Origin of the sequence: Kribbella lupini (assembly GCF_039529595.1) — a bacterium.
In the GTDB taxonomy this organism is placed as follows: domain Bacteria; phylum Actinomycetota; class Actinomycetes; order Propionibacteriales; family Kribbellaceae; genus Kribbella; species Kribbella lupini.
The window spans coordinates 1,191,849-1,248,591 of the sequence record NZ_BAAANC010000002.1; the positions used below are offsets into that span (position 1 = coordinate 1,191,849).

Sequence of the window (56,743 nt, forward strand, 5' to 3'; positions counted from 1 at the left end):
CCGGCATCCCCGTCCGCGGCCCGCTGGTGGTCGAGATGCCGGCCGATCAGTTGCCGGGAGCAACGTTGCTGGTGCTGGAGAAGCAGATCTTCACCGACCTGGAGCCGCAGGCAACGATCGCGCTGGAGGTCTCGAAGGACCAGCTCGACGGCCTGCGCGAGGACGTCGCGATCCTGAACCCGGCGGTGGAACGATGACCGCGCGCCGCGCCCGGCCGAACTGGATCCGGCGCAACACGATCGCCCTGGCCTCGCTCGTGCTCACGATCCCGCTGCTCGGCTGGTGGTCGGTGCGCAGCGACTACGACTCCTGGTACGACAGCGAGCCGCGCGACGCGGTCGAGGTCGCGGCCGGCGGTACGTCGTACCAGGACGCCACCTGGTTCGCGGCGAGCGTCGAGACCGACCCTCAGCCGCGGGCCGGGCGGACCGGTACGCCGCTGCCCGACGGCACCACGCGGATCCGCGTGTACTTCCGGCTGCAGGTCGACGACGTCGCCAAGCTGGAGAAGCTCGGCGGGTGCCGGATCCATCTGCGCGCGAACGACGGCCGGACCTGGGACGAGTCGATCCTGGACGACGAGTTCCAGGACCGGCCGACCGGTTGCACCGGCGGCTACGACGACAATCCGCAGAGCTGGCGGGATCCGCAACTGGCGCCGTACTTCCTGAAGCCGGTGGCGGGTAAGCCGTACGAGACGGTCGCGGTGTTCGTCGTACCGACTTCCGTCGCGGCCGAAGTGCGGCCGACGATCACGTGGGAGACCCGGCTTCCGCAGTATCTGGCATTCCCGAGGTAGCGGCGGTCAGGTCGGTGACGCCGTAGTCTTCACTGCCGTCGCCGGTCGGGTGCACCGGGCGGGTCCGCGGCTTGAGGTAGCCGGCCAGGCCGCCCACCATGCGGTCGTAGGCCGCGGCGAGCAACGCGATCTGCAGCATGATCTTCAGCGCCTCGACGGCCAGCCCGATCGGCTCGTCGATGACCTTCCAGAACTGCAGCGACTGGGGGCCGACGACGTAGTCGCGCAGCAGGATCCAGACCGCGCCGGCGGCGTACGTGACGACCGCCCAGGCCAGGAAGTAGCCGAGCATCGGCCGGATCCCCGACCGCGCGACCAGCCGGAACGCGTCCCGGACCGGCCGCCAGCGGTCACGCCAGTCGGACACCATCGAGTTGCCGGCCACCTGGACCAGCCGCGGCGTGCGCTGCCAGCGGTTGCTGATCCGGTCGAACCGCCAGCGCAGCTGCTCGATCCGCTCCGCCTTCGGCACCGCCCGGCCGTAGATCACCGCAGTCATCGTGATCCACATCAGCGGCAGCACCGCGGCGCTCCACAGATCACCGATGCCCGCGGCAATGAATCCGGTGACGGCGTCCCAGATCTCGCGGATCCGCTCGACGCCGAGCACGTGGTCGAGCACCCAGCCGTAGGCGTCGTGGCCCCACTGCCACATGACCCGCTCCTTCAGCCAGCCCTTCGGCGAGGGCAGGTAGGCGGAGGCCTGGTAGGCGACGACGAAGATCCAGAGTGCCTCGAGGTAGGTGACGAACAACTTGCGGACCGGTCCGCCGTCGCGGTTCTTCTTGAACACCAGCCGCAGCAGGTACGCCGCGATGCCGAGCCCGATGAACAACCAGGTCGACAACGCCTGCAGCCCGGTCGGCGCCTGCTGGATCGTGCCGCCGCTGAGTGTGGTGGCGGCGTCGTCCATCAGGTTGTGGACGGCCAGCTGGTACTCGTAGTTCAGCGCCTCGGCCTGCAGGAACTTGTACGCCGCGTAGAACGCCAGGAACGGCAGCAACGCCGACGCCAGCGCGTCGACCGCCCCCGGCTCCTTGCCCGGCTCGACGCCGTCCGGCGCGAGCACGCCCTCGGACACCGCCCGCCGGTGGAAGGGCAGCTCACCGCGCAGTACCAGGAACATCGCGACGTACATCGCCAGCGAGATCACCACCAGCAGCGCCAGCACGGCGATCCCCGCCGCCTGCGCCCGCGCCCCCGCCTGCACCGCGACCCACAGCACCCCGCGATGCAGCAACTCGGCGACCACGAACACCGCCAGCAATCGAGGCCAAGCCCGCCCGAACAACCCCGCCGCCCGGCCCACCGTAGTGAGCAGGGTCCCCGTGTCCTGTGCCACAACCGCGCAATCTACCGGCCGAGGAGTCCTTGATCGGCGTTTATCGGGTAGCCGCCGGGCGTTCGGGTTGGCACCATCGACCGGTGAACGAACGAGCCCTCAGCTTCGGATCCGTCGCAGCCGCCTACGAGCGCTACCGGCCCGGGTATCCCCCGGAACTGGTCGACGCGGTACTCCGGTACGCGGAGACGTCGGTCCACACAGCATTGGAAATCGGCGCCGGCACCGGCAAGGCGACCCGCGCCTTCACCGCCCGCGGTATCGCGGTCACCGCCACCGAGCCCGACCCTGCCATGCTCGCCGAGCTACGCCGCCAGGTCCCGGAGGCATCGGCCTACCAAAGCACCTTCGAGGACCTGCCCGCCGGTACGACGTACGACCTGGTCTTCGCAGCCGCCGCCCTCCACTGGACCAACCCCACCGGCCGCTGGGAACGAATCGCAGGCCTGCTCGCCCCAGGCGGCACCTTCGCCTCCTTCGGCGGCCCCTTCCGCCTGGCCGACCCCGCCGTAGACCAAGCAGTCCGCACCGTAACCCGCCGCTACCTCGAAACCGACGAGATCCCGTCCCCCGACGGCACCCCCGAGAACAGCCCGATGCAGTGGCCCGGCACCGAACTCCTCCGCTCGCCACTCTTCACCGACGTCCACCAGTCGACGATCCACCGCCAAGTCACCATGCCCAGCCACGAGTACGTCGCCCACCTGTCCACCATCTCGGCCTACCTACAACTCCCCGAGCCCACCCGCCTCCAAGCCCTCACCGAGGTGCTCCAGGTCCTCCCCTTAGAGGTCACCATGAACACCGACCTGACCCTCCACCTGGCGCGGCGCGCGAACTAGCTCGCCGCCCGCCTGCCACCGCCGTGTGCCACCCGCCGCCCGTCACCTCGGCGTGCCACCGCCGCCGTCTACTCCCGCCCGAGGCCACGACACCGGCCACCGCCCGGTGCCACCGCCGCCGCGTGCCACCGCCGCCGGGTGCCACCGCCGCCGGGTGCCACCGCCGCCGGGTGCCACCGCCGCCGCGTGCCACCGCCGCCGGGTGCCACCGCCGCCGCGTGCCACCGCTGTCTGCCCCAGGTGCCGTCTGCCCCGCCACCTGCACCAAGCCCCCACCGCCCACCAGGCACCGGGCACCGGGCACCGGGCACCGGGCACCGGGCACCATCACCCCACCCTCTTCTCATCCGGCCGCCGCGGCCTCAGCCAACTCCGGCGTCGTCGGCCGCATCGCATGCGACCTCACCTCAGCGACGTACTGGAGAAAAGAACTGGCGGCACGGGCGAAGTCGGGGGCGGTCTGCCCGCAAACGGCATCAGATGGTGGCTCAGCCCGCAAACGGCAACCTGTGTTGGGCTCAGCCGTCTACAGCGACGCCACGTAACGGGCTCAGCCGCCCGCGAACGGCGGCAGCGCGTCCACCACCGCGCCGTCCTCGAGCTCAGCGGTCAACTCCACACGCTCCCCGGCGACCAGGAAAGTGCAGATGCCCAGCACCCGCGCCAGCTCCGGCCGTCCGGCTGAGACCGTGTCCACGAGTTCCTTGACCGAACCGGCCTGCGCGGTCGCGGTCGACTCCCCGGCCGCGGCGCGGGCGGCGGCGAAGTATCTGATGGTCACTTCCGGCATGTGGGAGACGCCTCACTGATCGACGGGGTCCTGGAGTATTATGTCAGCTTGCTGTTCCACACCAGTGTGTCTCGGGCCCCCGGCAATGACGCCGCTGGGGCCTGACGTGCTTCAGGACCGGTTCGCTCACCCGCGACCCGCCGACCCGCACAAGGAGACAGCGTGAGCACGTTGTTGCTGCTGACGAACGCGCTGCAGGCCTCCACCGAGGTGCTGCCCTCTCTGGCCCTGCTCCCGCACCAGATCCGGATCCTGCCGTCCGAGGTCGCCGCGCTGGTCGACGCGCCGGACGCCGACGCCGTCCTGCTCGACGCCCGCCGTGACCTGGTCACGGTCCGCGGGGTGGCACGGCTGATCCGGACCACCGGCATCGACGTACCGCTGTTCCTGGTCGTCACCGAGGGCGGCCTGACCGCGGTCAACGCGGACTGGGGCGCCGACGACGTCCTGCTCGACACCGCCGGCCCCGCCGAGATCGAGGCCCGTCTGCGGCTGGTGATCGGCCGCTTGGCCGCGGCTCGTAACGAGGATCCCGAAACCACGCTGATCCGCAGCGGCGACGTGGTCATCGACGAGGCGTCGTACACGGCGAAGCTGAACGGGCGCGCGCTCGACCTCACGTACAAGGAGTTCGAGCTCTTCAAGTTCCTCGCCCAGCACCCGGGCCGCGTCTTCACCCGTGAGCAGCTGCTCCAGGAAGTCTGGGGCTACGACTACTTCGGCGGCACCCGCACGGTCGACGTCCACGTCCGCCGCCTGCGCGCCAAGCTCGGCCCCGAGCACGAGTCCCTGATCGGCACCGTTCGCAACGTCGGCTACCGGTTCGTCATCCCGCCGACCACCAAGGACCGGGAAACGGCCGACGCGAAAGTCTGAGTCACCGCGTACGACGAACCTCCTGAGTCACACCAGTCACATGCGCCCCAACCCCGGCTGCTTTCCCACCCTGCAACGGATCTGACCGCACTAGTTCGGGCTTGGACCGGCGTGTAGCCGGGGTGCTACCTTGCGTATTCGGTCTGTTCACGAAAGGTGACCGATGGCGCACGCTCCGACTTCGCACCGCCGCGGTGCTGCTGCTCACGCATCGCATCGCAGCGATCCGTCCGACGGACCGATCCAGACGATCACCTGGCTCGGCCTGACCTTCGCCCTGGCTCTCGGCCTGCTGCTCAGCAGCCGCGCGCACGTCGGCGTCCACGCGGCCGGCATCACCCTGCTGGTGATGCTCATCCCGCTCACGATCGCGGTCTTCGGGGCCGGTATCCGTCGCGGCATCGGCTCCGGCCGCGCCGCCATCTCCACCGGCGTCGCCCTGGCGTTCGTCATCCTCAAGTTCGTCCTCTGACCCCAACGCCTCAGGACGCCGGCTCCCAACGCCTCAGGGCGCCGGCCACCAGTACGCCGTACGCCCTGAAGCCCGCCCGGATCACCTTCGACAGAAGGCAACCCGGGCGCCCGGCGTACCGGGCCTCACCTCGCGGCAGGCCCGGTCTTCGTCAGGAGACGCTGATCCGGTCCGTCGGGCCGGGGGTGTACGGGTCGTGCGCGGCCAGGTACGCCGCGAACGCGTCGATGTCGAGCCCACCGAAGAACTTGTTCGTCGCCGTGGTGAACGCCGGGAACCCGTCGCCACCGTCGGACAGGAAGTTGTTCGTCACGATCCGGTACGTCGTACCGTCCACGATCGGCTGCCCGGCGATCTTCACCGAGGCCGCGTCCACCTTCGCGCCCGGCGTACCGGCCGGGTTGTAGGTGTAAGTGATCCCGGCGACCTGCAGCACCTTGTTCGCGGCCTGGTTCGCGCCCGAGAACTGCTGCTCCAGCAGCGCCTTGATCTGCGTCCCGGTCATGTCCATCGACACCAGGAAGTTGTTGAACGGCTGCACCGTGAACGCCTGACCGAAGGTCACCGCGCCGCCGTTGGAGGCGAGGTCGGCCCGGATGCCGCCCGGGTTCATGAAGGCGACCACCGGGGTCTTGCCGCCGGTGACCGTCGACGGGTCGGCCAGCTGGGCGTCGGCGATCAGGTTGCCCAGCGGCGACTCGCCCGAGTCGTCCGGCGTCCGCACCACCGACGGGGTGGTGATGTGCCCGATCACCTTGGACTCGATCGGCGCGACCAGGGTCTGGTACTTGGTGATCAGCTTGGTGAGGTCACGGTTCTTCGGCACGTCCTGGGTGACGATCAGGTTGTTGGCCAGCGTGTTCAGCCGGTCGACGTCCTTGGTCGCGTTGTTGATGCTGAGCCGCACCTGGGTGACGACCTTGCCGAACGACGACGCGCTGGTGACGAGGCGCGGCTTGCCGGCCGGGTCGTTGATCGAGCAGTTGTACGCCGTGTGGGTGTGGCCGGAGATGACCGCGTCGATCGCCGGGTCGAGGTTCTTGGCGATGTCGGTGACCGGGCCGGAGATCCCCGGGCAGCTGTTGAACGCGCGCGGGTCGCTCGGGAAGCCGCCCTCGTGCAGCAGCACGACGATCGACTCGATGCCCTGCTTGCGCAGCTTGGGAACGAGCGCGTTCGCGGTCTCGACCTCGTCGGTGAACTTCAGCCCCTCGACGCCGGCCTTGGTGACGATGTTCGGCGTCGCCTCCAGCGTCATGCCGATGAACGCGATCTTCTGGCCGTTCTTGAACCGCTTGACCGTGTACGGCGCGAGCAGGGTCTGCTGGGTGTTCTCGAAGAACACGTTGGCCGACAGGTAGTCGAAGTCGGCGCCCTTGAACCTGGCCTTCGGGTCCGGGCAGGAGTTCTGGTTGTTCTGCCCGTCGCCGTCGTTCAGGCAGCCGCCGGTCTGCATCCGGAGCAGCTCGTGCCAGCCCTCGTCGAACTCGTGGTTCCCGACCGACGCGGCGTCCAGCCCCATCTCGTTCATCGCCTCGATGGTCGGCTCGTCGTGGAACGCGGCCGACAGCAGCGGGGACGCACCGATCAGGTCACCCGCGGCGACCGTCACGCTCTCCTGGCCCTGCGCCTTCGCCGCGGCGCGCAGGTTCTCCAGGTGGGTGGCCAGGTACTCCGCGCCACCGGCCGGGGTCCCGTTCACGTTGCCGCTGGAGCTGGTCGCCGGGTTGGGCGCCAGGTTGCCGTGGAAGTCGTTCAGCGCAAGGAGGTTGATCTGGGTGTGCGTCGGCTTCGGTTTGGCCGGCGCAGCCTGGGTCACGGTTCCCCCCGTGGCCAAGCCGAGTGCCACCGCGGTTCCGGCGGCCAGCAGGGCAACCGCCCGCGGACCCCTGAACCACGTCTTGTCTCGTCCGGTGAAGGCCATGTCTACTCCGTTGTAGTTTCGGTCCGCATTGGTGTGCGGTGCCGCGAAATTACCCGACACCGGCAGGACCGTCCAAGGACTTGGCGATGAACTGACCAGGACCTTTTACGGTATTCACGTGACCCTCGAAGCAGTTCCCTCACCGTTGCCCTCGGCCACCGCGGCCGCCGTCACCGAACTCGCTCGCCTGGCCGCGCAGAGCGACGACGTCAACCCGCTGTCCGAGCAGACGCTGCTCCACCTCGACGGCGAGCACCACGGCGACCTGCACGTCCTCGCGTACGCCGGTGAGCCCGGAACCCTGGACGTCGCCGGCCTGTCCACCACCCCCGGCGACCTGGTCGGCTACGCCACCCTCGGCCCCGACGGATCCGCTGAGCTCGTCGTCTCCCCCGCGGCCCGCCGCCAGGGAACCGGCACGGCGCTGTTGCGCACCCTGATCGACCACGCCGACGAGAAGCTCCGCGTCTGGGCCCACGGCCGCCTCCCCGGCGCCGACGAACTGGCCGCGTCGTTCGACCTGAACGTCAGTCGCGAGCTGTACTTCTTACGCCGTACGAGCGCACCGCTGCCCGAGATCAGGTGGCCGGACAACATCGACGTCCGCACCTTCGTCCCCGGCCAGGACGACGCCGCCTGGCTGAAGGTCAACGCCGCCGCCTTCGCGAGCCACCCCGAGCAGGGCGCCTGGACGGCCGCCGACCTCAACGACCGCTTCCACCAGGACTGGTTCGACCCCGAGGGCTTCTTCCTCGCCGTCGACCGGGAGACCGGCGAGGTCGCCGGATTCCACTGGACCAAGATCGAGCACAACGAGGGCGAGGTGTACGTCGTAGGCGTCGCCCCCACCCACCAGGGCTCCGGCCTCGGCAAGGCCCTCACGCTCCAGGGCCTCCACCATCTCCAGGAAACCCGGCACCTGGACACCATCACCCTGTACGTCGACGGCACCAACACCGCGGCCCGCCGCCTGTACGAGTCCCTCGGCTTCACCACCGCCGCGCTGGACGTCCAGTACGCCCCCGCCACCCTGTGAACGGTGTCACACCGAAATCATCCGCTCACATCGCGTCATAAACCGTCACAGTCGCCGTCCCACCATCAACCAGGAGCCGTCCGAGCCTCTCACCCCCCAGCCGGGCGGCTCCTGGGCCCACGCGGGTTATCCACAGCTGCAGCTTTTCCCATCTCGCCCGTCCCCCACGGACAGTTACGATCGACCAGTCGACTACGGAGGGCTGACGAACGTGACATTCCGCAACAACCTGACGGCATCAATCGCCGCCTGCCTGCTCACCACAGCCCTGGCCGCCTGCTCCAACAGCAGCCCAGAAGCAGGACGCCCGGAGACGGGACCGCCGCCTTCGACTGGTTCGCCTGACCGGCCCTCGAGCGCCACCCCATCAGCATCCGCAACTGCACCGAGCAAACCGCCCTCGCGGCCGACACCTGCCTCAGGTGCGAGCCTTGCTGCCGGCGAGGCATTCATCGCGTACTACGTGAGCCTCCTCAACTACTCCTACGCGACCGGCGACCCCAAGCCCTTCATGGCCGAAAGCGACCAAGGCTGTCTCGGTTGCAAAGCGCTGGCTGGCTACGTTCAGAAGGTCAATGCACAAAACGGTGGACTCACCGGTGACTACGTGGACAAGTTGCAGGCGGTCAAGGAGATCTACCGCGGTGAGGCCGGGAAACTGGGTGGCTCCGCAACTCTCAAATCGGGTGACTTCGTGGAGCGGGCCAGCCCCAGCGCCTCACCGGTGCCGAAGAAGAGCGCGACCGGCACCATGGAATTCACCTTGTCCCCCTCCGGCGGCAATTGGGTGATGTTCGAAATGCAGATCACCTGATGCAGGCGCCACTTCGATCGTGGGCCGTGCTGACGTCGCTGGTAGTCGTCGGGACCGTGAGCGTCGGCGTAGGGCCAATTGGAACTGCGGTCGGCATGCCTGCCAGACCATCGGGCACGGCGACCAAGAACCCCTCAAAACCTCCCGCCAAGAAACCTGATGTGGACGCGAAGCCGTCCCGCTGGGGAATCGTCCTGGGCGGCCACGGGAAAGAATCTGGGCGGCTCACTCCTCGAAAGGAGTCGAAGCCTGGCCCCGAGTCCGAGGACGACTACCCGAGAAAAGGTCCGGCTCAGCCAGTTGGAGAGTCGAGACGGCGAACTCCGTTCCGGTTGAACCGCGGGATCTGCGGGTTGCCTGCTGCTGATGGAAGCGGGCGGATGGGGCCGGCACGTTGCCAGGAGGACGAACCCGTGGAGCCGGATCAGCCGACGCCTTCGGTGCCTGTTCAGCCGGACCTGCCTCGGCCGGAGGACGTCACCTGGGAACAGGTGCTGAGTGAGACGAAGAACGTGGCCTTCCCCGGGTTGCGGGTCAAAGTGCAGCCGGCGGACAAGACCCTGGTGAATCTGGACACGATCGTTTACACCGATCAGGCCGAGGTGACGAGCACGACCGTGACGCTGCTCGGGTTTCCCGTGGTGGTTGAGGCGACGCCGATGAGTTACACGTGGCGGTTCGGGGACGGGACGACGGTGACGACCGAGTCGCCGGGGAAGCCGTATCCGGCCAAGGAGATCACTCACAAGTACCTGAAGCGCGCCTCGGTGAGCATCACGCTCACCACCAACTACGCGGCCCGCTTCAACGTCGACGGGACCGGCTGGCAGTACATCGCGGGCACTGTCCCGATCACCGGCCCGGCGACACCTCTGCAGGTGCAGGAAGCGGTGCCAGTGCTGGTGGATCCGCCGAATTAAGGGTTGAGCACCGACTTCAGGTGGGTGTGGATTCGGCGTTGGGCTGCTCGCGTGGCGCCGCCGAGGTTGAGCATGTTGGCGAAGCCGTGGATGAGGGTGGGCTCCTGGTGGTGGATCGTGGGAACACCGGCGGCAGTCAGAGCGGCGGCGTACTCGTTGCCTTCGTCTCGGAGGGGGTCGAAGCCTGCGGTGACCACGTAGGCGGGGGCGAGGCCTTCCAGGGGACCGAAGAGCGGGGAGACTCGGGGGTCGGGGCGTAGCGCTGGGTCGGGGGTGTAGTGCTCGCGGTACCACATGATCTCTTCCTCGGTGAGGAAGAAGCCCTCGGAGAAGAGGTCTCGGGACGGGCGGCGGCCGACCAGGTCTACGGCGGGGTAGAGGAGCAGCTGCAGCGCCGGGGACGGGAGATCGCGTACGACGCATTGCTGGGCGACGATGGCGGCGAGGTTGCCGCCGGCTGAGTCGCCGCCGACGGCGACGAGGGACGGATCGGCGCCCAGGTCCTCGGCGTGTTCGACGGCCCAGCTGAAGGCGGCGACGGCGTCCTCGGCGGCGACCGGTGCGGGTGCCTCGGGAGCGAGGCGGTAGTCGACGGAGAGGACGCGGACGCCGGTCTCGGCGGCGACGTCGCGGCAGTAGGCATCGTGGGTCGTGAGGTCGCCGACGACCCAGCCGCCGCCGTGGAAGAAGACGAGGAGGCCGCGGCCCGGCGTACGGGGGACGTAGAGGCGGGCGCCGAGTTGGCCGTCGGCGCCGCGGACGGTGAGTTCCGTCACGCGCTGGATCTCGCGGGGCGGGCCGGCGACCAGGGCGGTGCCGCGGAGCAGACCGGCCCGGGCCGCGGCGACCGACTTCGGGACGCCGCCGCTGCCGGGGAGCAGGGCCTCGAGCCGGAGCAGGAGCTGCAGGTCGGGGTCGAGAACGTTGCCGTCGATCACGATCGGGGCGCCGGCCAGGCGGTGGCGGACCGCCGGAGGCAGCGCGTAGACCGGGGTCAGGGCATGGCCCTGGACAGCCTTCTGGACGGTTCGGAGCAGCGCGTCCACTCGTGGGTTCACAAAGAGTGACGCTAGCAACAACCGCCCGAATCGTGCAGACACAACCCGGACATGCCTCCAGCCACCTGCCGTTCACCAAAGGATGGGATGCTGGTCGACGTGGCTGGAGACTTGTTGGCGTCGCACAACCGGGAGTACGACGTCGAGCCCCCGTACGACATCACGGAGGCCGGCGACCTTCCCGAGGACCGGTTCTCGGACCGCGAGCTGAGCTGGCTGGCGTTCAACCAGCGGGTGCTCGAGCTGGCCGAGAGCGACCGCGTGCCGTTGCTGGAGCGGGCCAAGTTCCTGGCCATCTTCGCCAGCAACCTCGACGAGTTCTACATGGTCCGGATCGCCGGCCTGAAGCGCCGGATCGCAGCCGGCGTCGCCGTCCGGGCCGCCAGCGGCCTGATGCCGCGCGAGGTGCTCGACCGGAGCCTGAGCCGCAGCCGCGAGCTGATGGACCGCCAGGCCGAGACGTGGCGCAAGGTCGTGCTGCCGGCCCTGGTCAAGGAGGGCATCGACATCCTCCGCTGGGACGAGCTGGAGCACGCCGAACGCGAGGCGATGACACAGTTCTTCAAGGACCGCGTCTTCCCGGTGCTGACCCCGCTCGCCGTCGACCCGTCGCACCCGTTCCCGTACATCTCCGGCCTGTCGCTCAACCTGGCCGTCGTCGTCCGCAACCCCGACTCCGGCGGCGAGCACTTCGCCCGCGTGAAGGTCCCGCCGCTGCTGCCCCGGTTCGTGAAGGTCGCCGAGGGCCGGTTCGTCCCGCTCGAGGACGTCATCGCGACCCACCTCGGCCAGCTGTTCCCGGGCATGGAGGTGACCCAGGTCCACACCTTCCGGGTCACCCGCAACGAGGACCTCGAGGTCGAGGAGGACGACGCGGAGAACCTGCTCGCCGCGCTCGAGAAGGAGCTGCTGCGGCGCCGGTTCGGCCCGCCGGTGCGGCTCGAGGTGGAGGAGTCGATCGACCCGAAGGTCCGGGCGCTGTTGGTCTCCGAGCTCGGCGTCACCGAGGCCGAGGTGTTCGAGGTGCCGGGTCCGCTGGACCTGCGCGGCCTGTTCGACATCGCGTCGCTGGACCGCGCCGAGCTGAAGTACCCCGGGTTCGTCCCGTCGACGCACCCGCACCTGGCCGAGGTGGAGACCTCCAACCCGGCCGACATGTTCCACGCGCTCAAGCAGCGCGACGTACTGGTTCACCACCCGTACGACAGCTTCTCGACCAGCGTGCAGCGGTTCATCGAGCAGGCCGCGGCCGATCCGCACGTGCTGGCGATCAAGCAGACCCTGTACCGGACCAGCGGTGACTCCCCGATCGTCGACGCGCTGATCGACGCCGCCGAGGCCGGCAAGCAGGTGCTGGTCCTCGTCGAGATCCAGGCCCGGTTCGACGAGCAGGCCAACATCAAGTGGGCCAGGCAGCTCGAGCACGCCGGCTGTCACGTCGTGTACGGCGTGATCGGGCTGAAGACGCACTGCAAGCTGTCGATGGTGGTCCGCGACGAGCCGGACGGTCTGCGTCGCTACGCCCACATCGGCACCGGCAACTACCACCCGAAGACGGCCCGGATGTACGAGGACCTCGGCCTGCTGACCAGCGACAAGGTCGTCACCGAGGACATCGCCCACCTGTTCAACCACCTGTCCGGCTTCGCCCGCAGTACCGGGTCACGCCGGCTGCTGGTCGCTCCCCAGTCCGTACGCCGGGGCCTGCTGGACCGGATCGAGCGGGAGGTCCAGCACCACCTGGCCGGCCGTCCCGCCCGGGTCCGGATCAAGGTGAACAGCCTGGTCGACGAGGCCCTGTGCGACGCCCTGTACCGGGCGTCCCAGGCCGGTGTCCCGGTCGACCTGTGGATCCGCGGCATCTGCACCATCCGGCCCGGCGTACCGGGGCTGTCGGACAACATCCGCGTCCGCAGCATCCTCGGCCGGTTCCTGGAGCACAGCCGGGTCTTCTGGTTCGACAACGGCGGCGAGTCCGAGGTGTGGATCGGCTCGGCCGACCTCATGCACCGCAACCTGGACCGCCGGGTCGAGGTGCTGGTCCAGCTCAAGCAGCAGGACCAGATCACCGAGCTGCGCGAGCTGTTCGACCTGGGCTTCGACGAGCGGACCGGGTCCTGGTGGCTGCAGCCCGACGACACCTGGCAGGCCAAGCTCACCGGCCCGGACGGCGAGCCGCTGCGTGACCTGCAGGAGCGCCTGATCGCGACCCGCGGCCGACGCCGTCAGGCCGATCCCAACTAGGGCCCCGAAGGCTGGAGACGATGAGCAACCCGGCGCCCGTGATCGCCGCGGGTGGTGTGGTGTGGCGGGAACGCCGTGGCACGCGCCAGGTCCTGCTGGTGCACCGCCCCCGGTACGACGACTGGTCCCTGCCGAAGGGCAAGCTGACCGCGCACGAGCACGTGCTGTCCGCGGCGCGGCGCGAGATCGAGGAGGAGACCGGCCTGCGGGTCGTGCTCGGCCCGGCGCTCGGCGTCCAGCGGTACGACGTCCGCAAGAACGGCGCGACGGTGCCGAAGCTGGTGCACTACTGGTCCGCCGAGACCCGCGGCGACGGCGAGTTCGTCCCGAACGACGAGGTCGACCGGGTCGCGTGGCTCGGGGTCGACGAGGCCGCCGCCCGGCTCAGCTACCCGCGGGATGTGGACATCCTGCGCAAGCTCGAGTCCGCCGTACCGGTGGTCGCGTCGCTGGTCCTGATCCGGCACGCTGAGGCGGTCAAGCGCAAGGACTGGGACGGCGACGACACGGATCGTCCGCTGTCGGACGACGGCCGGGTCACCGCCGAGCGGCTGGTCGACGTACTGGCCGCGCTCGGCGTGGACCGGATCCGCAGCAGCGACGCCGAGCGGTGCGCGGCCACGGTCACCCCGTACGCCGCGGCGACCGGCCGCAAGATCCACCTGCACCCGGAGATCTCCGAGCGAGGGTTCGAGGCCGACGAACACGCGATGGAGGGCCTGGCCGGGACGGCCTGGAAGCACGGCCGCGTGACGGTTGTCTGCTCGCACCGGCCGGTGCTTCCCGCGCTCGCGCGGGAGCTCGGGCTCCCGGTCGGCAAGTTCTCCCCCGGCGCGTTCGTCGTCGCGCACCTGCTCGCCGACGGCCGGCTGGCCCACGAACGGTTCGGAGCGCCGTAGGGATGTGACTCCGCGCGATCCCGCCAATGCAAAGAGATCGTCACAGTCGGGGTCGCCGCCGAGTGCCGTGGGCCCTGCCGGGTATGTTCCTACCGAGGAAACCGGCGCCCTACCGGGAGCCGGCGGCACGGAGAGGCCGGGACCGCACCATGACACCGATGCGCGAACTGACCCTGATCGGGATCCGGATGGAGTCGCCCAACCGGGCGCCCGTGATGATGCTGCGCGAGACCGAGGGCTACCGCTACCTGCCGATCTCGATCGGTTCGGTGGAGGCGACCGCGATCGCGTACGAGGAGCAGGGCCTGCGGCCCTCCCGTCCGCTGACGCACGACCTGATGCGCGACCTGATCGAGGCGTTCGGCGTGCACATCGAGGCGGTGGAGATCGTCGAGCTGCGCGACGCGGTCTTCTACGCCGAGCTGGTGCTGGCCAACGGCGCCCGCGTCTCGGCCCGCCCGAGCGACTCGGTCGCGCTGGCGGTCAGACTTGGTACGCCGATCCGCTGCACCGAGCAGGTCCTGCGCGAGGCCGGCGTCGCCACGCCCGAGGAGGAGCAGGCCGAGCTCGAACGCTTCCGCCAGTTCCTCGACGGCGTCGCGCCCGAGGACTTCTCCAGCTGACGCGTTTCTTCACCTCCCGTACGGCGAACGGCGGCCGAGCCATCACCCGGCCGCCATCGGCGTCGCTTCCGCTCGTCGTGCGCCGACACCGGACCGTGACCAACAGGCCCTCGATGTGACTGAGGGTCACGGCTCTTAACTCAGTTCACCTGATGGCCTCCTGGCGGCACGCCAGTCGTCGCGAGCGCTACCGAAACCGTTCACCGCTCGTTCATCCGCGACGGACCATGCGGTCACTTGCTCTCCCTACCGTCTGTGGCAGATCACAAAGTCTGAATTCCCGCAGAAGGGCAACACTCTCGTGTCCGTCAATCGCCTGCTCCGCGTCGGCACCGTCGCCGTGGCCTCCCTCGGCGTCCTCGCTCTGAGCGCCTGTGGCAGTGACCCGGAGCCGTCGGGCTCCTCGACCCCGTCGGGTTCCACCTCGTCCTCCACCGGTGGCGACTGCCCCGAGGGCACCCTGAACGCCGAGGGATCCTCGGCGCAGAAGAACGCCATCGAGGAAGTCATCGCCAAGTACAACGAGAAGTGCGCCGACGTCACGGTGAACTACAACCCGACCGGTTCCGGCGCGGGCATCAAGCAGTTCAACGCCGGCCAGGTCGACTTCGCCGGCTCCGACTCGGCGCTGAAGACCGAGGCGGCCGACGGCGGCGAGGCCGAGGCGGCTGCCGCGGCCAAGCGCTGCCAGGGCAACCCGGCGCTGAACCTGCCGATGGTCATCGGCCCGGTCGCGATCGCCTACAACCTCGACGGCGTCAGCAAGCTGGTCGTCGACGGCCCGACCGCCGCGAAGATCTTCCAGGGCACCGTCAAGACCTGGAACGCGCCGGAGCTCGCCAAGCTGAACCCGGGCGTGACCCTCCCGTCGGCTCCGATCGCGGTGTTCTTCCGCTCCGACGAGTCCGGCACCACGGAGAACTTCACCAAGTACCTGGCGGCGGCCGGCGGCGGCGCCTGGACCGGCAAGCCGGCCAAGAAGTGGACCGGCACCGGCGCCGGCAAGGAGAAGTCGGCCGGTGTGGCCGAGGGCGTGAAGAGCACCAAGAACTCGATCACCTACGTCGAGTGGTCCTACGCGGTCGACAACAAGCTCGGCATCGCGCAGGTCGACTCCGGCGCGGGCCCGGTGGAGCTTTCCGCCGAGTCCGCCTCGAAGGCGCTGGCCGCGGCCAAGCCGGCCGGTACCGGTGCGGACCTGTCGCTGAAGCTGGACTACGCCACCAAGGCGGCCGGGGTCTACCCGATCATCCTGGCGACGTACGAGATCGCCTGCAGCAAGGGCCTGCCGGCCGAGAAGACCGCGCTGGTGAAGAGCTTCCTGACCTACTTCGCGAGCACCGAGGGCCAGGGCGCGCTGACCGAGCTGAACTACGCGCCGCTCCCGGAGGAGCTGCGGACCAAGGTCGACGCCGCCATCCAGGGCATCAGCTGACCTGCAACGACCGCAGTACGGCGTGATGCGAGCCCCGGCTTCCCTCCTACGGGCAGCCGGGGCTCGCCTCGTGACCGGAGCACCCCTACAACCCGGCGCTTGGAGCAGCACCCATGAGTAGTACAGACGGCACGGAACCGCCCGGCCTGCCGCGGGACGGCCAGAAGCTGGAGCTGGGCCCGGTCGGCCACCTCGGTGACCGGCTGTTCGCGGGCCTGGCCCGCGGATCGGGCGCCCTGGTGGTCCTGATCGTCGCCTTCGTCGGCATCTTCCTGCTGGCGCTGGCGATCCCCGCCCTGACCAAGAACGAGAGCAGCTTCCTCTTCTCCCGGATCTGGGAGCCCGGCGCGCTTCCGCCGCAGTTCGGTATCGCCGCGCTGTTCTACACCACCGTGGTCAGCTCGATCATCGCGATGGCGATCGCGGTCCCGATCGCGGTCGGGGTGGCGCTGTTCACCACGTACTACGCACCGAAGCGGCTGGCCGCGCCGGTGTCGCACGCGATCGACCTGCTGGCCGCCGTACCGTCGATCATCTACGGCCTGTGGGGCATCCTGTTCTTCGCCCCGATCCTGCGCCCGGTGATCGACGGGATCGGCTCGGCGCTGGGCTGGATCCCGATCTTCGAGAAGCCGCCGACCGACAACGTCGGCGTGGTGTTCACCGCGTCGGTGGTGCTGGCGATCATGATCCTGCCGGTGGTCACCGCGATCAGCCGGGAGATCTTCGCCCAGACCCCGATCGCGCACCGCGAGGGCGCGCTGGCCCTCGGGTCGACCCGCTGGGAGATGATCCGGATGGCGGTCCTGCCGTACGGTCGCTCCGGCGTGGTCAGCGCGTCGATGCTCGGTCTGGGCCGCGCGCTCGGGGAGACCGTCGCCGTCCTGATCATCTTGTCGGTGCCGAACGGCAACGACCCGTGGAACTCCTCGATCTTCGCCGGCGGCGAGACCTTCGCCTCGAAGATCGCCAACAACGCCGCCGAGTTCGACACCCCGGAGAAGACCGGGGCCTACATCGCGGCCGGCCTGGTGCTGTTCGTGGTGACCTTCCTGGTCAACTCGGCGGCCCGGATCATCGTGGACCGCAGCGGCCCCGGCGGCAAGCGGACCCGCAAGGTCAAGCGAGTCGGCGACAAGCCGCAGAGCGAAGGAGCAGCGCTGTGACCACCACGCTCGCGGCGAACCGTCCGGCGTACGACGGCAAGGCCCTGGACCTGACCGGCAAGTCCGGCAACCGGGCCTTCAAGAACACCCTGGCCAGCGTCCTGATCACCCTGTGCTTCCTGATCGCGCTGATCCCGCTGCTGTGGATCCTGTGGACCGTGATCAGCAAGGGCTACCACCTGCTGTTCGACGCCGGCTGGTGGTCGGAGTCGCAGCGCGGCATCACCGTACGGCGTGAGGGCGGCGGCGCGTACCACGCGATCATGGGCACGCTGATCATGTCCCTGATCACCGCGCTGATCGCAGTCCCGATCGCCATCCTCGGCGCGATCTACCTGGTCGAGTACGGCAAGGGCACCAAGGCCGCCAAGGTGGTCAGCTTCATGATCGACATCCTGACCGGTGTCCCGTCGATCGTGGCGGCGCTGTTCGTCTACGCGGTCTGGATCACGGTGTTCGGCTTCAACCGGGTCGGGTTCGCCGTCTCGCTGTCGCTGGTGCTGCTGATGCTGCCGGTCGTGCTGCGCTCGACCGAGGAGATGCTCAAGCTGGTCCCGGACGAGCTCCGGGAGGCGTCGTACGCGCTCGGGGTGCCGAAGTGGAAGACGATCCTCAAGGTCGTCGTCCCGACCGCGTTCGGCGGCATCATCACCGGCGTGATGCTCGGCCTGGCCCGCGTGATGGGTGAGACCGCGCCGCTGCTGATCCTGGTCGGCTACTCCAAGAACATCAACCTGAACCCGTTCGAGGGCTTCATGGGCGCGCTGCCGACGATGATCAACCAGGACCGGACCGAGCTGGCGCTGCAGCCGGCCGCGGACCGGGTCTGGGCGGCCGCGCTGACCCTGATCCTGCTCGTCCTCCTGCTCAACGTGCTGGCCCGCCTGGTCGCACGCTTCAGCGCGATCAAGTCCAAATAGTCGAGAGGTACTGAACCGATATGGCAAAGCGCATCGAGGTCAGCGGCCTCAACGTCTACTACGGCGACTTCAAGGCGGTGGAGGACGTGTCGATGACGATCGAGCCCCGGTCCGTCACCGCGTTCATCGGCCCCTCGGGCTGCGGCAAGTCCACCTACCTGCGGACCCTGAACCGGATGCACGAGGTGATCCCGGGCGCCCGCGTCGAGGGCAAGGTGCTGCTGGACCAGCAGGACCTGTACGCCACCGGCGTCGACCCGGTCGCGGTCCGCCGCGTGGTCGGCATGGTGTTCCAGCGGCCGAACCCGTTCCCGACCATGTCGATCTTCGACAACGTCGCGTCCGGCCTGAAGCTGAACGGCGTCAAGGACAAGAAGAAGCTCACCGAGGTGGTCGAGAAGTCCTTGCACGGCGCCAACCTGTGGAACGAGGTGAAGGACCGCCTCGACAAGCCCGGCGCCGGTCTGTCCGGTGGTCAGCAGCAGCGGCTGTGCATCGCCCGGGCGATCGCCGTCGAGCCCGAGGTGATCCTGATGGACGAGCCGTGCTCGGCGCTGGACCCGATCTCCACGCTGGCGATCGAGGACCTGATCGAGCAGCTGAAGGACCGCTTCACCGTCGTCATCGTGACGCACAACATGCAGCAGGCGGCCCGGGTGTCGGACCAGACCGCGTTCTTCAACCTGGCCGCGACCGGCAAGCCCGGCCGGCTGATCGAGATGGGCGCGACCAAGCAGATCTTCTCCAACCCGGCGGAGAAGGCGACCGAGGACTACATCACCGGCCGCTTCGGCTGAGCCGCCGGCTTAGGCGCCGCGGGCAAGCAGTTCGCGCCCGCGGCGCTTTTCCTTGCCTGCGGTGTTTTCCTTGCCTGGAAGGGATCTAGACCAGATTCCGCAGTACGCCGTACGCCGCCATCACGCCGAGGAACACCATCGGCGCGACTCGGGCGAACCGCTCGCCCGGACGCGGCCGGGGCAGGCGGAACCGGCCGAGCCGTTCCAGCGTCCATGCCAGCAGCAGGTAACCGACCACCAGCGCGACGACCGGGAGCACCACGAACATGGGCGGGTTGTACGGCCAGGCGCGCGCCACGTCGCCCTCGAGCAGGGCGGCGGCCATCCGCGTCGTCCCGCAGAACGGGCAGTTCAGCCCGGTGACGGCGTGAAACGGGCACGGCAGCCCGATCCGTCCACCGGACAAGCCGTTGACCACGGCAAGTACTCCACCGCCGGCCAGGACCGCGGCCAGGCCACGCACCCGCCGGTCCAACGGCTCGGGCGTGGCGCGGCCCGGCTCGTTGGCCCTAAGGTGTGCCGGATGCATGGCTCCACGGTAGACCGTCATCCGGACTCCCCGGTGCGGTGCGTGGTCGGTGAGCCTCAGACTCGCTAGCCTGCTATGACTCCTCAACGAAGATCAGAAGGGATCGTCGTGAGCACTCCGACGCCACCACCGGGTTTCGACCCCCAGGACCCGAACCAGGGCACCGGGGATCAGACGCCGGATCAGCCGGGCCAGTACGGTCAGCAGCCGGGCCAGTACGGCCAGCCGCAGCAGGACCAGCCCGGCGGTTACCCGGGTCAGCCGGGCCAGTACGGCCAGCAGCCCGGGTACGGTCAGCAGCCGGGCCAGCCGGGTTACGGCCAGCCGGGCCAGCCGGACTACGGGCAGCAGCCCGGGCAGTACGGCCAGCAGCCCGGCCAGTACGGGCAGCCGCAGCAGCCGGGCGCGTACCCGGGTCAGCCGGGCGGCCAGCAGTACGGACAGCAGCCGGGCCAGCCGGGTGGGTCCTCCTACCCGTCGTACCCGCAGGCCGGCGCGACGCCGTACGGCTCGCAGCCCTACGGCGGCTACGGCTACGGCAACCCCGGCGGTGAACTGGCCACCTGGCCGGTCCGCGTGGGCGCCTCGCTGATCGACGGCATCATCGTCGCGATCCCGTCCTGGATCGGCAACCTGATCTCCGGCGCCGGCAACGGCAGCTCGGGCGCGACCATCATCGGTCTGCTGCTGAGCCTGGTCGGCCTGGGCCTGTGGATCTACAACCGCCTGGTCCTGCAGGGCCAGACCGGCCAGAGCTGGGGCAAGAAGGCCCTCGGCCTCAAGCTGGTCACCGCCGACTCCGGCCAGCCGGTCGGCGTGGGCAAGGCCTTCCTGCGCGAGATCACCCACATCCTGGACGCCCTGCCGTGCTACCTGGGCTACCTGTGGCCGCTGTGGGACGACAAGAAGCAGACCTTCGCGGACAAGATCAACAGCACGTACGTCGTCAAGCTCTGACCTCGTACTCGTCTGCGTTCCGAGCGCCGTGGCCTGTCGAGGCCACGGCGTTCTGCTGTCCTCGAAGGTGTCGTAGAAAGGACTGTCGTGAGCACCCCTCCGTTCGACCCGAACCGCCCGCAGGACCGGCCGCAGTACCCCGTCGTACCGGGGCAGCAGCCGGGCGGGCCTGTGCAGTACCCCGGCCAGCCGCAGCAGCCGAGCTATCCCGGCCAGCCGAACCAGTCGGGGAACTACGCCCCGCAGTACAACCCGTCGCAACCGGGCTACAACCCCTACTCGGGCGGTGGCGGCGGCTTCGGCTACAACTACTCGCTGCCGGGACAGCTGGCCAGCTGGGGTTCGCGGGTGCTGGCCTCGATCGTCGACTCGCTGGTCCCGATCATCATCATCCTGGCCGGCGTCTTCGGCGCGGTCGCGGTCAGCGGCAGTCTGGAGACGATGAGCGACGCGGGCAGCACGGTCCTGGTGATCTGCTACCTCGGGTCGTTCGTCTTCCAGATCTGGAACCGGCTGATCCGACAGGGCCGCACCGGCCAGTCGCTGGGCAAGAAGGTGTGCGGCCTCAAGGTCGTCTCCGCGGAGACCGGCGAACTGATCGGCCTGGGCCGCAACTTCGGTCGCGAGGTCTGTGCCCTCATCTTCAACAACGTCTGCTTCCTGAACGTGCTTTGGCCGCTGTGGGACGACAAGCACCAGACCTGGCACGACAAGGTCGTGTCGGACATCGTCATCAAGCTCTAGCGGGACAGCAGCAGACCGGCGCAGGTGACCGACCAGAGCACGCTGGTGAACGTGCCGATGATGAACCGCTCCGCGACTGCCTGCGGGGTGACTGAGGCCGGCTGGTCCGGACTGCGCAGCTCGGGGTACCGGGCCAGGCCCTTGATGGCCAGCACGATCGCCAGTCCCTCGGGCCAGCCGGCCACCATCGAGCCGTAGATCGCACCGCGCTCCAGCGCACCGATCAGCGCGCCACCACGCAGTACCTCGCCGGCCTGCTGGGTCGACTGGGACCTGGTGTTCTTGCGGTCGACCAGGGCCAGGACGGACGTCGTCAGCGGGCCGCCACCGGTGACCGCCAGGGCGCCGGAGACCAGGAGCAGGACGTTCCACCAGCCTTCGCTCCAGCCGGTGACGCCGTCACCGGCCAGCAGGATGATGCCGTCCGCGGCCAGGCAGGCCAGCATGAAGCCGCTGACCACGATCTCGACGACCGACCCGGCCGGAAGGATGAACGCGACTACGGCAAGCACCAGCCCGGCCGCGGTGAGCGCGATGACAGCCGCCGTCATGCAGCGGCACCCGGTGCGAGCAGCTCGGCGGCCAGCAGCCGTCCCCGCTGCTCCTCGGCGAACCCTGCTGCCTGCGCCCGCTGGGTCACGGCCGACTGGCTGATCCCGAGCTTCACGCCGATCTCGCGGCGGGTCAGCCCTTCCGCCAGCAGGTCGGCCACGGCCCACCCGCGCTCGCTGCGGCGTCGTAGGACGGACGCCATCAGCCAGAGGACGCTCTCGACCTGGTCGGCCATCCGCGGGTCGTCGCCGACGACGTTCACGTGGTGGGGACTCGACTTGGCCTTGGTGACGGCGATGCGGGCGTTGAAGAACGCCGTACCGCTGCCCGCCCGCGTACTGCGTGGCAGCGGCTGGTCGACCGCGCCGATCCCCAGACCGATGTGCCAGTGGTCGGCGCGGATCAGCTGCACGATCACCTCGACCGTCGCGCGCGCCTCGGACAGCACGCCCTGCACCTCGTCGCCCGCCGTTCGCTCGAACTTGCGCAACAGACCGGTCCGGCGCGGCCGCCGGTTCAGCGTGTTCAGCAGCTCGGGTACGAGATCGCTCGCGCCGCCGCTGCCCCGCTGATCTACCGTGAGAACGAAGACCACCGCCCTGCACCTCCTTCTCGACGCAAGATTAAGGCTACAGTCTTATTCACGTAGAGTGAAGGAAAAAACCTGAACCGGTTCGCCCGATCACTCCCAGTGATCGCCCCGCAAGCTCACCGATCTCCCAATTCTCCGCTCAGATCAGTGGTGCCCGCCCACCGACTCACCGCCGGACCTCACGCGGAGTCAGGGCGTTTCGCAGAGGAACGGCGCGCGGTGGCCGCCGGAGTGGTACTCGTACGTGCGACCGCCGGCACTCAGCAGGATGCGGCTGCCGTCGGTGAGGACCTGGGCGTACATCATGCCGGGCTGCGGGCAGCCGAGGCTGCTGTCCGGCCAGGTCACCTCCTCGGAACTGACGACGGTGACGTCGTCGACCGGGACGCCGAGGCGTTCGGCGAGATCAGCTTTGGCCTGTTCCAGCGGGCTCATGGCGGACTCCTGTACGGCGGGGGATGAACCGCCATCGTAGGGCGGCCCCGGGCACGTTGCCCGGGGCCACCACCTCGATCAGTCCGCCAGCGGCAGGTACAACTTCTTGTCGTTGGCCTTGAACGTCTCCGACATCTCGGCGAAGCCGGCTTCGATGGCCTCCTCGGAGTCCAGGCCCTTCTCCTCGGCGTACTTGCGGATGTCGGCGGTGATCCGCATCGAGCAGAACTTCGGCCCGCACATCGAGCAGAAGTGGGCCGTCTTCGCCGGCTCGGCCGGCAGCGTCTGGTCGTGGTACGAGCGCGCGGTGTCCGGGTCCAGCGACAGGTTGAACTGGTCCTCCCACCGGAACTCGAACCTTGCCCTCGACAACGCGTCGTCCCAGTCCTGCGCGTTCGGGTGCCCCTTGGCCAGGTCCGCCGCGTGCGCGGCGATCTTGTACGTGATCACGCCCGTCTTTACGTCGTCACGATCGGGCAGACCGAGGTGCTCCTTCGGCGTCACGTAGCAGAGCATCGCCGTCCCGAGCCAGCCGATCTGTGCCGCCCCGATCGCACTCGTGATGTGGTCGTACGCCGGGGCGACATCGGTCGCGAGCGGCCCGAGCGTGTAGAACGGCGCCTCGCCGCAGAGCTCTTCCTCGAGCCGCACGTTCTCCGCGATCTTGTGCATCGGGACGTGCCCGGGCCCTTCGATCATCACCTGGACGTCGTGCGCCCACGCGATCCTGGTCAGCTCGCCGAGCGTCCGCAGCTCCGCGAACTGCGCCGCGTCGTTGGCGTCCGCGATCGACCCCGGCCGCAGCCCGTCGCCGAGCGAGAACGTCACGTCGTACGCGCGCAGGATCTCGCACAGCTCCTCGAAATGCGTGTACAGGAAGGACTCCTGGTGATGCGCGAGGCACCACGCCGCCATGATCGAGCCGCCGCGGGAGACGATGCCGGTGATCCGCCGCGCGGTCAGCGGCACGTACCGCAGCAGCACGCCGGCGTGCACGGTCATGTAGTCGACACCCTGCTCGCACTGCTCGATCACGGTGTCGCGGTAGACCTCCCAGGACAGCTCGGTCGGGTCGCCCTTGACCTTCTCCAGCGCCTGGTACAGCGGCACGGTGCCGATCGGGACCGGGGAGTTGCGGATGATCCACTCGCGGGTCTCGTGGATGTTCTTGCCGGTGGACAGGTCCATCACCGTGTCCGCGCCCCAGCGGCTGGCCCAGACCAGCTTCTCGACCTCCTCCTCGATCGAGCTGGTGACGGCGGAGTTGCCGATGTTCGCGTTCACCTTCACCAGGAACTTCTTGCCGATGATCATCGGCTCGGACTCCGGGTGGTGGTGGTTGGCGGGAATCACCGCGCGGCCGCGGGCCACTTCGGACCGGACCAGCTCCGGGTCCACACCCTCGCGGACCGCGATGTAGCGCATCTCCTCGGTGATCGTGCCGGCCCGGGCGTGCGCGAGCTGCGTCAGCCGCTCGCGGCCGGCGACCCAGTCCTTGCGGATCGGCGGCAGGCCGGCCTGGACGTCGATGGTGGCGCCCGCGTCGGTGTACGGCCCGGAGGTGTCGTACAGGTCGAAGTGCTCGCCGTTGGTGAGGTTCACCCGGCGGCCGGGGACCCGCAGGTCGCCCCGGTAGATCTTCTCCGAGCCCGAGATCGGGCCGGTGGTGACGGTCGGGCGAACGGAGTTGTTGCCGATGGTGGTCACGATGCTGCTCCCTACGCCGGAATTACCCGGACAGGTTCGGCGGTCGGCGACACCGGTTCGCCCAGCCCGGCCGGACCTCTCGGTCCACCGGGGGTGCGCAGTCCAGCCGCCCTCTCAGCCCGCTACGGCGCGAGCTCCCGCGTTTCGACTTTCCGCCGCCCACGATAACCAACCGCCGGTGTACTGCGTACGGGATCCCGCGCGTCGCCGAAGCTCAGGTGGCGCAGGTCATTGACGGCGGCCGGTAGCGTCGAGCCATGCGAGACATTGTCTACCCGCCGGTGATCGCCTTCGCGAAGACCGCGTTCAAGGTGCTCGACCTGAACTTCACGATGGTCGGCACCGAGCACGTGCCGCGGACCGGCGGGGCGGTGATCGCGCTCAACCACATCAGCTACGTCGACTTCGTGATCGGCGGCTTCGGCGCCCAGCCGAGCAAGCGGCTGGTCCGGTTCATGGCCAAGGAGGTGCTGTTCCGCAACCGGTACTCCGGGCCGCTGATGCGGGGCATGCACCACATTCCGGTCGACCGCGACGCCGGCTCCGCGTCGTACCGGCAGGCGCTGAGCTACCTGAAGGCCGGCGAGATCGTCGGTGTCTTCCCCGAAGCGACGATCTCGCGGTCGTTCGAGCTGAAGGAGTTCAAGTCCGGGACGGTGCGGATGGCCGCGGCGGCCGGCGTACCGGTGATCCCGATGATCCTGTGGGGCACGCAGCGGATGCTCACCAAGGACCACCCGAAGGACTTCTCCCGGCACCAGAACGTCTCGATCACCGTCGGAGCGCCGATGTCGGTGACCCGCCAGGACGACGCGAACGAGGCGACCGAGCGCCTGCGGACGACGATGGCCGGGATGCTCGACGAGACGATCCGGGCCTACCACGAGCAGCCGGCCGGCGCCTGGTGGCTGCCCGCCTCGTACGGCGGGGGCGCGCCGACGCCCGAGGAGGCCGAGCGCCTCGACCAGGAGGAGCTGGCCCGCCGCCGCAACCGCTGACCCGGCCCGGACGACGAGGAACGGCCGGTACGCCGTACCGGCTGCTCTTCTCGGTGGTGGACAAGACCTTGACCCCGAGCGGACTCGGGAGTACGAAAGGCCTTTGATTGTCGTGCTGGACCTGGGGGGTCCTCCTCGGCGACGGTCGACGGCTCCCGGGCGGGGCGCCGGCCGACAGTTCCAGGCGGGTCGGGGGAAGGTTTGTGGTGTTCGATTCCGAGGAGTTGCACCTCTTCGAACCGGGGCGGTTGAAGGTCGCTCCTCATATCGCGGAAGAGATCCCGGACGCCGGGGTGTTCTTCCTGTCCTGGGCGACCCAGGGACTGCGGTCCGAGCAGGCGCGCGAGATCGAGTCCGCGGTGAACGGCCGGCGCTGCACGAACGGCTGGTTCCCGCTCGGCAGTCTGAGCAGCATCCCGCTGCGCGGCCTTCGGCCGGGACCGTTGACCTACTTGGCCCGGATGACCGCCGAGGACCCGGAGATCCTGCGCCGCTGGGCCACCCGGGCCCTGCCCGACCACGGCCGGACGGGCGAGGCGAAGCGCCGCATCGACGACACGTCCAACCACCTGCTGCTCACCCAGGGCCACGCCGCCGCGGCGACCTGGGTGGTCGCCGTACGGCCGCAGGCGTACCTGGACGTCGGCCTGCTCGGCGACAAGCTCTACGCGACCTGGGACACGTACCTGAGCTCCCTGCGCCCGAAGGACATGGTCAAGGCCGTACGCCGCTGGAACCGCTGACTAGTGGAACTGCGGGATGATCAGGTACAGCCCGTACCCAACCGCCGCCACGCAGGCCAGGAAGCACAGCCCCGCGACGGCCGTGTCCACCGGCGACACCGCCCGCTTCTCGTCGACAGCCACGGCTCTCCGCGACAATGCGGTCACGCCGAACGAGAACAGCACCGCCAGCCCGACGCCGAAGATCAGGCTGACCACCGCGACCTGTCCGAGTGCGCTCCAGTCGATGTGCATCCGCTGACTCCTCTCAGGCCACCGGCACCGAGGTGCCGGGGTACTCGTTCACGTTGCCGGCAGTGACCGGCTTGCGGCGCGAGGCGACGTAGATACCGAGCCCGGCGGCTGCGGCGGCCACTGCGATGACAGCCACGCCCGCATTGCCCGAGTTGGCCACCCGGCCGGCCAGTGCGCCGACCACTGCGGCAGCCGGCAGCGTGAACAGCCAGGCGAGCGCCATCCGCCCGGCCACGGTCCAGCGGACCTCAGCGAGCCGCTTACCGAGGCCCGCACCGAGGATGCTGCCCGAGCAGACCTGCGTGGTCGACAGCGGGAAACCCAGGTGCGACGAGGCCAGCAGTACGGCGGTGGAGCTGGTCTCCGCGGCGAAGCCCTGCGGCGACTCGATCTCGGTCAGTCCCTTGCCCATCGTGCGGATGATCCGCCAGCCGCCCAGGTAGGTGCCGAGGGCAATCGCCAGGCCGGCCGACCCGATCACCCACAGCGGCGGCCTCGAGCCCGGCGCGAGGCTGCCCGACGTGATCAGCACCAGCGTGATGATGCCCATCGTCTTCTGCGCGTCGCCGGTGCCGTGCGCCAGCGAGACCAGCGAGGCCGACGCGATCTGCCCGGCCCGGAAGCCGTCGTCGACGGTCTTCCTCCGGCCGCGCTGGGTGATCTTGTACGCCAGGTACGTGCCGAGCAGCGCGATCACGCCGGCCACGATCGGCGCCGCGACGGCGGGAACGACGATCTTCTGGACCACGGTGCCGAAGTTGACCGCGCCGCTGCCGGCCGCGATCCAGGTGGCTCCGATCAGGCCGCCGAAGAGCGCGTGCGACGACGAGCTCGGCAGGCCGACGTACCAGGTCGTCAGGTTCCACAGGATCGCGCCGACCAGACCGCCGAAGATGATCGGTACGGTCACCTTCGCGTCGTCGACCAGGCCGCTGGAGATGGTCTTGGCGACCTCGGTGGAGACGAACGCGCCGGCCAGGTTCAGGACCGCGGACAGCCCGACCGCGACCTTGGGTCTGAGCGCTCCGGTGGCGATGGAGGTCGCCATGGCGTTGGCGGTGTCGTGGAATCCGTTGGTGAAGTCGAACACCAGTGCGGTGACGATCACCACGACGACGAGGAACGACAGATCCATCACGATCACATCCCGGAAGAGGGCGGCGTCAGGAACGCATCGGACGCTAATCCTTCCGGGTGAACCGGCAGTGAACTGCTACTCCAGGATCAGGTGAGCCAGCCAGTAACAGGCCGCGGCGACCACACCGGCCGCCGGGATGGTCAGCACCCAGGCTGCGATGATGCCCTTCGCGACCCCCCAGCGGACCGCGGACAGCCGCTTGGTGGCGCCGGCGCCCATCACCGCGGAGGTGATCGTGTGGGTGGTCGACACCGGGGCGTGCAGGCCGATCGCCATCACGTACAGCACCGTCGCGGCGACGGCCTCGGAGGCGAAGCCGCGGGCCGGGTCCAGGTGAATGATCCGGCGGCCGAGCGTCCGCATGATCCGCCAGCCACCCGAGTAGGTGCCGAGCGAGATCGCGGTCGCGGCAGAGATCTTCACCCAGACCGGGATGCCCTGGCCGGGCTGGACGTGCCCGGTGCTGAGCAGCGCCAGGAAGATCACGCCCATCGTCTTCTGCGCGTCCTGCAGGCCGTGCCCGAGCGCCATCGCGGCCGCGGACAGCGACTGCGCCAGGCGGAAGCCACGGGTGGTCTTGCCGGGGTTGCTGCGCCGGAAGATCCACAGGATCGCGGTCATCAGCGCGAACGCGCCGAGGAAGCCGATCGCCGGGGACAGCACCATCGGGATGACGACCTTGTCGACGATGCCCGACCACAGCACGACGCTGGTCGAGGCCAGGCCGGCGCCGACCAGGCCGCCGATCAGCGCGTGCGACGAGGAGCTCGGCAGACCGAAGTACCAGGTGATCAGGTTCCAGGTGATGGCGCCGATCAGCGCCGACAGCACGATCACCAGGCCGTGCTGGCCGCTCGGAGTCGTGATGATGCCCTTGCCGACGGTGTCGGCCACCTCGGTGCCGAGGAAGGCGCCGAGGAAGTTCATCACCGCCGCCATCAGCAGCGCGACCCTGGGCGTCAGCGCCCGGGTCGAGACGGAGGTGGCGATCGCGTTGGCCGCGTCGTGGAACCCGTTGGTGTAGTCGAAGGCCAGCGCGATGACGATGACCGCGACGACGAGCGCGAGCTCCACGCTCAGCTCTCCTTGACGGCGATCTGCTCGACCGTGTTGGCGACGTGCTCGAACGCGTCGACCGCGTCTTCCAGCAGGTCGATCACGGTCTTCACCTTCATCACCGTCAGCGCGTCGAACTCGCCGCTGAACAGCTTGGCGATGATCCGGCGGTGCACCGCGTCACCGGTGTTCTCCAGCCGGTTGATCTCGATCCAGTACTCGGCCAGGTCCTTCATCGTGCGCAGCCGCGGCATCGTCTCCGAGGTCAGGGCGGCCATCCGCTGCAGGACCTCGATCTGCTCGGCCACCTCCCCCGGCAGCGACTCCAGGTTGAACAGGTGGATCGCGTCGACGGCCTCTTCCATGAAGTCCATGACGTCGTCCAGGTCGGACGCGAGACGGTAGATGTCCTCACGGTCGAACGGCGTGACGAAGGTCGAGTTGACGCGGCGGATGATCGAGTGGGTGGTCTCGTCGGCCGCGTGCTCGGCGTCCTTCATCTGGGCGGCGATCTGGTGACTGGCCGCGAGGCCGGTCCCCGCCGTGCTGCCGAGCAGGTCGGCCAGGATGCGGGCACCGTCGACGAGGTGGTTGGCGGACTCGGTGAAAAGGTCGTAGAACGTCGGGTCGTTCGGACGCAGACGTAACGGCACTTCAAGCTCCGGGTGAACGAGGGACAAACCGTGAACATGCTAGGGGCAACGGACCGTTGAGTTGGCATCCGTCCTGGCAAGGTACCGCGAGATTGTGAACACATTGACTCAGTGCGACCAATCCGTGACCAGACGGTGTCAGCGTGTGATCACCGCGTAGAGGTCGAACAGCCCGACCAGCAGCACCAGCCCCGCGGCCGCTTGAAGCACTCTTTGCTGTCCCAGAAAGCCCGTCGGGCGCGACCCTGCGGCCTCCCGGTAGACCGCGCTCACGGCGGCCCAGCAGCCCAGCGCCAGGACGACGACCACGACGCCGAGCCCGGTCCGGACTCCCGACGTCCCGTGACCGGAAGCGAACAGGAGAACACCGTTCGCCACCAGGCCGAGCGCGGTCCGTCGCCACGCGAGCAGCGTGCGCTCGGGCTGCAGGCCGGGGTCGCGGGTCATCGCCACAGGCTGAACAGCAGGCCGACCAGACCCACCACCACAATCGTTGCCCCGAGCATCAACGGCAGGCGGGTCACCGGGAGTGGCCGGCCGCCACGCATCGCGACCAGATTCGCTTGCCAGCGGCGGAATGCGCCTGCCGTCGTGACCAATCCGGCGCAGACCAGGACGATGCCGATGATCTTGGCCGGCCAGCGGTCCGGACCCAGGTCGAGGAACTGGACCGCGGACAGCCCACCGGCATAACAGGCGAGTGATGTCCGCAGGTAGGCGAGGTACGTCCGCTCGTTGGCGAGGGTGAACCGGTAGTCAGGTTCAGGCCCGTCGGTCGGCGGCGGTCCGGCGGTCACCCGCAGCTCACCAGTCCGCGACTCTGCTTCAGCGCGAGCACGCGGCGTACGCTCGCGTCGACCTTGGCCGCGAACGCCTTGTCCTGCTGGGCCTTGCCGGCCACGGCGTCGATCATCGTGGCGGTCAGCGACGCCTTCGCGGTGATCACCACGTCACCGCCCGCGTCGATGAACAGCGTCGCCCGGTCCCCGGCGGGCACGGAGGCCACCTCGGCGGCGGCGCCGACGTCGTCGGTGATCGCCACCCCGTCGTACTGGAGGTCGCCGCGGAGCATGCCCTGGACGATGGTCGGCGAGAAGACGGCCCGGTTGGTCTTGTCGATCTTCGTGTAGGTGACGGTCGAGACCATCACCAGGTCGCTGCCCGCCTCGATCCCGGCGGCGAACGGCGCCAGGTCGGCGTCGCCGCGGACCGTGACGGTGTCGACGACGCCCGAGGAGAAGTCGGTGTTGCCGCGAACCCGGCCGAGGCCCGGGAAGTGCTTCACCGAGGTCATCACGCCCGCCGCGTCCATGCCCTTGATAAAGGCGGCGACGTGCTCGCCGACCGGGCCCGGCGTACTGCCGTAGCCGCGGTCCAGCGCTCCGATCGGCGCGTTGTCGTCGCCTAGGGACTTCGGTACGACGTCGGCGACCGGCGCGAGGTCGAGGTTCACCCCGGCCCGCTTGAGCTGCTGGGCCCACAGGGTCGCCTGGCTGGTGAGCTTCTCGGGGGACCAACTGCCCTGAACGGTCGCGGCCGGGATCCGGTCGAAGCCGGAACCCTTCAGCCGCTGGACCTTGCCGCCTTCCTGGTCGGCGGCGACGAACGGCTTGATCCCGTCGACCGTGGCCGCGGCGGTCGCCGCGGCCGTCACCGTCCGGGTGTGGCTGAGACTTCCGCCGGAACCCATCAGCAGGACCCCACCCGGCTGACGACCTCGTACGACGGCGCGCTCGGCCGACGTCATGCCGGTCGCGGTGATGCCCGTCATGATCAGCTGCGCCGCCCGCTCACGCCGGGTGAGCCCGGCCAGCTTCTGGTCGAGACAGCCGGCCGTCGGCGTACTGGGTGGAGTGCTCGACGGCTGCGTCGGTGGAGTGGTCGCCGATGGAGTGTCGGTCGGCGTCGGGATCGGCACCGACGACGATGGAGCGGTGCTGGGCCCTGCCGTCGGCGAGCTCGAGTCAGCGCATCCGGCCAGCAGCAGTGCAACGGCCGTGAAGGCGGCGACCCCTTGGAAAGTCTTCATCGACGCCATTGTTACCGACAGCCCTCAGCTGGACTCCCAGGCGGCACTGTCCTCGCTGCCACCGGAGTCGCGGACCAGGGCGGCGCAGATGTCGTGCAGCTGCTGGACCTGCTCGTCGGTCAACGGATCGAAGACCGCCGAGCGGACCGTTTCGACATGCCCCGGCGCGGTCTCCTTCAGCTTCTCCCGGCCCTTGTCGGTGAGGATGGCGACCTGCCCGCGGCGGTCCGACGAGATCCCCTCACGGCGGACCCAGCCGACCTGCTCGAGCCGGTTCACCGCGTGCGAGAGGCGGCTGCGGGACCCCAGGGTGGCGACCGCGAGCTGGCTCATCCGGAGCCGGCCGTCGGTGGCGTCGGAGAGCCGGACCAGGATCTCGTAGTACGTGTGCGGCATCCCGGCGTCGCGCTGCAGCTGCTGCTCGATGCGCCCGTTGACCACCCGCTGCGCCGCGATGAACGCACGCCAGGCCTGCTGCTCTTGCTCGTTCAGCCATCGCGGTTCCGCCATGACCGCAGCGTAGCCATCTCGGGGTCGCGATGCCCGCTTTCCTTGGCGTTCGGCCAACGAATCAGCGCGACGGCGCCCGCGCAGACGAGGATCCCGAGGACGGCCAGCGGTCCGATCGTCTCGTTGAACATCAGGTACGCCAGCACCATCGTCGTCGGCGGCACGAGGTAGAGCAGCGAGCTGACGCGGGTCGCGCCGGACAGGCGGAGGTTGACCAGGTAGAGCCCCCAGCCGCCGGCGGTCGACAGCACGACCAGCCAGACCGCGGCGCCGTAGAAGCCCGCCTCGTGCGGGACGGTCAGCTGCTGCGTCACGGTGGCGAAGGCGAGGAACAGAACGCCGGAAACCAGGCTCTGCAGGCAGAGCGCGTCGAGCAGGTGCGCCTGCGGCTTGCGCTTGCGTTCGAGGCACGTACCGGCCGCCAGGCCGAGCAGTCCACCGAAGGGCAGCAGGAGAAGCAACGGAGAACTGTGGCCGAGGTCGTCGACGACGACCAGGCCGACGCCGCCCAGGCCGACCAGGAGGCCGATCCACTGCGGCGCTGTGACGCGTTCGCCGAGCAACGGTCCGGCGACGGTGGCGATCAGGATCGGCTGCAGCGAACCGATCAGCGCCGTCAGGCCGGCGGGGATGCCGTGGTCGATCCCGCTGAAGATCAGGCCGAGATAGACGAACTGGGTCAGGAAGGCCATCGCGACGTGGGTGAACACGTCCGCGCGACCGATCCTCGGCCGGCGGACGGCGAGGATCAGCGCGGCCATGATCCCCGCGAGCAGGAACCGCCAGGCCAGCAGGTCGATCGCCGAGCTGTACGTCGTACCCCAGCGGGCACCGACGAAGCCCGAGCTCCAGAACAGGACGAACCCGGCGCCGGCGAGCAGCGGCATCACCGTGGTGGTTCGGGGGACGACTTCCGTGAGGGCCATGCGTCGAAGTAACCACACCGGTCGGTATACTGTCAGTATGGTCGACGAGCAGCTGAGATCCGCCTTGCTCGTGGAGCGCGCCCTGCCCCCCGCCGAGACCCTGACCCCGGCGGGCGAGCGGATCCTGGCGGCCGCGTCGGCGCTGTTCTACGCCCAGGGCATCCGGACGGTTGGTGTGGACGCGATCGCCGACGCGGCCGAGGTGACCAAGAAGACGCTGTACGACCGCTTCGGCTCGAAGGACCGGCTGATCGCGGCGTACCTGGAACGGCGGAACCGGCAGTGGCACGCGTTCCTCGACGACCAGCTCGCCCGGCGCAAGCCGGCCACGCCCGAAGACGTGATCCTCGCGCTGTTCGCGTCGTTGAGCGAGTGGATGGAGGAGTCGCAGCGGGGCTGTGGATTCATCAACGCGAGCGTCGAGCTGGCGGCGCCGGACCATCCGGCGATGCCGGTGATCGTCGGGCAGAAGAAGTGGATGCGGGCGGAGTTCGTCGCCCAGGCCGAGCTGGCGGGCTTCGACCAGGTGGACGAGCTCGCGGATCGGTTGCTGCTGCTGCACGAAGGCGCGCTGGTCAGCTACCGCGTGGCCGCGATGGAGCATGCGCCGGAGGTGGCCTTCCGGGCGGCCGGCGATCTGCTGGCTTCGTGGCCGCGCCGCTAGGACTTACCTGCTGCGCTTGGCGACGGTGAGGCCGACCAGCCGGGAGACGACCATCGCGACGTACCCGAGACCGGCGAGCTGCTCGAGCATCACCACGGACCGCGCCCAGGACTTGATCGGGACGATGTCGCTGAGCCCGGTGCTGGACAGCGTGGTGAAGCTGAGGAACAGCAACTCCATCCACGAGCGGTCCTGCTGCGGGTTGACCGCGGCGGTGAAACTGCCCGGGTCGAGCGCCTGGACGACCACGAACACGTACGCGAATCCCCAGGCCACCAAGGTGAACGTGGCGCCGGTGGCGTAGAGCTCGTCGACGCTGACGTCGTGGTCGGACAGCATGTACCGCAGCAGGCTGTACGCCGCGTAGAAGTAGAACGCCGCGTGGAAGGCTCCCGAGATCGGCACGATCGCCTCGGTCGGACGCATCGCGTCGATCAGCGACAGGACCACCGCCGGGATGCCCAGGCAGATGCTCACCCAGGTCAGGCCGGGCGTCGAGCGGACCGAGAAGACCGCCAGCACCAGCACGACGATGCCGAGCGTCTCGAACCCGACCCGGCCGCCGCGCGATCCTTCCATCGCCGGATAGACCAGTACGCCGAGCAGCTGGACGACCAGCAGGATCGCGGACGGCTGCCGCCGGGCGTTAGCGAACAGCGTCATCGAGGTCCTCACGGGAGGCGATGATCGCCTTGCGCCGGGCCAGCCGGTGACTGCGCCGGATCTCGGCCTCGCGCATCCGGCGCCGGTCCTCGTCGTTCTCCGGCTCGACCTGCGGCACGGTCCGCGGCTGACCGTCGGCGTCGACGGCCACGAACACCAGGTACGCCGTGGCGACGTGCATCTGCGGACCGACCGAGTCCCACCGGTCCGCGGTGATCCGTACCCCGATCTCCATCGAGCTCCGGCCGGTCCAGTTCACCTGGGCGGTGAAGTGCACGACGTCGCCGACCCGGACCGGGACCAGGAACTGCATCTCGTCCATCGACGCGGTGACCGCCGGACCACCCGAGTGCCGGGCCGCGACGACACCGGCGACCGAGTCGACCAGCGTCATGATCACGCCACCGTGCACCGTGCCGAGCAGGTTCGTCTCGTTCTGCGCCGTGATGTGCGACAACGAGAGCCGGGCCGCCGACGACGGCCGCGACGCCGGGGTGTCCGACATGCCTCACACTCCTATGACTCGACTGCGGGCAGGATAACCGCCGGGTTGTCCACAGCTCGCGAACTCGTCCTCTCCGGGTGACGCATTCCTCGTACTTTCTTTGGCGAGGAGGTACTCATGACCATCCACCATCCCCCGGAACGGGCTTCAGGCAACAACTGCGCCCTGGCGCCGTTGACCGAGCCGCAGGCGGCCCATCTCGTCCGGTTGGCCCTCGACGCCGCCCGCGAGCACGGGCTGCGGGCGACCTTCGACGGCACCGACGCCTTGGTGCTGTCGCCGGGCCCGCTCAACTCGGCCTTGGTCGCGGGGCTGAGCAATCTCGCCCGCATCGTCGCCACCGAGCATCCACACCGTTGGCCGCAGCTCGTCAGCGATCACTTCGACCGCCTCGGCGAGCACCTCAGTCACGGTCCACCCGTGCCACCGAGCGACCCGGTGCGCGACCTCGTCGCCCGACTCGTTCCCACCACGTCACTACCACCGGCCTGGACGGCGGGCACGCCTGAGTTCCTGCCCGGCCTGCTCGCCGTACCGGCCACTCACGACGAGGGCGTCGTCACCCTGCATCTGGATCCTGGCGACTTCGGGATGACCCGCGCGGAGGCCCTGGACGCTGCGCTGGCCAACCTGCGTCGCCTGCCCGACCAGGTCGAGTACGTCGACCACGACGGCGCCACCATCGCGGTGATCGGCGGTTCCAGCTTCGCCGCGTCGCGGGCGCTGGTCCTCGACACCGTCCTGCGCGAAACCCTGCGCGTCGAGAATCCGCAGTACGGCGTACTGGTCGCACTCCCGGCGCGCAGCCTGCTACTCGTGCACGTCGTCACCGACCTCACGATCCTGCCCGCCCTGGCCGTGATGCTCGGCCTCTCCCTGCGTGCGCACACGATCCAACCGGGCCCACTGACGCCCTGGATCCAGTACGTCACCGACTCGACCTGGCAGCCCGCCACCACCCAGCCCAAGGACCTCGAGGCCATCCACCTCACGCCCGCCCTCCAAGCCCTGACGCGCACCCTCAGCTGACCTGCTCACCCCTCGACCGAATGGGACAGTCGGACCATGCAGCCTTCGTCGCTCTCGCACCAGCTCTTCACGCGCGCGGCAGCCCACGCCGCCGCCTTCCGCGACTCCCTCGCCGAACGCCCGGTCCGCGCCGCCAAGTCCTATTCAGAGGTCCGCGCAGGCTTTCGTCGACCACTTGCCGACGCCGGGCGGCCAGCCACCGAGGTGATCGACGAACTGATCACCGTCGCCGACCCGGGAATCGCCGCCAGCGCAGGCCCGCGCTACTTCGGCTTCGTCGTCGGCGGCGCGCTGCCCGCCGCGACCGCTGCCGAGATCCTCGCCGCCGGCTGGGACCAGAACGCGTGGAACAGCGTGCTCTCCCCCACCACGGCCGCCGCCGAGCAAGCGGCCGCCGACTGGCTCAAGGACCTGCTCGGTCTGCCTGCGACAGCTTCGGCCGGGTTCACCACCGGCGCGCAGTCCGCGAACACGATTGCTCTCGCCGCAGCCCGGAACCATGTCCTCCGCCAAGCCGGTTGGGACGTCGAAGCCGACGGCCTGAGTGGGGCACCTTCGGTCCGTCTGGTCGCGGGCGAGGAGCGCCACGCGACCATCGACCGCTCGCTGCGACTGCTCGGCTTCGGCTCCCGATCCCTCGAGCTGGTGCCGGCCGACTCCAACGGCGCACTCGACCTCGACGCCCTCCGAGCTCGCTTGGTCGATCACACCGGTCCGCTGATCGTGAGCCTGCAAGCCGGCAACGTGAACACCGGCGCCGCGGACCCACTCGGCGCCGCCTGCGAGCTCGTCCACGAGTACGGCGGCTGGGCCCACGTCGACGGCGCCTTCGGTCTCTGGGCGGCAGCCAGCCCGACGCTGCGCCCGCAGGTCAGCGGTGTGGAACGCGCGGACTCCTGGGCCTGCGACGGCCACAAGTGGCTGAACCTTCCGTACGACAGCGGTTTCGTCTTCTCCGCCCATCCCGCATCGCACGCGAACGCGTTGGCTTACAGCGCGTCGTACCTGGTCGCCTCCGGTGAGCCCGAGCCCGGCGACTACGCCATCGAGTCCTCCCGCCGCGCGCGTGGACTGGCCGTCTGGGCGGGCCTGCAGGAGTTGGGCCGGACCGGAGTTCGCGATCTCGTCGACCGCTGCTGCGGCCTGGCGCGTTCCTTCGCCGACCAGTTGAGCGCGGCCGGCTACGAGATCGGCAACGACGTCGTGCTCAACCAGGTCCTCGTCTCGTTCGGCTCGGACGCCGACACCGACCGGGTGATCGCCGACGTCCAGCGTTCAGGCGTCTGCTGGATGGGCGGTACGACGTGGCGCGGCCGGCGGTACATGCGGATCTCGGTGTCCAACCACCTGACCACCGAGGCGGACGTCACCGCGTCGGTGCAGACTATCGTTGCCGCTGGCAATGGAACTGGGCGGCGCCACCATGAGAGGTGACACCGCCCAGGTCAGCGGGACGCTGCTGCGATCAGGCGGCCGGCGGCATCAGGACGGTGTCGATCAGATACACGGTCGCGTTGGCGGTCTTCACGCCACCGCAGATCACCTTGGCGTTGTTGACCATCAGGTTGTCGCCGGAGCCGGTGACGGTGACGGCGCCCTTCTCGACAGTGGTCTGCTTGCCGACCACCGCGGACGGGTCGAGCTGGCCCGGGACGACGTGGTAGGTCAGGATCTTGGTCAGCAGCGCGCTGTCGGTCTTGAGCGTGTTGATCGTCCCGGCCGGGATCTTCGCGAACGCCGAGTCCACCGGCGCGAACACGGTGAACTCGCCACCGTTGAGCGTCGAGACCAGGTCGACCTTCGGGTTCAGCTTGCCCGACACCGAGGCAACCAGCGTCTTCAGCAGCGGGTTGCCCGCCGCAGCGCTGGCGACCGGGGCAGCGGCCATACCGTCGATGGAGCCGGCGCCGGTGGCGTTGGCCTTGGCGTAGTCGGCACAGCCCGGGCCGACCAGGCCGGAGGCGTTGTCCATCGCAGGCGTGCTGCTCGGGGTCTCGGCCGGGGCCGAGGTGGTGGAAGTGCTGGTCGACGGGGTGCTGCTGCCGGTGTCGTCGCTGCCACCACAGGCAGCAGTTGCGAAGAGCAACGACACGGCGGCGGCGGAGAGGGTGACGCGCTTGAGGGTGTTCGACATGACGATCGTTCTCCTTTGGATGGTGCTGCTTCGGTACGTGAAGGGTGCTGCTGGAAAGTCGTTCAGGTCTCGTGGGATCGGGACCGTGGTGGAGCGGATGCGGGACGGCGGGTGCCGCGGCCGTCCGGCGGCGTCGGCTACTCGACCATCACCACCGTGTTGTGCAGCCCGCTCGACCCGTTGGGCCGGGGAGCGGCACGATCGGCGGTCTGCACCTGTCCGGTCCTGTCGGTCGCGCGGACGGTGAGCGTGTGGTTGCCGGAGGTCGCGTCCCAGCGGAAGGTCCACTGCCGCCAGATGTCGATCCCCGCCTCGTCGGCGAGCTTCGCCTCCTGCCAGGGGCCATCGTCGACCTGGACCTCGACCTTCGCGATGCCGCGGTGCTGAGCCCAGGCGACGCCGGCGGCGACCGCCGGGCCCGGCTTGATCCGGGCGAAGCCCTTGGGGACGTCGATCCGCGAGGACGTCTTGATCGGTGCCTCGACCGACCAACCGCGGTCGGTCCAGTAGGCGCTGAAGTCGTCGAACCGGGTGACCTCGAAGTCCACGATCCACTTGGTCGCCGACACGTAGCCGTACAGACCGGGCACGACCATCCGCACCGGGAACCCGTGCTCGAAGGGCAGCGGCTCACCGTTCATGCCGACCGCGAAGATCGCGTCCCGGCCGTCGGTCAGCGCGGCCAGCGGCGTCCCGATGGTGAGCCCGTCGACGCTGGTCGACTTCACCGCGTCCGCACCGGCCTGGACACCGGCCTCCCGGAGGATCTCCGCGATCGGGACGCCGATCCAGCGGGCGTTGCCGATGTACGGGCCACCGACCTCGTTGGAGACACAGGTCAGCGTGATGTCCCGCTCGATCAGGCGCCGGCCGAGCAGATCGGCGAAGGTGAGCCGGAGCTCTTTGTCGACCATGCCGTGGATGCGCAGTTCCCAGTTCCGCGGGTCGACCTTGGGCACGGTGAGCAGCGTGTCGACGCGGTAGAAGGACTTGTTGGGCGTGGTGAACGCGCTGACCCCCGAAACATCCGCGGCCACGCCACTCGCCAACGCCTTCGCCCGACTCGCAGGCACCGGCAGCCGGATCCCGCGCCGAGTCGCTTCGTCGACCCCAGCTGGCAGGACGCGGGCGACCACGCCACCCCCGACACCCGCCGCACCCAACGCGAAGGTGGTCACCAGGAACTTTCGTCGATCGAACCCGGCGGGTGCTTCCGCCTCGGTCGGCGCACTCTTCCCACGCAGCCGGTAACCGCGAGTCCGCAGCACCAGGTACATGCCGACAGTTGCCACCAGCAACGTAATGATCCCGGGCAGGACCCGGACCACAGCGTTGGAGGCCAGCGAGCGCCCGGTCGCCGCGGCGAGAATCGCCAACAGCCCCAGCAGGACCGTCATCCCCAGCGCCACCCGAGGCCGCTTCACCCCGACGGCCCCAGCCACCAGCGCAAAGACGGCGACCGCAACCAGCACTCCACCCACAAGAATCGGCTTGTCGGCCGTGCCCAGGTTCTTCACCGCCCAGTCCTTGGCCGGACCAGGCGCGAGGTCGATCAGTTGCGTGCCGACTCCCACCACCGGCGACGTCCCACCGGCGAGCGCGGCCGCCAGCTCACCGAGGCCGAGACCGGCCGCGGCGGCCAGCAAGCCACCCAATGCTGCAAGGATCCGCTGATGCGAAGTCATGCCCGGACTTCGGACCCACTCCACCCCCGGATGGGTCATCCCTCAAGAAACTTCAGAACCCGTCCCCAGCACGGCGGTCACGCCGGCGCTCGCACTCGGCACCAGCACCAAGCCGACCGGATCGACGCCGAGAACCCTTCATCCCTCCGCCAAGCGTCCGAAGAAGTGCGATGCGTCCGAAGAAGAGAGGCCTATAGGGCTCACGCCCTCGGACGCGTGAAGGTTCTTCGGACGCTAGTACCAGCGCGGCGGCTCGCTGGTGGGAGACCGATACGGCCCAGGTGAGAGCACTTCGCGGCAGTACCTGACAAGTCACCGATCTCGATCGACGGGCCGTGCTTGCCGGCGTCTACCGCAGTACGCCACATCGCGCACGCGGCGGGTTCTCGTCGTACGGCGGGCGGAGGCGCGTTTCCACCGCCGGGCCTTCGCTCAACCTCCGTCTGCTGCAGCGCTCACCACGAGGGCCGGGCCGGGCGGAGCGGCGGGCGGAGCCGGTCGAGGAAGGAGCGGCTGGCCGGGTCTCCGCTGGCCTCCGATGCCGACAGCAACGAACAGGCGTTGCGGTTCTGCCTTCTGCTGCGTGGTGCGGTCGACCTGCAGGCGTCAGTCGGAGTGCTGGTAGTGGCCGGGCCAGTCGTCGTACCGGATCCGGGTGATGTCGAGGACCTCGCCGATCGTCGACCACTCGTTTCGACCGAGGCGGGCGAGAGGACGGAGGCGGTGGATGTCGGGGTGATCGCCGTCCATCGCCTCGGCGGCGATCGCGACGTGGCGGACGCGGCCGATGACGACGGTCGAGTCGCCGAGCTCGAGGGTGGTGTGGAGGGTGCACTCGATGGCGACCGGCGACTCGGTGACGCGCGGGACCGCGATCGTCTTCGAAGGCTCGGTGGTCAGGCCGACCGCCTCGAACTCCGAGATCCCGGCCGGGAAGTTGGTCCCGGTGGCATTGACCTGCTCGAACAACGGCTCGCTCGCGAAGTTCACCACGAACTCGCGGGTGGCCTCCACGTTGTTCAGGCTGTCCTTGCGTCCGACCGAGGTGAACTGCACCATCGGCGGCCGCACGCAGGACACGGTGAAGAACGAGTGCGGAGCCAGATTCAGTACGCCGTCCGCGGAGACCGACGAGACCCAGGCGATCGGCCGCGGCACCACCACCGAGTTCAAGACCGCGTAGAACTCCCTGCCACCGACGACGTCCGGATCCAGATCAACTCGCACCCACCCAGTATCCCGCCCGAAAACCGCTGGGCCCGCACCGGCCTCACCCGCAGACTGACCCCGATGACTCCGATCCAGACCGCAGCACGAGCAATCGCCACCACCCACGGCCTCGACCCCGAGCAGCTCACCGAACTCCCCGGCGGCGTCGCCAACCACGTCTTCCGCCTCGGCAGCGAGCTGATCCTGAGAATCCCGCGTTCCCCGGCCTTCATCCCAGACCTCGAGAAGGAAGCCGCGGTCATCCCAGCCGCCCGCGCCGCAGGCGTCCGCACCCCGGCCATCGTCACCCAAGGCACCATCACCGTCGCCGGCGTCCACACGCCGTACCTCCTGACGACCCGAGTCCACGGCAACGACCTGGCCGCCCACGCCAGCACCCCAACTGCTCACCCCAGCCCCCGCGCCGCTCACCCCAGCACCCCAACTGCTCGCCCCGGTGACCGGGCCGCCCATCCCAGCGCCCCAACTGCTCACCCCGACGCCGCAACTGCTCACGCCAGCTCCCCAGCCGTCCATCCGAGCGCCCCGACTGCTCTCCCCGGTGCCCCGGCCGCCCATCCGAGCGCCCCAGCTGCTCACCCCAGCCCCCGGGGCGCTCACCTTAGGACCCAACCCGCTGACCCCGGCTCCCTCGCGGCCCGGCCCGACGCTGCGATGTGGGAAAACCTCGGCCGAGAGGTTGCTCTGCTCCACCGGATTAAGCAGGCCTCACCAGCATCACCACGTCCAGCGATCTCACGTTGGCCGGGAAACGGGCAAGGATCACCAGGCACAGGCACCCCACCTCAGCCAGGTACTGGGGACACCGGTGATACGTGGACTCTCACACCTCAGCCCGACGGGCCGCCGCGTCAAGGATCGCCAGGTACAGCCGCCCCACCTCAGCCGGGTACCGGGCGGGGATCGCCGGTCCCAGCAGTCGACGGCTCCGGCGAGGTCCTCTCCAACTGGCAGGTGGCCATGCCCGAAGACTCCGGGGCCGCCGCCAGCTCCGCCCACGAGCTGGTCGAGCTTGGCTATCTCGACCCTGAGACAGGTCACTGGCTCGGTTCCTGGATGGATGAGCTGCGTGAGCGGTTTCGCGGCGACTCACCGCTGGTGCTGCTGCACGGTGACCTGGCTCCGCAGAACCTCATGGTCGACCGCACCGGGCGGTTCGTCGCGCTGATCGACTGGGGTGATGCCGCTTGGGGGCCGCGGGGGATGGAGTTCGCCAAGCTCCGGCTGGAGGACGTCGTACGCGTGCTGCCGGCGTACAAGGAGGCCGCGGACGTGCGGTTCGAGCCGGGTGAGCTGGAGGCGGCGGTGCTCTGGTTCCACCTGCAGTGGGGATTGTCGAACCTGACCGGCCCACCGCGCCTCGGCGAGCGGCACTGGACGGCCACGCCCACCAGCCGGGTGCTCGGTGTGCTCCGGTTCCTGGCGTCGGACCCTCCCGAGCCATGGGACTCGTTGATGACGCGTCAGAGTTCCGGGCTTCGTTGACGATCCGACCGGAGTTCCGGCTTCGTTGACGATCCGACCGGAGTTCCGGGCTTCGTTGACGATCCGACCGAAGTTCCGGGGGCTCGTTGATGACCCGCCGGAGTTCCGGGCTCGTCGGTGATCCGCCGGAGTTCCGGGGCTCGTTGGTGATCCGCCGGAGCTTCGGGCGCGCTCGGGACCATTCGGTGGCCTGCGAAGCGGCGATCAAGAAGGTGGATCTCTGGGTCCGATCGACGCCGGTTCTGCTGAAATACAAGGGGTTCGCGGACTTGTCACGACATGGTGCAGACTGGCATTCGTGACTGACTACACAGCAGCTGAGAACCGGTACGACGACCAGATGGCCTATCGGCGGACGGGGCGCAGCGGTCTGCAGCTGCCGGCCATCTCGCTGGGCCTGTGGCACAACTTCGGTGACGACAAGCCGTTCGCGACGCAGCGCGACATCCTGCGCCGGGCGTTCGACCTGGGCGTCACCCACTTCGACCTGGCGAACAACTACGGCCCGCCGTACGGCTCGGCGGAGACGAACTTCGGCACCCACTTCGCCCGCGACTTCGCGAAGTACCGCGACGAGCTGATCCTGTCGACCAAGGCCGGGTACGACATGTGGCCGGGGCCGTACGGTCAGGGCGGCGGCTCGCGCAAGTACCTGCTCGCCTCGCTCGACCAGTCGCTGGACCGGATGGGCCTGGACTACGTCGACATCTTCTACTCGCACCGCTTCGACCCCGACACTCCGCTCGAGGAGACGATGGGTGCGCTCGACGCCGCCGTCCGCTCCGGCAAGGCGCTGTACGCCGGGATTTCGTCGTACTCCGCGGAGAAGACCCGCGAGGCGGCCGCGATCCTAGCCGACCTCGGCACACCGCTGCTGATTCACCAGCCGTCCTACTCGATGCTGAACCGCTGGATCGAGGAGGACCTGCTCGACACCGTCGGTGAGCTCGGCGTCGGCGTCATCGCGTTCTCGCCGCTGGCGCAGGGCATGCTGACCGACCGCTACCTCGACGGCATCCCCGCCGACTCCCGCGCCGCCCAGGGCAAGTCCCTGAGCACCGACATGCTCACTGAGGAAACCCTCAAGCACGTCCGCGCCCTCAACGAGATCGCGAAGCAGCGCGGCCAGTCCGTCGCCCAGCTCGCCCTCGCCTGGACCCTGCGCGACGACCGCGTCACCAGCGCCCTGATCGGCGCCTCCAGCGTCGCCCAGCTCGAGGACAACCTGGCCACGGTCAAGAACCTCAAGTTCACCCAGGAAGAACTCGACGCCATCGACGCCGACGCGGTCGAGGCCGGCATCAACCTGTGGAAGAAGAGCTCCGACCACTGAGCCCAGCTCGGTCAGAACACTGGGGGTCACCGGGCACAGCCTGGTGGCCCCCCAGTGCGTGTTGGGACAGGTACAACCGCACGCGCTGGTGGGTTCGGCGTCAAGCAACCTGCCGACGGGCAGGTGGGTGGGCGATCAGACACCGACGAGCAGGCGGGCCACCAGGGCCAGCGGCGGGCAGGCGGGCGGGCAAGCGAGCGGTGGGCAGGCGTGCGAGCGAGCGGGACCAGCGGCGGGCGGGCTGTGCCAGCGATGGCAGGCAGGCGGGCAAGCCGGCGGCGGGCTAGGCGGCAGGTGGGCGTCGGGCTGCCGGGCCAGCGGCAGGCCGCACGTGAGCGCCGGCCGGCAGGCGGGCCGGGGGCGTGGGGCGAGCAGGCGGGTGAGCAGGGGGCCGGCCGCCGGTCCTGGGGTAGCCACCCGCGGGCAGGTAGGTGAGCGTCGGGCGAGCACCAGCGGCAGGCACGTGAACAGCTAGCAGGCCGACGGTCGTGGGCGTAGCCAGCCGCGGGCGGGCAGGTGAGCGTCGGGCGAGCACCAGCAGCAGGCACGTGAACAGCTAGCAGGCCGACGGTCGTGGGCGTAGCCAGCCGCGGGCGGGCAGGTGAGCGGGCAGGGCCGGCAGGGCGGCCGCAGGTTGAGCAGGGCCTGCTTAGTCGTCGGCGGGACGGCAGGTCCAGCAGGTCGGTGGCGGGGGCTTACGGTCTGGTCACGTGGGGTGGTGGGGTGGTTGCTTGTCGTGGGTGGCGGGCACAGGCTGGGAGTAACCCCAGGAGGTGGTTTCGATGACCGCTTCTACTCTTGAAGTGGCGCTCGGGTACGAGCACGGGAAGATCCGCGAGCTGGCGGCGCCGGCGCACGAGGCGGATGCTGGGTTGCCGCAGCGGCGGCATGAGACGGACTGGTTCTACGCGATCGCGGCGCAGCATTTGGCGGCTGCTGAGGATGTGTTGCTGCCGAAGGTGCGGCGGTTGCCTGACGGGCGGGAGCTGGTGGCGGCGTACGTCGGGAACGCCAAGCAGCTGGAGCGGTCGCTGCGGTTCCTGAAGGCGCGGCAGTACGGCGACAGCCGGGTGCTGCATCTGCGGCCGGACGAGGTGTGGCAGGTGATCGACCGGCAGCTCGAGGAGCACGAGCGGCTGGAAGCGGAGTACAGCCGGCAGCTCTGCGAGTCGATGGACGGCGAGGACGTCAGCGCGCTGACCGAGCGGCTGCTGAGTGCCGAGGAGGTTGCGCCGACGAGGGCGCATCCGTTCTCGCCGCACACGGGCGTGGCCGGGCGGATGGCGCATCGGATGTGGCGGGTCGCGGACACGGCGTGGGACAGCGCCGAGGGGCGCGTCGTACCGACGCACTACCACGCTCACCCCAAGCGCGACTCGGCGTTGTCGCACTACCTACGCGGCTCCCAGATCCCCGAGGAGCACAACAGCTAGGAAGCAGGTGGCCGGACCGACCCCCGGGATGCCTCCCGCGGATCGGTCCGGCCGGTGCCCCTGCCACTGCGCCTGGTTGTGGCGGGGGCGGTCCCTTCTCCACAGCGCCTGGTCGTGGAGGAGGGGTGTGGCCCGTCCCCGCCGCGCCTACGGACAGGGATGGGACCGGCGCCCTCCCCCGCTGCGCCTGGTGTGCGGGGGAGAGCGGATCTGGAGTTATCTGAGCGCGTCGAGCGCCTTCTTCGCGCCGGGGTGGAGCGGGACCGGGTCGGTCTGGGCGGCGGTCTCCAAGGTGATGCCCTTGGCGGCCGCGTTGACCTGGACCAGGGCGTCCTTGTTGTCGAAGATCACCTTGGTCAGCTTCTCCGCCAGCTCGTCCGGCATGTTCTTGCGGACCAGCAGCACGTTCGGAACGATGATCGTCTTCACGTCGCCCGGCTGCTTGTACGTCGCCGCCGGGATGGTGCCCTCGGCATAGATCGTGCCGTACTTCGTGGTCATGGCCGGCAGCAGGTCCGTGATCGGGATCAGTTTGACGTCCTTGCCGAGGCTCGTGGTCAGGTCGGTGATGCCCCCGGTCGGGAGGCCGCCGGACCAGACCAGCGCGTCGATCGAGCCGCTCTTCATCGCGTCGACCGACTCCGGCAGCCCGAGCCGCTGAGCGGTGACGTCCTTCGCCGGGTCGAGTCCGGCCGCGGTGAGCAGCCGCCGGGCGATCACCTCGGTGCCGGAGTTCGGCGAGCCGGTGGAGACCCGCTTGCCCTTCAGGTCGGCGAACTTCGTGATCCCGGACGACGCCCGGACAGCGACTTGGGTGTAGTTCGGGTAGAGCCGGGTCAGCGCGACGACGTCCTGCACCTGCTGGAAGCTGTTCTCACCCTTGACCGCGTCAGCGGCGGTGTCGCCGAGCGAGAACGCGATGTCGTAGTTGCCGGCCACCAGGCCCTGCACGTTCTGCACCGAGGCGCCGGTCTCGCTGGCGGTGGCCCGGTAGCCCTCGACCTTGTCGGAGATCACCGAGGCGAGCGCGCCGCCGAGCTGGTAGTACACGCCGGTGGTGTTGCCGGTAGCAATCGTCAGCCGGCCGCCGTCGGTACCGGCCTGACCGGCCTCGGGCTCACGCTGCCCACCACAGGCCACCAGCGACACGGCGGCAACGAGCGCGAGTACGGCGGCGGGGAGGCGTCGGGTTCTCATGGAGTGACGGATCCTTCCGGTTGTCCGGCCTGGCGCTGCCGCCGGACCAGGTTGATGACGACGGCAACAAGTAGCAAACCGATTCCCACGGCGATGGTTACGGGCGCCAGGTACAGCAGCAGCAGCGCGGCCGGGACGCACAGCGCCCGCTCGACCCAGCTGGTGGCGACCAGGATCCAGCCGCCGGTGACCACGGCCAGCGCCGCGACCGCCAGCATCGACACCGCCAGCGTCCAGACCATGCCGACGAACGAGCCCTGGCCGAGCAGGTGCGCGCCGTTCTCGGTGAGCACGAACGCGAACGGCACCAGGAAGGCCGGCAGCGTGTACTTCCAGGCCTGCCACATCGTGGCCATCGTCCGGCCGCCGGTGATCGCCGAGGTCGCGACGGCGGCCAGCGCGGTCGGCGGCGACACCTCCGACAGCACGGCGTAGTAGAAGATGAACATGTACGCCTCGGCCTGGGTGACGCCGAGCTGCACCAGCGCCGGCGCGATGATCACCGCGGCGATGATGAACGACGCCGTGACCGGGACGGCCAGGCCGAGGATCAGGACGGCGATCGCGGACAGCGCGACGGTCAGGATCAGGATGACGGTCGGGTCGTCGGTGACGCCGCGGCCGGCGTCGACGATGATCTCGGCCAGGTTCAGCCCGAGCCCGGTCTGCGTGGTGACCGCGACGATCACGCCGGCGGTCGCGCAGGTGGCCGCCACCGGCAGCACCGATCGGGTGCCCTGGGCAAGCGCTTTGAACAGCGGCCCGGCGGTCAGCCGGTGCTCGCGGTCCAGGAACGACAGCACGATCTGCAGCAGCACGGCGTACACGACGGCCTTGAACGGCGGGACGTCGACCGCCATGAAGCCGATGATCACGAACAGCGAGAGGAAGTGGTAGCTGAACCGCAGCAGCAGCTTGCGGGCGGACTGCGTCGAGGTCTCGGCCGACGTGGTGCCGTGCCGGCGGGCGTCGATCTCGATCGCGAGCAGGATGCCGAGGTAGTACAGGATGGTCGGGATCACCGCGAAGCCGAGCACCGTCAGGTACGAGACCTGGAGGAACTCGGCGATGATGAACGCGGCCGCGCCGAGCGTCGGCGGGGACAGGATCGCGCCGATACCCGCGGCGGCGAGCATGCCGCCGGCCGGTTCGGGCGGGTAGCCCGCGCGACGCAGGATCGGCCAGGAAACCGTGCCGAGCGACACGGCGGTCGCCGTACCGGAGCCGGACACGCTGCCGAGCAGGAAGCCCGCCAGCGTCACGGTCCGGCCGGGTGCCGTCCGGCTGCGCTTGAACGCGGCGAAGGACAGGTCGATGAAGAACTTGCCGGCGCCGGAGTAGTCGAGCACGGCGCCGTAGATGGTGAACAGCACGATGTAGCTGGCGGCGACGCCGAGCGGGGTGCCGTAGAAGCCGGCCGTGCCCATCGTGAACTGCGCGATGATCGCGTCGAAGTTGAAGCCCTGGTGGGCCAGCGACCACGTGTAGGGCAGGTAGCCGCCGTAGTAGGCATAGGCGATGAACAGCAGGCTGAAGACCGGCAGCACCCAGCCCGTCGTACGACGGCAGGCTTCGAGCAGCAGGACCAGCAGCAGCGCGCCCACGAGCACGTCCGTCGAGGTCGGCGCCTGACGGCGTTCCAGGAAGCCGTCGAAGTCGAGCAACGGGTAGAGGCAGACGACCAGCGCGACCGCGGCCAGCAGCCAGTCCACGACACCGGGGTCGTCATGCGTCCGCCCCTTGAAGGGGTTGAGGAACGCCGGCACCTTCCAGCCCCGATAGCACAACAAAGTGATCGGGAGGACGGCTGCGAGAAAGATCACTAAGTAGTACTGCGTTCCGGCCGACAACGGGAAGAACACCTGGAGCAGCACGCCGACGCTGACGACCGCGCACCAGACCGAGATCACCAGGTCCAAGGCAGGCCGGAGCCGCCGAGCGGGCTTCTCCTGCTCGTACTCGGCCAGTTCGGTCTCGGAGAGCGCGGCGGTGCCGCCCCCCGAACCAACACTCACAGTCATCTACCGGTTCCCTCCCGTGGTCGGAGACTAGTGTCGCCGACCACGGCCTGGAGTCACGTGACTACGTCTTTACCAAGATCTGACACATGTGAGCGTCTCCTGCCCTACGATCACGGCATGAGCGGCGCTGTCAGGATTTTGTTGGTCGAAGACGATCTCGATATCGCCAATGCTCTGATACCTGCGTTGCGCCGGTACGGGCTGATGGTGACGCACGTCCGGACGGCCGCGGACGCCCTCGCCGCCGACCCCGGCGACCTGGTCCTGCTCGACCTCGGACTGCCCGACGGCGACGGCATCAACGTGTGCCGCCAGATCCGTACGGTGTCCGACGTCCCCGTGATCGCGGTGACCGCGCGAGGTGAGGCCGCCGACCGGGTTCGCGGTCTGCGCAGCGGCGCGGACGACTACGTGGTGAAGCCGTTCGCGATCTCCGAACTGCTGGCGCGCATCGACGCCGTACTGCGGCGTACCGGACTGCTGCAACCCCGCCCCCGGGTGACGGTGGGCGATCTGACCGTGGACATCGAAGCCCGCACCGTCCAGGTCGCCGACAAGCCCATCAGCCTGACCCGCAAGGAGTTCGACGTGCTAGCTGTGCTGGCCGCGCACCACGGCCGGGTGGTGCCGCGTGAGCAGGTCGCGCTGTACGCCTGGCAGTCCGTGTTCGAGGCATCGTCGCGAACGATGGACGTGCACGTCGCCAGCCTGCGGGCCAAGCTCGGCCGCCCGGAGCTGGTGCAGACCATCCGCGGCGTCGGCTACCGCCTCGGTTCGGACTGACCGTTGCGTCGTCGCCTGCTGCAGTCCCTCGTCCCCCTGGTCGCCATCCTGGCGATCGTCGCGGCCGTACCGCTGGCCAACTTCATCGCGACCAACACCACGCGCAACCTGTTCCTGTCCCGCAGCAACGACGCCGACTGGTTCGCCACGATGGCCGAGTCGCCGCTGCAGTCGGGGGACATCGCCACGCTGCGCGAGCTGGCGGTGCGCTACCACGAGCTCTACAACACGCCGGTGTTCGTCGTCGACGTCGACCGCCGGGTGGTCGCCACCTCCCGGTCCGGCGTCGACGTGAAGGAGCCGGACATCGAGCTGGTCCTGGACAGCACGCTGTCCGGCCGGCTGCCGGCCGAGCCGAAGGCCCTGTGGCCGTGGCAGTCCGGCGAGATGGTCGTCTCCCGTCCGGTGGTCAACAACGGCCGCGTGCTCGGCGCCTCGGTTCTGCGGGTCCCGACCGAGAAGGGCCGGCACGACGTACAGAACGGCCTGCTCCTGCTGCTCGGCGGGCTGCTGATGGCCGTCGGAGCCGTTGTCATCGGCATCGTTCGCCCGGTCACCCGCTGGGTGCTCCGGCCGCTGAACGACCTCGACAACGCCACCCACCAGGTCACCCGCGGCGCGCTCGACACCCGGGTCTCGACCGACGGCCGCGCACCCGAACTGCGCCGGCTCGGCGACAGCTTCAACTCGATGGCGCTCAGCCTGCACCAGGCACGGCAGCGTGAGCGCGAGTTCGTCGCCGACGCGTCGCACCAGCTCCGGACGCCGCTGACGTCGGCCCGGATCCACATCGAGGGTCTGTCCCGGCTGTCGCCGACCGCGCGGTTCGCGCTCAGCGACATCGACCGGCTGGGCCGGATCGTGCAGCGGCTGTCCCGCCTGGCGGGCTCCGACCGCCCCGGCGACGTCGAGGGCAGCGAGGCCCCGCTGGACCTCGCCCAGGCCGTCAAGGAGCGGCTGGTCGGCTGGAAGGCCGTGTACGCCGCGGACGACCTCGAGCTGATCATCGGCGAGATGGTGCCGGGCGGGGTCGCCGCCGAGCTCGAGGTGGACGACATCCTCGACGTGCTGCTCGACAACGCCAGCAAGTACGGCGCTCCGCCGGTCGAGGTCTCGGTGACCCGGGACGGCACCGAGGTCGTGATGTCGGTGCGCGACCACGGGCTCGGCCTCGGTTCGCGCGACCTGAAGAAGGTCGGCGAGCGCTTCTGGCGTAGCGCCCACCACCGGGAGATGCCCGGTACCGGGCTCGGTCTGGCCATCGTCCGCTCGGAGGCCGCCCGCGTCGGCGGCCGCGTGGTCGCGCGCCCGCCGATCGGTGGCGGCCTGGTGATCGAGGTCAGGGTCCCGCTGATCGACGACTACGAGGACTGACAGACGCCGGAAGGGGCGGCGAGGGCCATCGCCCTTCACCGCCCCTTTCGACGTACCGGCACAGCGTCGTACGGAAACTCAGACGTGGTTTTCCTTGTACCAGCGCTCGGCGGCCGGGTGCAGCGGGATCGGCATCGTCGCGATCGCGGAGCGGCTGTCCAGGGACCCGGCCTCGGGGTGGATCTCGCGCAGCTCGGCCTGCCGGCGGAACATCGTGTTCACCGTCCACCAGGCCCACGGGTCGGACAGGCCGCGGCGGGCCAGCAGGTAGTTGGGGACCGCCAGGGTGGGGACCGCGTTGGACAGCTTGTAGACCGACGGCGGGATCGACGACAGCACGTAGCCACCGAACCGCCGGCTCGCCAGCTCCTGGGCGGCGGAACCGATGTCGATCAGCCGGAAGCCGACCGTCGACTGGAGCTCCAGGATCGGTTCGGTCGGCAAGCCGCCGCTCCAGATCAAGGCCGCGATCCCTTCGCGCGGCTTCTCGATCCCGACGGCGAGGGCCTTCACCGCGGCCTCCAGCCCGAGCGACTTCGGGATCACCTTGATCCCCGCGGTCTGCAGGATCCGGTTGGCGACCACGCGGGTGCCGGAGCTGGTCGGCCCGAGGTTGACGGTCCGGCCGGCCAGGTGCTTCAGCTCGAAGATGTTCGACGACGTGGGCACCACCACGTGCACGTAGTTGTCGTAGGTCCGGGCCAGCGCCGAGAAGCGCAGCGCGCCGGACCCGAACGCGGTGCCCGGGGCACCCTCCCAGGCGTCGAGGGCGGAGTCGGACAGGCTGAACGCGATGTCGGCGGTCCCGGCGGCCAGCATCTTCAGGTTCTGCACCGAGCCGTCGGTGCGGACCGCGGTCATCGACACCCCGGTCTGCTCGGTGGCCAGCTTGGCCAGTCCGCTGCCGTAGATGTCGTACACACCGCCCGCGTTGCCGGTGGCGATCTTGGCGGGACCGTCCGGAGCCGCTTCGTCGGAGCGGCCACGCGAACAGCCCGGGACGACCAGGGCCCCGGTGGCCGCGGCCCCCAGTCCCAGCAGATGGCGGCGGGTCAGCAGGCGGGCACGATCCATGGGGGACAACCTAGTCGGGCCGGGGGCGAGCCCGCCATCGCGGTCCGGTCACGACTGCTCACCCCACGTCCCCTCTCTCACACTAGGTGCACCGGTCAGCCGGAAATCGGGCCTGTCGGTGACTGAACGGTGCCCGAAGTGCGCCGTGGAGGCCGCGGGAATCGACCGGGGTACGGCTTGCGTCTGGACGGGCCCGGCCATCATGTGACAGCGTTGTCAACACAGTCGGCCTGGATGGCCGCGGAACCCCGTCAGCGGAGGATGATTTCGTGCACGACGACCGACAACTGATCGAGGAGCGGCTCAAGCGCGCCCTGCGGGAGCGGATCCGCCCCGCGGTCTACGGCGCCTCCGTTCCGCTGGACATCGAGGTGTGGCACGCACCCGGTGAGCCCGTCTCCCCCGCCGAGGCCCTGGCCCAGAAGTTCGAGCCGGCCGAGATCGGCCTGCCCTGGGGTCCCGCCTGGGGCACCGCGTGGTTCAAGTTCAGCGGCCAGGTCCCGGCCGAGTGGGCCGGCTCCGAGATCGAGGCCGTGATCGACCTCGGCTTCAGCGGCGGCCCGGGCTTCTCCGCCGAGGGCCTGGTGCACACCACCTCCGGCGTACCGCTGAAGGGCCTGCACCCGCGGCAGACCTACGCGCCGCTGTCGATCCTCGGACCGGACGGTACGGCGGCCGCGCCGGGCGACCGGATCGAGTTCTACGTCGAGGGCGCCGCCAACCCGGAGATCCCGCTCGACAACGCCACCGCGAAGGTCGACATCGGCGCCAAGCGCGGCGAGACCCCGATCTACCAGCTGACCCGCGCCGACCTGGCCGTGTTCAACGCCGAGGTGTGGAACCTGATCCTGGACCTGGAGGCGCTCGGCGGCCTGCAGCAGGAGCTGTCCCCGCAGGAGCCGCGGCGTCGTGAGATCCTGCGCGCGCTCAGCCGGGCCCTGGACGCCCTGGACTACGAGGACGTCGCCGGGACCGCCGCCGACGCCCGCGCGCAGCTGACCGACGTACTGAGCCGTCCGGCGCACGCCAGCGCGCACCAGCTGTCCGCGGTCGGCCACGCGCACATCGACTCGGCCTGGCTCTGGCCGCTGCGCGAGACCCGCCGCAAGGTCGCCCGGACCGTCTCCAACGTCGCCACGCTGGCCGAGGAGTACCCGGAGCTGGTCTTCGCGTTCTCGCAGGCCCAGCAGCACGCCTGGGTGAAGGACAACTACCCCGAGGTCTGGGAGCGGCTGAAGAAGGCCGTTGCCGACGGCACCATCGTTCCGGTGGGCGGCATGTGGGTCGAGTCCGACACCAACCTGCCCGGCGGCGAGGCGCTGGCCCGGCAGTTCGTGCACGGCAAGCGCTTCTTCCTGGACGAGTACGGCATCGACACCCAGGAGGTCTGGCTGCCGGACTCGTTCGGCTACACCGCGGCGCTGCCGCAGCTGGTCAAGCTGTCCGGCTCGAAGTGGTTCCTGACCCAGAAGATCTCCTGGAACAAGGAGAACCGCTTCCCGCACCACACGTTCAACTGGGAAGGTCTCGACGGCACCCGGATCTTCACGCACTTCCCGCCGATCGACACCTACAACTCCGACCTGTCCGGTCGCGAGCTCGCGCACGCCCAGCGCAACTTCCAGGAGAACGGCGCCGCGACCCGGTCGCTGGTGCCGTTCGGGTACGGCGACGGCGGTGGCGGCCCCACCCGTGAGTTCGTCGCGACCGCCCGCCGGGTGGCCAACCTGGAGTCCTCGCCGCGGGTGACGATCGAGTCCCCGACCGAGTTCTTCAGCGCCGCCGAGGAGGAGTACGCCGAGCACGCGCCGGTGTGGTCCGGCGAGCTCTACCTGGAGATCCACCGGGCGACGTACACCTCGCAGGCCAAGACCAAGCAGGGCAACCGGCGCAGCGAGCACCTGCTCCGCGAGGCCGAGCTGTGGTCGGCCGCCGCGGTGGTCGCGGGCAAGCTGGACGCGTACCCGTACGAGGACCTGGACCGGATCTGGAAGGCCGTCCTGCTGAACCAGTTCCACGACATCCTGCCCGGCTCGTCGATCTCCTGGGTGCACCGCGAGGCCGAGGCGACGTACGCGCGGCTGGCCGAGGAGCTCGAGGCGATCATCGGCAAGGCCCAGCAGGCGCTGGCCGGCTCCGGTGACGCGCAGATCGTCTTCAACGCCGCACCGCACACCCGCGGTGGCGTCGCCGGTCTCGGCGCCGGCATCGCGGCCGGCGAGGGCCAGGCGGCGACGATCGACGGCAACGTCCTCGACAACGGCCTGATCCGGGTCACCGTCGACGAGCGCGGCCTGATCACCTCCCTGTACGACGTGGCCGCCGACCGCGAGGTGGTTGCCCCGGGCACCGCGGCGAACCTGCTGCAGCTGCACGTCGACACCCCGAACCACTGGGACGCCTGGGACGTCGACTCGTTCTACAAGAACAACGTCCGCGACGTCACCGAGGTCGACAGCGTCGACTTCAGCAGCGTCGACGGGGTCGCGACCGTCGTGGTGAAGCGGTCGTTCAACCGGTCCACCGTCACCCAGACGCTGCGGCTGCGGCCGGGCACCAAGCGGGTCGACATCGAGACCGCGATGGACTGGCACGAGACGGAGAAGTTCCTCAAGGCGGCGTACCCGGTCGACGTGCACGCCGACCGGTCGGCCTCGGAGACCCAGTTCGGGCACATCTTCCGGCCGACGCACACCAACACCTCGTGGGACGCGGCGAAGTTCGAGATCGCGGCACACCGCTGGGTGCACGTCGGCGAGCCCGGCTACGGCGTCGCCGTGGTCAACGACTCGACGTACGGGCACGACGTGAACCGGACCGCACGCGAGGACGGTGGCACCACGACCACCATCCGGACGTCGCTGATCCGCGCGCCGCGCTTCCCCGACCCGAAGACCGACCAGGGCCTGCACGTGGTCAACCACGCGCTGGTGGTCGGCGCCGGGATCCCGGAGGCCATCGAGGAGGGCTACCGGATCAACCTGCCGGAGCGCGTCGTCACCGGCGCCGAGGGGGTCGCGCCGCTGTTCGAGGTGAGCAACGGCAACGTGATCGTCGAGGCGGTCAAGCTGGCCGACGACCAGTCGGGTGACGTCGTCGTCCGGCTGTACGAGTCCAGCGGCGGCAAGTCGAAGGCGACCGTGACCCCGGGCTTCGCGGCCTCCGCCGTCACCGAGGTCGACCTGCTCGAGCGGCCGCTGGCCGACCGCGAGCTGACCGACGGCGGCGTGGCGATCGCGCTGCGCCCGTTCCAGATCCTGACGCTGCGCTTCAAGCGCAGCTGAAGTAGCTGAGAAAGGGCCCCGGGTAATTGTTGCCCGGGGCCCTTTTCGTGGTCAGCGCACCGCTTGGGCGACGATGCTGCCGAAGGCGGACATGCCCAGGGCTGAGGGGTGGAGCGGCGCGGCGACCGAGCTGGGGACCAGGCCCTCGAGCCAGCGCTGGCCGAGTGGGGCGCAGGCGTCGTGGCCGATGCTGGGGGTGCGGAGGCCGACGTACTGCGCGCCGTTGACGGCTGCCTGCGTGGCGAGCATCTGGTTGAGGCGGTCGATGGTGGCCTGCAGGTAGTTGGCGTCGACGCCCCAGACCGGGACGGTCGGCCAGCAACCGTTCGGGCGGACGTACGTGCCGTAGCCGGTGACGAGGACCTTCGCGTTGGGTGCGAGCCGACGGATCGTCGCGAGCGCCTGGCCGAACGCCGGGGCGGTGGCGTTGATGCGGGCGGCGAGCTGGTCCTGGCCGCCGGCGGTGAAGCGGGCCTTGCACGACGTACCGGCAGGTGGCGGCAGCAGGTTGATGCAGGACAGCGCGGCCGCGACGAGACCGGTGTCGTTGCCGCCGATCGCGACCGTGACCACGTCGGTCGACGCCGACAGCGCCTTGAACTGCGGCGGCACGAAGCCGAACTGCTGGCCGGTGAAGTCCGGGATCACCGCGCCCGAGCAGGTGACGTCGGTGAGCTGGGCGCCGAGCGCCTTGGCGGCGACGTGCGGGTAGTTGGCCGACGACCGCAGACAGGCCAGGTCGACCTGCGGCAGGATCAGCGGCCCGGCGGCCGAGGAGTCCCCCAGCGCGACGTACTCCAGCGGCTCGGTCGCGCCCGCTGGCCCACTCACGGCGCCGCTCAGCAGTACGCCGACCGCCACCACCCACGCCGCTCCTCGTGCTCGTCTCATCCTGATCACCCTTCGCAGTCGCGGGATTACCTACCTGCGGGTAATGTTCCAGCACAAAGCCACCCCAGGTCGCTGGGGCCACACCCAGACTTCGAGGGCGGATGCTTGTGACGGATCACAAGACCCTGACCGCGAACGGCGTACCCGTCGACCGCGTGCTGCTCGGAAACCTGGGCCGGCTCGCCGACCAGGTGCTCGACCACCTCGTCCAGCAGATCCCGCTGTACGGGCAGCTGCCACGCGAGGAGCTGCAGGGCGACATCCGCCAGATCACCGAGCGCACCCTGCGCGCCTTCGCCGAGACGTTCCGCACCGGCGTGATCCCGACCGGCTCGTCCCTCGAACCGCTCCGCGAGTCCGCCGCCCGCCGCGCCGAGGAAGGCGTCCCGCTGGAGGCGCTGCTCGCGGCGTACCACCTCGGTGGCCGGGTCTGCGCGGACTTCGTCGCCGACGGGTTCCGGCCCGACGAACTGCCCGACGCGCTCGCGCTCAACCGGCTGATCCTCGACTTCCTCCAGCAGGTCACCGCGACGGTCTCGGCCAGCTACTTCGAGGAACGCCAGATCATCGCCGGCGAGGAGCAGGCCGGACGCCAGTCGCTGCTCACCGCCTTGCTGGACGGCGGCCCCGCCGCCGAGGCTGCTCGTCGTGCCGGGCTGCAACTGCCCGACGAGTACGTCGTACTGGGTCTCGCGTACGGCGCGCACGCCGACGAGCGGCAACCCGGTGTCGACCCGAAGATCGTTGCCCGCCGCAAGCTTCGCCGGATCCGCCTGCAGCTCGACCGGGTCGGTGCGATGGCCAGCCTCTCACCCGCCGACGGCGTCGCTCTTCTCACGGGTCCAACGCCCTGGGATCCGTTGCACGCCAAGCTCAGCAAGGCCGCGGGAGTCGAGCTCTTCCTGGCTGTCTCCACCGCCGTGCCCGATCAGGTCCCCGCAGCGGTGGGCCTGGTCCGGGACCTGCTCGAGGTGGTGCGCATCCATCGTCGCCCGCCGGGCGTCTACCAGCTCGACGACCTCGTGCTCGAGTACCAGCTCAGCCGCCCGAGCCCGGCTCGCGATCGCCTCGCCGTACTGCTGCAGCCGCTCGCCGATCGCGCCGACCTGCTCGCGACGCTGCGCTGCTACCTCGCCAACAGCCGCAACCGCCGCCAGACCGCGTCCGACCTGCACGTTCACCCCAACACCGTCGACTA

Annotated in this window: 56 protein-coding genes (2 of these 56 only partly in view); 29 read left to right on the plus strand and 27 right to left on the minus strand. The window is 69.5% G+C overall.

Going from position 1 to position 56,743, the window contains the following annotated elements; all coding sequences use genetic code 11:
• A protein-coding gene (locus ABD235_RS18905) for a hypothetical protein (protein WP_344175726.1) crosses the window boundary here: on the plus strand, nt 1-197 show its 3' portion. Its footprint begins 382 nt before the window's first position; 197 of the gene's 579 nt are visible here — the last part of the coding sequence; the start codon falls outside the window, past its left edge; the stop codon is at nt 195-197.
• On the plus strand, nt 194-799 hold the full coding sequence (locus tag ABD235_RS18910; protein ID WP_344175728.1) for a hypothetical protein: 606 nt from the start codon (nt 194-196) through the stop codon (nt 797-799). Before ABD235_RS18905 ends, ABD235_RS18910 begins: the two co-directional genes overlap by 4 nt.
• On the opposite strand, the gene ABD235_RS18915 is transcribed toward ABD235_RS18910, so the two are convergent.
• Nucleotides 753-2,141: a hypothetical protein gene (locus ABD235_RS18915; protein WP_344175730.1), complete on the minus strand. Its 1,389-nt coding sequence runs from the start codon at nt 2,139-2,141 to the stop codon at nt 753-755. The two genes, ABD235_RS18910 and ABD235_RS18915, sit on opposite strands and share 47 nt — an antisense overlap.
• A gap of 83 nt (nt 2,142-2,224) precedes the next feature.
• Here ABD235_RS18915 and ABD235_RS18920 point away from each other — a divergent pair, with 83 nt between their 5' ends.
• The gene (locus tag ABD235_RS18920; RefSeq protein WP_344175732.1) at nt 2,225-2,983 is read left to right on the plus strand and encodes a class I SAM-dependent methyltransferase; all 759 of its coding nucleotides are present in this window, start codon (nt 2,225-2,227) and stop codon (nt 2,981-2,983) included.
• 550 nt (nt 2,984-3,533) lie between these two features.
• Here ABD235_RS18920 and ABD235_RS18925 read toward each other — a convergent pair.
• Entirely contained in the window at nt 3,534-3,773 is a 240-nt protein-coding gene (locus tag ABD235_RS18925; protein WP_344175733.1) for a MoaD/ThiS family protein, read from the minus strand.
• 162 nt (nt 3,774-3,935) lie between these two features.
• On the opposite strand from ABD235_RS18925, the gene ABD235_RS18930 reads away from it, so the two are divergent.
• Nucleotides 3,936-4,649 carry a winged helix-turn-helix transcriptional regulator gene (locus ABD235_RS18930; protein WP_344175735.1) on the plus strand — a complete coding sequence of 238 codons (714 nt, stop codon included), beginning with the start codon at nt 3,936-3,938 and terminating at the stop codon, nt 4,647-4,649.
• A gap of 163 nt (nt 4,650-4,812) precedes the next feature.
• On the plus strand, nt 4,813-5,121 hold the full coding sequence (locus ABD235_RS18935) for a hypothetical protein (protein WP_344175738.1): 309 nt from the start codon (nt 4,813-4,815) through the stop codon (nt 5,119-5,121).
• A 151-nt stretch (nt 5,122-5,272) separates the two neighbouring features.
• On the opposite strand, the gene ABD235_RS18940 is transcribed toward ABD235_RS18935, so the two are convergent.
• A complete protein-coding gene (locus tag ABD235_RS18940; RefSeq protein WP_344175740.1) occupies nt 5,273-6,940 on the minus strand; it encodes a bifunctional metallophosphatase/5'-nucleotidase in 1,668 nt (555 codons plus the stop codon).
• Between the two features lie 223 nt (nt 6,941-7,163).
• Here ABD235_RS18940 and mshD point away from each other — a divergent pair, with 223 nt between their 5' ends.
• From mshD to ABD235_RS18955, 3 genes are all read left to right on the plus strand, one after another.
• Nucleotides 7,164-8,081: a mycothiol synthase gene (gene mshD / locus ABD235_RS18945; protein ID WP_344175742.1), complete on the plus strand. Its 918-nt coding sequence runs from the start codon at nt 7,164-7,166 to the stop codon at nt 8,079-8,081.
• A 211-nt stretch (nt 8,082-8,292) separates the two neighbouring features.
• Entirely contained in the window at nt 8,293-8,895 is a 603-nt protein-coding gene (locus ABD235_RS18950) for a DUF6318 family protein (RefSeq protein WP_344175744.1), read from the plus strand.
• Between the two features lie 413 nt (nt 8,896-9,308).
• On the plus strand, nt 9,309-9,815 hold the full coding sequence (locus ABD235_RS18955) for a PKD domain-containing protein (RefSeq protein ID WP_344175746.1): 507 nt from the start codon (nt 9,309-9,311) through the stop codon (nt 9,813-9,815).
• Here the strand turns inward: ABD235_RS18955 and ABD235_RS18960 are convergent.
• Nucleotides 9,812-10,873, minus strand: a complete 1,062-nt coding sequence (locus ABD235_RS18960; protein WP_344175748.1) for an alpha/beta hydrolase — start codon at nt 10,871-10,873, stop codon at nt 9,812-9,814. The genes ABD235_RS18955 and ABD235_RS18960 overlap by 4 nt on opposite strands.
• Nucleotides 10,874-10,960: 87 nt before the next feature.
• On the opposite strand from ABD235_RS18960, the gene ABD235_RS18965 reads away from it, so the two are divergent.
• The 7 genes from ABD235_RS18965 to pstB all read left to right on the plus strand — a co-directional run bounded on the left by ABD235_RS18965 (nt 10,961) and on the right by pstB (nt 18,957).
• Complete coding sequence (locus tag ABD235_RS18965) at nt 10,961-13,117, plus strand: RNA degradosome polyphosphate kinase (RefSeq protein WP_344175750.1); 2,157 nt, start codon at nt 10,961-10,963, stop codon at nt 13,115-13,117.
• A gap of 20 nt (nt 13,118-13,137) precedes the next feature.
• A complete protein-coding gene (locus ABD235_RS18970) occupies nt 13,138-14,016 on the plus strand; it encodes an NUDIX hydrolase (protein ID WP_344175752.1) in 879 nt (292 codons plus the stop codon).
• A gap of 149 nt (nt 14,017-14,165) precedes the next feature.
• Nucleotides 14,166-14,639: a bifunctional nuclease family protein gene (locus ABD235_RS18975; RefSeq protein ID WP_425553145.1), complete on the plus strand. Its 474-nt coding sequence runs from the start codon at nt 14,166-14,168 to the stop codon at nt 14,637-14,639.
• Between the two features lie 301 nt (nt 14,640-14,940).
• Nucleotides 14,941-16,074 (plus strand): phosphate ABC transporter substrate-binding protein PstS, encoded by a 1,134-nt coding sequence (gene pstS / locus ABD235_RS18980; protein WP_344175757.1) that lies wholly within the window; start codon nt 14,941-14,943, stop codon nt 16,072-16,074.
• A gap of 113 nt (nt 16,075-16,187) precedes the next feature.
• Nucleotides 16,188-17,240 carry a phosphate ABC transporter permease subunit PstC gene (gene pstC, locus ABD235_RS18985; RefSeq protein WP_344175759.1) on the plus strand — a complete coding sequence of 351 codons (1,053 nt, stop codon included), beginning with the start codon at nt 16,188-16,190 and terminating at the stop codon, nt 17,238-17,240.
• Nucleotides 17,237-18,160: a phosphate ABC transporter permease PstA gene (gene pstA, locus ABD235_RS18990; protein WP_344175761.1), complete on the plus strand. Its 924-nt coding sequence runs from the start codon at nt 17,237-17,239 to the stop codon at nt 18,158-18,160. Before pstC ends, pstA begins: the two co-directional genes overlap by 4 nt.
• A 20-nt stretch (nt 18,161-18,180) precedes the next feature.
• Nucleotides 18,181-18,957 carry a phosphate ABC transporter ATP-binding protein PstB gene (gene pstB / locus ABD235_RS18995; RefSeq protein WP_344175763.1) on the plus strand — a complete coding sequence of 259 codons (777 nt, stop codon included), beginning with the start codon at nt 18,181-18,183 and terminating at the stop codon, nt 18,955-18,957.
• An 85-nt stretch (nt 18,958-19,042) separates the two neighbouring features.
• Here the strand turns inward: pstB and ABD235_RS19000 are convergent, their stop codons facing one another.
• The gene (locus ABD235_RS19000; protein WP_344175765.1) at nt 19,043-19,507 is read right to left on the minus strand and encodes a DUF2752 domain-containing protein; all 465 of its coding nucleotides are present in this window, start codon (nt 19,505-19,507) and stop codon (nt 19,043-19,045) included.
• 87 nt (nt 19,508-19,594) lie between these two features.
• Between ABD235_RS19000 and ABD235_RS19005 the strand changes: the two genes are divergently transcribed.
• Together ABD235_RS19005 and ABD235_RS19010 are read left to right on the plus strand one after the other, a co-directional pair.
• Nucleotides 19,595-20,443 (plus strand): RDD family protein, encoded by an 849-nt coding sequence (locus ABD235_RS19005; RefSeq protein ID WP_344175767.1) that lies wholly within the window; start codon nt 19,595-19,597, stop codon nt 20,441-20,443.
• A gap of 87 nt (nt 20,444-20,530) precedes the next feature.
• A complete protein-coding gene (locus ABD235_RS19010; protein ID WP_344175769.1) occupies nt 20,531-21,187 on the plus strand; it encodes an RDD family protein in 657 nt (218 codons plus the stop codon).
• Here ABD235_RS19010 and ABD235_RS19015 read toward each other — a convergent pair.
• From ABD235_RS19015 to thiC, 4 genes are all read right to left on the minus strand, one after another.
• On the minus strand, nt 21,184-21,738 hold the full coding sequence (locus ABD235_RS19015; RefSeq protein ID WP_344175771.1) for a hypothetical protein: 555 nt from the start codon (nt 21,736-21,738) through the stop codon (nt 21,184-21,186). The genes ABD235_RS19010 and ABD235_RS19015 overlap by 4 nt on opposite strands.
• A complete protein-coding gene (locus ABD235_RS19020; RefSeq protein ID WP_344175773.1) occupies nt 21,735-22,334 on the minus strand; it encodes a transposase in 600 nt (199 codons plus the stop codon). The genes ABD235_RS19015 and ABD235_RS19020 overlap by 4 nt, the downstream gene beginning before the upstream one ends.
• A gap of 186 nt (nt 22,335-22,520) precedes the next feature.
• Entirely contained in the window at nt 22,521-22,766 is a 246-nt protein-coding gene (locus tag ABD235_RS19025) for a hypothetical protein (RefSeq protein WP_344175774.1), read from the minus strand.
• Between the two features lie 78 nt (nt 22,767-22,844).
• Nucleotides 22,845-24,473 carry a phosphomethylpyrimidine synthase ThiC gene (gene thiC, locus ABD235_RS19030; protein ID WP_344175776.1) on the minus strand — a complete coding sequence of 543 codons (1,629 nt, stop codon included), beginning with the start codon at nt 24,471-24,473 and terminating at the stop codon, nt 22,845-22,847.
• A 257-nt stretch (nt 24,474-24,730) separates the two neighbouring features.
• On the opposite strand from thiC, the gene ABD235_RS19035 reads away from it, so the two are divergent.
• Together ABD235_RS19035 and ABD235_RS19040 are read left to right on the plus strand one after the other, a co-directional pair.
• Nucleotides 24,731-25,471 (plus strand): lysophospholipid acyltransferase family protein, encoded by a 741-nt coding sequence (locus tag ABD235_RS19035; RefSeq protein WP_344175778.1) that lies wholly within the window; start codon nt 24,731-24,733, stop codon nt 25,469-25,471.
• A 206-nt stretch (nt 25,472-25,677) separates the two neighbouring features.
• A complete protein-coding gene (locus ABD235_RS19040; protein WP_344175780.1) occupies nt 25,678-26,214 on the plus strand; it encodes a hypothetical protein in 537 nt (178 codons plus the stop codon).
• Here ABD235_RS19040 and ABD235_RS19045 read toward each other — a convergent pair whose 3' ends face one another.
• The 9 genes from ABD235_RS19045 to ABD235_RS19085 form a co-directional block, all read right to left on the minus strand.
• A complete protein-coding gene (locus ABD235_RS19045) occupies nt 26,215-26,448 on the minus strand; it encodes a hypothetical protein (RefSeq protein ID WP_344175781.1) in 234 nt (77 codons plus the stop codon).
• 13 nt (nt 26,449-26,461) lie between these two features.
• A complete protein-coding gene (locus ABD235_RS19050; RefSeq protein ID WP_425553146.1) occupies nt 26,462-27,586 on the minus strand; it encodes an inorganic phosphate transporter in 1,125 nt (374 codons plus the stop codon).
• Nucleotides 27,587-27,661: 75 nt separating this feature from the next.
• On the minus strand, nt 27,662-28,660 hold the full coding sequence (locus tag ABD235_RS19055) for an inorganic phosphate transporter (RefSeq protein WP_344175785.1): 999 nt from the start codon (nt 28,658-28,660) through the stop codon (nt 27,662-27,664).
• 2 nt (nt 28,661-28,662) lie between these two features.
• Complete coding sequence (locus ABD235_RS19060) at nt 28,663-29,295, minus strand: DUF47 domain-containing protein (protein WP_344175787.1); 633 nt, start codon at nt 29,293-29,295, stop codon at nt 28,663-28,665.
• Between the two features lie 138 nt (nt 29,296-29,433).
• The gene (locus tag ABD235_RS19065) at nt 29,434-29,742 is read right to left on the minus strand and encodes a DUF202 domain-containing protein (protein WP_344175790.1); all 309 of its coding nucleotides are present in this window, start codon (nt 29,740-29,742) and stop codon (nt 29,434-29,436) included.
• On the minus strand, nt 29,739-30,092 hold the full coding sequence (locus ABD235_RS19070) for a YidH family protein (RefSeq protein ID WP_344175792.1): 354 nt from the start codon (nt 30,090-30,092) through the stop codon (nt 29,739-29,741). The genes ABD235_RS19065 and ABD235_RS19070 overlap by 4 nt, the downstream gene beginning before the upstream one ends.
• Complete coding sequence (locus ABD235_RS19075; RefSeq protein WP_344175794.1) at nt 30,089-31,324, minus strand: glycoside hydrolase family 3 N-terminal domain-containing protein; 1,236 nt, start codon at nt 31,322-31,324, stop codon at nt 30,089-30,091. Before ABD235_RS19075 ends, ABD235_RS19070 begins: the two co-directional genes overlap by 4 nt.
• Nucleotides 31,325-31,348: 24 nt before the next feature.
• Nucleotides 31,349-31,834, minus strand: coding sequence for a MarR family winged helix-turn-helix transcriptional regulator (locus ABD235_RS19080; RefSeq protein WP_344175797.1), 486 nt, complete (start codon nt 31,832-31,834; stop codon nt 31,349-31,351).
• Complete coding sequence (locus ABD235_RS19085; RefSeq protein WP_344175800.1) at nt 31,813-32,760, minus strand: DMT family transporter; 948 nt, start codon at nt 32,758-32,760, stop codon at nt 31,813-31,815. The genes ABD235_RS19080 and ABD235_RS19085 overlap by 22 nt, the downstream gene beginning before the upstream one ends.
• A 37-nt stretch (nt 32,761-32,797) precedes the next feature.
• Between ABD235_RS19085 and ABD235_RS19090 the strand changes: the two genes are divergently transcribed.
• Nucleotides 32,798-33,424, plus strand: a complete 627-nt coding sequence (locus ABD235_RS19090) for a TetR/AcrR family transcriptional regulator (protein WP_344175801.1) — start codon at nt 32,798-32,800, stop codon at nt 33,422-33,424.
• Nucleotides 33,425-33,427: 3 nt separating this feature from the next.
• On the opposite strand, the gene ABD235_RS19095 is transcribed toward ABD235_RS19090, so the two are convergent.
• Nucleotides 33,428-34,087: an ion channel gene (locus ABD235_RS19095; protein ID WP_344175803.1), complete on the minus strand. Its 660-nt coding sequence runs from the start codon at nt 34,085-34,087 to the stop codon at nt 33,428-33,430.
• On the minus strand, nt 34,071-34,592 hold the full coding sequence (locus tag ABD235_RS19100) for an acyl-CoA thioesterase (protein ID WP_344175806.1): 522 nt from the start codon (nt 34,590-34,592) through the stop codon (nt 34,071-34,073). The genes ABD235_RS19095 and ABD235_RS19100 overlap by 17 nt, the downstream gene beginning before the upstream one ends.
• Nucleotides 34,593-34,709: 117 nt before the next feature.
• Between ABD235_RS19100 and ABD235_RS19105 the strand changes: the two genes are divergently transcribed.
• Nucleotides 34,710-35,621, plus strand: coding sequence for a DUF1444 domain-containing protein (locus ABD235_RS19105; protein ID WP_344175807.1), 912 nt, complete (start codon nt 34,710-34,712; stop codon nt 35,619-35,621).
• Nucleotides 35,622-35,657: 36 nt separating this feature from the next.
• Nucleotides 35,658-37,055, plus strand: a complete 1,398-nt coding sequence (locus tag ABD235_RS19110; RefSeq protein ID WP_344175809.1) for a pyridoxal phosphate-dependent decarboxylase family protein — start codon at nt 35,658-35,660, stop codon at nt 37,053-37,055.
• Nucleotides 37,056-37,086: 31 nt separating this feature from the next.
• On the opposite strand, the gene ABD235_RS19115 is transcribed toward ABD235_RS19110, so the two are convergent.
• The 3 genes from ABD235_RS19115 to ABD235_RS19125 all read right to left on the minus strand — a co-directional run bounded on the left by ABD235_RS19115 (nt 37,087) and on the right by ABD235_RS19125 (nt 40,667).
• A complete protein-coding gene (locus ABD235_RS19115; protein WP_344175811.1) occupies nt 37,087-37,755 on the minus strand; it encodes a fasciclin domain-containing protein in 669 nt (222 codons plus the stop codon).
• 137 nt (nt 37,756-37,892) lie between these two features.
• Nucleotides 37,893-39,440: a molybdopterin-dependent oxidoreductase gene (locus ABD235_RS19120; RefSeq protein WP_344175813.1), complete on the minus strand. Its 1,548-nt coding sequence runs from the start codon at nt 39,438-39,440 to the stop codon at nt 37,893-37,895.
• Nucleotides 39,441-40,046: 606 nt separating this feature from the next.
• Nucleotides 40,047-40,667, minus strand: coding sequence for a flavin reductase family protein (locus ABD235_RS19125; protein WP_344175815.1), 621 nt, complete (start codon nt 40,665-40,667; stop codon nt 40,047-40,049).
• A 63-nt stretch (nt 40,668-40,730) separates the two neighbouring features.
• Here ABD235_RS19125 and ABD235_RS19130 point away from each other — a divergent pair, with 63 nt between their 5' ends.
• The 3 genes from ABD235_RS19130 to ABD235_RS19140 all read left to right on the plus strand — a co-directional run bounded on the left by ABD235_RS19130 (nt 40,731) and on the right by ABD235_RS19140 (nt 44,921).
• On the plus strand, nt 40,731-42,155 hold the full coding sequence (locus ABD235_RS19130; protein WP_344175816.1) for a phosphotransferase: 1,425 nt from the start codon (nt 40,731-40,733) through the stop codon (nt 42,153-42,155).
• A 298-nt stretch (nt 42,156-42,453) separates the two neighbouring features.
• Nucleotides 42,454-43,488, plus strand: coding sequence for an L-glyceraldehyde 3-phosphate reductase (mgrA, locus tag ABD235_RS19135; RefSeq protein ID WP_344175817.1), 1,035 nt, complete (start codon nt 42,454-42,456; stop codon nt 43,486-43,488).
• A 782-nt stretch (nt 43,489-44,270) separates the two neighbouring features.
• Nucleotides 44,271-44,921 (plus strand): hypothetical protein, encoded by a 651-nt coding sequence (locus tag ABD235_RS19140; protein WP_344175818.1) that lies wholly within the window; start codon nt 44,271-44,273, stop codon nt 44,919-44,921.
• Between the two features lie 216 nt (nt 44,922-45,137).
• Here the strand turns inward: ABD235_RS19140 and ABD235_RS19145 are convergent, their stop codons facing one another.
• Together ABD235_RS19145 and ABD235_RS19150 are read right to left on the minus strand one after the other, a co-directional pair.
• Nucleotides 45,138-46,118 carry a TAXI family TRAP transporter solute-binding subunit gene (locus ABD235_RS19145; protein ID WP_344175820.1) on the minus strand — a complete coding sequence of 327 codons (981 nt, stop codon included), beginning with the start codon at nt 46,116-46,118 and terminating at the stop codon, nt 45,138-45,140.
• Complete coding sequence (locus ABD235_RS19150; RefSeq protein WP_344175822.1) at nt 46,115-48,139, minus strand: TRAP transporter permease; 2,025 nt, start codon at nt 48,137-48,139, stop codon at nt 46,115-46,117. The genes ABD235_RS19145 and ABD235_RS19150 overlap by 4 nt, the downstream gene beginning before the upstream one ends.
• Nucleotides 48,140-48,256: 117 nt before the next feature.
• On the opposite strand from ABD235_RS19150, the gene ABD235_RS19155 reads away from it, so the two are divergent.
• Both ABD235_RS19155 and ABD235_RS19160 read left to right on the plus strand, forming a co-directional pair.
• Nucleotides 48,257-48,922, plus strand: a complete 666-nt coding sequence (locus ABD235_RS19155) for a response regulator transcription factor (protein WP_012918592.1) — start codon at nt 48,257-48,259, stop codon at nt 48,920-48,922.
• A 3-nt stretch (nt 48,923-48,925) separates the two neighbouring features.
• Nucleotides 48,926-50,296, plus strand: coding sequence for a sensor histidine kinase (locus tag ABD235_RS19160; protein ID WP_344175825.1), 1,371 nt, complete (start codon nt 48,926-48,928; stop codon nt 50,294-50,296).
• A gap of 78 nt (nt 50,297-50,374) precedes the next feature.
• On the opposite strand, the gene ABD235_RS19165 is transcribed toward ABD235_RS19160, so the two are convergent.
• Nucleotides 50,375-51,370 (minus strand): TAXI family TRAP transporter solute-binding subunit, encoded by a 996-nt coding sequence (locus tag ABD235_RS19165; protein ID WP_344175827.1) that lies wholly within the window; start codon nt 51,368-51,370, stop codon nt 50,375-50,377.
• 269 nt (nt 51,371-51,639) lie between these two features.
• Between ABD235_RS19165 and ABD235_RS19170 the strand changes: the two genes are divergently transcribed.
• Nucleotides 51,640-54,654 (plus strand): alpha-mannosidase, encoded by a 3,015-nt coding sequence (locus tag ABD235_RS19170; protein WP_344175829.1) that lies wholly within the window; start codon nt 51,640-51,642, stop codon nt 54,652-54,654.
• Between the two features lie 51 nt (nt 54,655-54,705).
• On the opposite strand, the gene ABD235_RS19175 is transcribed toward ABD235_RS19170, so the two are convergent.
• Nucleotides 54,706-55,545 (minus strand): SGNH/GDSL hydrolase family protein, encoded by an 840-nt coding sequence (locus ABD235_RS19175; RefSeq protein ID WP_344175831.1) that lies wholly within the window; start codon nt 55,543-55,545, stop codon nt 54,706-54,708.
• A 101-nt stretch (nt 55,546-55,646) separates the two neighbouring features.
• Here ABD235_RS19175 and ABD235_RS19180 point away from each other — a divergent pair, with 101 nt between their 5' ends.
• Nucleotides 55,647-56,743, plus strand: partial view of a PucR family transcriptional regulator gene (locus ABD235_RS19180; RefSeq protein WP_344175833.1) — the 5' portion only. 100 nt of this gene lie beyond the right edge of the window; the window shows 1,097 of its 1,197 coding nt (coding positions 1-1,097); the start codon lies at nt 55,647-55,649; its stop codon lies off the right edge, out of view.

Bases quoted from the DNA above. Each gene is read 5' to 3' on its own strand.
- ABD235_RS18910 (WP_344175728.1), top strand. From the start codon at position 194: ATGACCGCGCGCCGCGCCCGGCCGAACTGGATCCGGCGCAACACGATC.
- ABD235_RS18925 (WP_344175733.1), bottom strand. From the start codon at position 3,773: ATGCCGGAAGTGACCATCAGATACTTCGCCGCCGCCCGCGCCGCGGCC.
- ABD235_RS18935 (WP_344175738.1), top strand. From the start codon at position 4,813: ATGGCGCACGCTCCGACTTCGCACCGCCGCGGTGCTGCTGCTCACGCA.
- ABD235_RS18965 (WP_344175750.1), top strand. From the start codon at position 10,961: ATGCTGGTCGACGTGGCTGGAGACTTGTTGGCGTCGCACAACCGGGAG.
- ABD235_RS18970 (WP_344175752.1), top strand. From the start codon at position 13,138: ATGAGCAACCCGGCGCCCGTGATCGCCGCGGGTGGTGTGGTGTGGCGG.
- ABD235_RS18975 (WP_425553145.1), top strand. From the start codon at position 14,166: ATGACACCGATGCGCGAACTGACCCTGATCGGGATCCGGATGGAGTCG.
- pstC (WP_344175759.1), top strand. From the start codon at position 16,188: ATGAGTAGTACAGACGGCACGGAACCGCCCGGCCTGCCGCGGGACGGC.
- pstB (WP_344175763.1), top strand. From the start codon at position 18,181: ATGGCAAAGCGCATCGAGGTCAGCGGCCTCAACGTCTACTACGGCGAC.
- ABD235_RS19000 (WP_344175765.1), bottom strand. From the start codon at position 19,507: ATGACGGTCTACCGTGGAGCCATGCATCCGGCACACCTTAGGGCCAAC.
- ABD235_RS19015 (WP_344175771.1), bottom strand. From the start codon at position 21,738: ATGACGGCGGCTGTCATCGCGCTCACCGCGGCCGGGCTGGTGCTTGCC.
- ABD235_RS19025 (WP_344175774.1), bottom strand. From the start codon at position 22,766: ATGAGCCCGCTGGAACAGGCCAAAGCTGATCTCGCCGAACGCCTCGGC.
- ABD235_RS19035 (WP_344175778.1), top strand. From the start codon at position 24,731: ATGCGAGACATTGTCTACCCGCCGGTGATCGCCTTCGCGAAGACCGCG.
- ABD235_RS19045 (WP_344175781.1), bottom strand. From the start codon at position 26,448: ATGCACATCGACTGGAGCGCACTCGGACAGGTCGCGGTGGTCAGCCTG.
- ABD235_RS19065 (WP_344175790.1), bottom strand. From the start codon at position 29,742: ATGACCCGCGACCCCGGCCTGCAGCCCGAGCGCACGCTGCTCGCGTGG.
- ABD235_RS19075 (WP_344175794.1), bottom strand. From the start codon at position 31,324: ATGAAGACTTTCCAAGGGGTCGCCGCCTTCACGGCCGTTGCACTGCTG.
- ABD235_RS19080 (WP_344175797.1), bottom strand. From the start codon at position 31,834: ATGGCGGAACCGCGATGGCTGAACGAGCAAGAGCAGCAGGCCTGGCGT.
- ABD235_RS19085 (WP_344175800.1), bottom strand. From the start codon at position 32,760: ATGGCCCTCACGGAAGTCGTCCCCCGAACCACCACGGTGATGCCGCTG.
- ABD235_RS19090 (WP_344175801.1), top strand. From the start codon at position 32,798: ATGGTCGACGAGCAGCTGAGATCCGCCTTGCTCGTGGAGCGCGCCCTG.
- ABD235_RS19095 (WP_344175803.1), bottom strand. From the start codon at position 34,087: ATGACGCTGTTCGCTAACGCCCGGCGGCAGCCGTCCGCGATCCTGCTG.
- ABD235_RS19100 (WP_344175806.1), bottom strand. From the start codon at position 34,592: ATGTCGGACACCCCGGCGTCGCGGCCGTCGTCGGCGGCCCGGCTCTCG.
- ABD235_RS19105 (WP_344175807.1), top strand. From the start codon at position 34,710: ATGACCATCCACCATCCCCCGGAACGGGCTTCAGGCAACAACTGCGCC.
- ABD235_RS19110 (WP_344175809.1), top strand. From the start codon at position 35,658: ATGCAGCCTTCGTCGCTCTCGCACCAGCTCTTCACGCGCGCGGCAGCC.
- ABD235_RS19115 (WP_344175811.1), bottom strand. From the start codon at position 37,755: ATGTCGAACACCCTCAAGCGCGTCACCCTCTCCGCCGCCGCCGTGTCG.
- ABD235_RS19120 (WP_344175813.1), bottom strand. From the start codon at position 39,440: ATGACTTCGCATCAGCGGATCCTTGCAGCATTGGGTGGCTTGCTGGCC.
- ABD235_RS19130 (WP_344175816.1), top strand. From the start codon at position 40,731: ATGACTCCGATCCAGACCGCAGCACGAGCAATCGCCACCACCCACGGC.
- ABD235_RS19140 (WP_344175818.1), top strand. From the start codon at position 44,271: ATGACCGCTTCTACTCTTGAAGTGGCGCTCGGGTACGAGCACGGGAAG.
- ABD235_RS19145 (WP_344175820.1), bottom strand. From the start codon at position 46,118: ATGAGAACCCGACGCCTCCCCGCCGCCGTACTCGCGCTCGTTGCCGCC.
- ABD235_RS19150 (WP_344175822.1), bottom strand. From the start codon at position 48,139: ATGACTGTGAGTGTTGGTTCGGGGGGCGGCACCGCCGCGCTCTCCGAG.
- ABD235_RS19155 (WP_012918592.1), top strand. From the start codon at position 48,257: ATGAGCGGCGCTGTCAGGATTTTGTTGGTCGAAGACGATCTCGATATC.
- ABD235_RS19165 (WP_344175827.1), bottom strand. From the start codon at position 51,370: ATGGATCGTGCCCGCCTGCTGACCCGCCGCCATCTGCTGGGACTGGGG.
- ABD235_RS19175 (WP_344175831.1), bottom strand. From the start codon at position 55,545: ATGAGACGAGCACGAGGAGCGGCGTGGGTGGTGGCGGTCGGCGTACTG.